Here is a 48,171-nt window from a genome sequence, read left to right as displayed (position 1 = left end):
CCCCAATGTGGCCTTGGGTGCGTTCAACGCACCGAAGGCCGCCTTGGGTGCGTTCAACGCACCGAAGGCCACATTGGGGCGTTTTCGCGGGCACGTAGGCTGGTCGGGTGCTCGCCGTAGTTCCGCCCCCAGTCACCGTCCGGGTCCCGGCCAAGGTCAACCTGCACCTCGCGGTCGGCGACCTGCGCGAAGACGGTTACCACGACCTCGTGACCGTGTTCCAGGCCCTGTCGCTGACCGACGAGGTGACCGTCGCGGTCACCGAGGAGCCGGGGCTGGAGCTCTACGGCGAGGGCGAGGGCTCGGTGCCCGCCGACCACACCAACCTGGCCTGGCGCGCGGTCGAAGCGCTTTCCGCGCACGTCGGCCGCACCGGAGAGCCGAACGTCCGGGTGGTGCTGCGCAAGGGCATCCCGGCCGCGGGCGGCATGGCCGGCGGCAGCGCCGACGCGGCGGCGACCCTGGTCGGGCTGGCGAGCCTCTGGAACCTCGACGTCACGCGCGACGAGCTGGCCGAAATCGCCGCCGGGCTGGGCAGCGACGTCCCGTTCGCGCTCTACGGCGGCACCGCGCTGGGCACCGGGCGGGGCGAGCAGCTCGTCCCGGTGCTGTCGCGGCACACCTTCCACTGGGTGCTGGCCTTCGACTCCGAAGGGCTGTCGACGCCGAAGGTGTTCAAGGAGCTGGACCGCCTCCGCGCCGGCGGCAAGTCGCCGCGGATCGGCTCGCACACCCCGGTCGTCGAGGCGCTGGCTTCGGGCGACCCGCGTCAGCTGGCGCTGTTGCTGGGCAACGACCTCCAGGCGGCGGCGGTTTCGCTGCGGCCCGGGTTGCGCCGGACGCTGCGGGCCGGCGTCAACGCGGGCGCGCTCGCCGGCACGGTTTCCGGCTCCGGCCCGACGTGCGCCTTCCTCTGCGAGGACGCGCAGTCGGCGGTCGAGGTCGCCGCGGAGCTGTCGGGCGCGGGGGTGTGCCGCACGGTCCGCGTGGCGCACGGCCCGGTTCCCGGCGCCCGCGTGGTCGGCGGGGACGACGCGCCCCGCCCGGCCCCGCCGCGGGTGCACGCCTGACTCTCCACTGTGGATGGTCGGATACCACTTCTTCTTCTCTCGGAAAGGATCGGCTGAGCGCATGGCCAACCTGGTCAACCTGGAAGCGGTGAGCAAGTCCTACGGGGTGCGCCCGCTCCTGGACGGTGTGTCGCTCGGCGTCGCGGCCGGGCAGCGCATCGGCGTCGTCGGCCTCAACGGCGGGGGCAAGACCACCCTCCTGGAAGTCCTTTCCGGACTCGCCGAGCCGGATTCCGGGCGGGTGAGCCACGTCGGCGGCCTGCGGATGGCCGTGGTCACCCAGCGGACCGAGCTCCCGGACGGCAGCACGGTCGGCGAAGTCGTGCTCGAACGCTACGGCGCCGAGCACGAATGGGCCGCCGACGTGCGCGTCCGGTCCATTGTGGATGGCTTGGGCATCACCGCGATCGGGCTCGAAACGCCCACCGCGAACCTGTCCGGCGGGGAGCGGCGGCGGGTTTCGCTGGCGGCCGCGCTGACCGGCGAGCTCGACCTCGTCGTGCTCGACGAACCGACCAACCACCTGGACGTCGAAGGTGTCCAGTGGCTCGCCGACCACCTGCTGACCCGGCGGATCGCGGTCGTGGTCGTCACCCACGACCGGTGGTTCCTCGACACCGTCGCGAGTGTGACCTGGGAGGTCGCCAACGGCCGCGTCGAGAGTTACGAAGGTGGTTACGCCGACTGGATCTTCGCGCGCGCCGAGCGGGCGCGGCTGGCGGCGACGGCCGAGGAGAAGCGGCAGAACCTGGCCCGCAAGGAGCTGGCGTGGCTGCGCCGCGGCCCGCAGGCGCGCTCGTCGAAGCCGCGCTACCGCATCGACGCGGCCGAGGCGCTGATCGCGGACGTGCCGCCGCCGCGCGACTCCGTCGAGCTGATGGCGTTCGCGAAGCGGCGCCTGGGCAAGACCGTGCTGGAGCTGGAAGACACGACGTACCAGGTCGGCGACCGGACGCTGCTCGACCACGTCACCTGGCGGGTCGGGCCGGGCGACCGGATCGGCCTGGTCGGGGTCAACGGCTCCGGCAAGACGTCGCTGCTGAAGCTGCTGGGCGGTGACGTCGAAGGGTCGACCGGGCGCCGGATCGAGGGCAAGACGGTCGCGCTCGCGCACCTGCGCCAGGAGCTCGACGACCTGCCCGCCGACCTGCGCGTGCTGCAGGCGATCGAGCAGGTGGCCGGGCGCGTGGTGTTCGGCAAGCAGGAGATGACGGCGTCGCAGCTGGGCGAGAAGCTCGGCTTCCCGCAGGCGCGCCAGTGGACCCCGGTCGGCGACCTCTCCGGCGGCGAGCGGCGCCGGCTGCAGCTGTGCCGGCTGCTGATGGCCGAGCCGAACGTGCTGCTGCTCGACGAGCCGACGAACGACCTGGACATCGACACGCTGCAGCAGCTGGAGGACCTCCTCGACGGCTGGCCGGGCACGATGGTCGTCGTCTCGCACGACCGCTACCTGGTCGAACGCGTCTGCGACACGATCGTCGCCCTCTTCGGCGACGGCCGCATCACCCACCTGCCGGGCGGCATCGAGGAGTACCTGAACCGCCGTGCCCTCGCCAAGGAACCGGCGGCCGCGGTGGCCCCGACGGCGGCGAAGGCCGAGGCGAAGAAGTCGGCGGCGGATCTCCGGGCGGCGCAGAAGGAACTGGGCCGGCTGGAGCGCAAACTGGACCAGCTGCACGCGAAGGAGGAGAAGCTCCACGCGTCCCTCCTGGAGGCGGCGACCGACCCGGCGAAGCTGATGGAGCTCAACTCGCAGCTGAAGGGCGTGCAGGGCGAGATCCAGGACGTCGAGGGCCGCTGGCTGGAGACGTCCGAACTGCTGGAGTGACACGGCTGCCAGTAATGTCTACCTCATGAGCAGGTTCGTGGACACGCTCGTCGCCACCGCGGCGGGGCGGGGTCAGCAGCGTGGCATGGTCACCGGGGAGCCCAAGGAGCCGGTCCGGCGGACCTGGGCCGAAGTGCACCAGGAAGCCCGGCGGATCGCCGGTGGGCTCGTCGCCGGCGGGTTCCGGCGGGGCACGGCGGTCGGGGTGCTGGCCGCGGCACCGGCGCTGATCGCGCCGACCGTGCAGGCCGTCTGGCTGGCCGGGGGCAGCGTCACCATGCTGCACCAGCCCACTCCGCGCACCGACCTCGCCGAGTGGGCCGAGGACACCGTGCGGGTGCTCGGGATGATCGGCTCGGACCTGGTGCTGCTGGGCGAGCCGTTCGACCAGCTGGCGCCGGTGCTGGAGCAGAAGGGCATCGGCTTCAAGCTGATCACCGAGCTCGCCGGAGCCGAGCCCCTGGACGACGTCGTCGTCACCGACGAGGGCGAGACCGCGCTCCTGCAGCTGACGAGCGGCTCCACCGCCGACCCCAAGGCCGTGCGGATCACCTACGGGAACCTGTACTCCAACGTCAAGGCCATGGTCGACCGCGCGGAGTTCGACTTCGACACCGACGTGATGGTGTCCTGGCTGCCGACGTTCCACGACATGGGCATGGTCGGCTTCCTGACCGTGCCGATGACCTTCGGTGTCGAGCTCGTCAAGATCACGCCGGTCGAATTCCTTTCGGGGCCGTTGATCTGGCCCGAGCTGATCACCAAGTACGGCGGCACGACGACGGCGGCCCCGAACTTCGCCTACGCGATCGTCGGACGCCGGATGGCGCGCGTCGACTCCGGCGACGCCTACGACCTCTCGAAGCTGCGGATCGCCCTGAACGGCGCCGAGCCCATCGACGAAACCGCCGTCCAGACCTTTGTGGACGCCGGTGCCCGGTTCAAGATGCCGGCGGAATGCGTTTTCCCGGCCTACGGCATGGCGGAGGCGACGCTCGCGGTGTCGTTCGCGCCGCTGTTCACCGGGCTCACCCTCGACGTCGTCGAGGCCGACGCGCTGGAGGCGGACAACCGCGCGGTGCCGGTCCCCGAGGGCGACCCGCGGCGCGGCACCGACAGCGTCCGGTCGTTCGCGCTGCTCGGCCGTCCGCTCGACGGGCTCGAGGCGGAGATCGTCAACGACGCGGGCGAGCGCGTCGGCGAGCGTGAGGTCGGCGAGATCCGGTTGCGCGGCGAGGCCGTGACGCCGGGCTACCTGACCATGGAGGGCCCGGTCGCCACCCAGGACGACGCGGGGTGGCTGAACACCGGCGACCTCGGGTACCTGGTGGACGGCCAGATCGTCATCTGCGGCCGCCGCAAGGACGTCATCATCATGGGCGGCCGCAACCTGTACCCGACGGACATCGAGCGCGCGGCGACGTCGGTCGAAGGTGTGCGGGCGGGCAACGCGGTGGCGGTGCGGCTGGACGCGGGCAGCCGTCGTGAACGCTTCGCGGTGGTCGTCGAGTCGAAGCTGGCGGGCGACGCCGAGGCCGAGAAGAACCTGATGAAGCAGGTCTCGGCGCGGGTGCGCGACGCGGTGGACATGCGGCCGTACGCGGTGGTCGTGCTGCCGGCGGGGAGCCTGCCGAAGACCCCGTCGGGCAAGGTCAAGCGCGCGGCGACGGCGCAGCAGTTCGCGGACAAGATCAAGAAGAACGCCGACGCCTAGCTGTGATGTTCAGGGACGTTGTCCCGAGTTGAGGTGACCAGCGGCGGCCTGTCGTGCTGACAGGTGAAGGCCTCCGGATGTGAAGTGGAGCTGTCGAGGAACCACATCACGCCTCCGGAGGCCTTCGTGTCCCACCCTAACGCCACCCTCACCCCACGCACCCGGCTGCGGCTGGCCCGTCTGATCGTCGAGCAGGGCTGGACCTGCGCAGCGGCGGCGAAGATGTTCATGGTCGCGGCCAAGACCGCCCGCAAATGGGCCGACCGCTACCGCACCGAAGGCCCGGCCGGCATGGCTGACCGCAGCTGCCGCCCGCACCACAGCCCGACCCGCACCCCGGCCCCGACGGTGCGGCAGATCGTGGCGTTGCGGTGGCGCAAGCGACTGGGCCCGGTCCAGATCGGCGGCCGGCTCGGCCTGCCCGCCTCGACCGTGCACGCGGTCCTGGTGCGCTGCCGGATCAACCGCCTGTCCCGCATCGACCGGGTCACCGGCGAACCGCTGCGCCGCTACGAACACGACCACCCCGGCTCGCTGATCCACGTCGATGTCACCAAGTTCGGCAACATCCCCGACGGCGGCGGCTGGCGCTACGTCGGCAAACAGCAAGGCGACAAGAACAAATCAGCCACCTCGCGACGCACCGGAATCTGGAGCACCGACCGACACGCCCGCACCGGCACCGCCTACGTGCACACCGTCCTCGACGACCACTCCCGCCTCGCCTACGCCGAAATCCACGCCGACGAGAAAGCCGACACCGCCCTCGGTGTCCTCCGTCGAGCCGCCGCCTGGTTCGCCGACCACGGCGTCACCGTCGAACGCGTGCTCTCCGACAACGGCGCCTGCTACCGCTCCTCAGCCTGGCGTGACACCTGCACCGAGCTGGGCATCACCCCGAAACGGACCCGGCCTTACCGGCCGCAGACCAACGGCAAGATCGAACGGTTCCACCGCACTCTGGCCGAGGGCTGGGCCTACGCCCGCTTCTACCCGTCCGAGGCTCTGCGGCGGGCGGCGTTACCGGGGTGGCTGCACTTCTACAATCACCACCGACCCCACTCATCCACCGGAGGCAAGCCACCCGTCACCCGGCTGACCAACCTCCCTGGACATCACACCTAGCGCCCCAATGTGGCCTTCGGTGCGTCAGACGCACCGAAGGCCACATTGGGTGCGTGAGACGCAACCAAGGCCACATTGGGGCGCTAGGAGCTAGCGCTGTTGGACGCGGGTGGCGCGGATCGTCGGCGGGGTGGCGCGTTCGGCCGTGGCTTCCGCCGGCGTGCGGGCGCCCGGGAGGTCCGGGGCGTGGCCGGTGCGGGTGGCGAGCTGGTCCTCCACCGCGTCGAGGAAGTCGTCCACCTCGCGCTCGTCGTAGCCGCGCTTGCCGATCAGCGGCTTCGCGAAGATCACGTGGTGCACTTCGGCGGCGGTCAGGTCGTCCTCCTCGGCGAACGTCTTGGCGATGCGCCGGACGAACTCGTCGACCTCGTGCTTGGCGTAGCCACGGCGGCCGATCGGGGCGTTACCGAAGGTGACCTCGGCGAGGTCTTCGGCGGTGAACGACATGCAACTCTCCGATTCGGGGTTGGGCGGTGCGAACTGCCGTACACCGTCCTAACCCGCGGACGGGCTCCCCGGAAGGGGTGGACCTCGAAGCTCACCCCGACGGGCGGCCGCCATCCGCCTGTGAGTGAGCCGGGACTACGCAGCGCTGTGTGGCCGGCCTCACACTCGTCAGCCTCGGCCGAACCACTTCCGCGGCCCCTGCGGGCGCTGCTCGTCGACCACCACCGGCCGCGGGTTGCGCAGCTCGATGAGCGCCGCCTCGGCCTCGTCCAGGAACAGGTCGACCTGAGCCTGGTCGTAGCTGCGCATGCCGACCGGCATGATCGTGAACTCGACGTAGTGGATGTCGTCGGCGGTCAGGATGTTCCGGCCGGCCAGCGCCTCGGCGATCAGGTCGAGGAAGGCGTCGACCTCGTCCTCGTTGTAGCCGCGCCGGCCGAAGCGGGGTTTGCCGAACGCGATCGCCCGGACTTCGTCAGGGGTCATGGGCTCACCTTGCCACTGTTGTCAGCCGGCATGGAAGGCGTTTTGCGCGGCCGCGAGACCCGTGCCGACCAGTGCTTCGGTCGCGTCCGCGCACCTGTCCACCTCGAACGGGAGCTCCTTGCGCTCCACCGTCGAGAAGTCTTTCAGCACGAAGTCCGCGGGGTCCTGGCGGCCGGGCGGGCGGCCGATGCCGAACCGGACCCGGTAGTAGTCGCGGGTGCCGAGCGACTTCGTGATCGAGCGGAGTCCGTTGTGGCCGTTGTCGCCGCCGCCGAACTTGAGCTTCAGCGCGCCGAAGTCGACGTCCAGCTCGTCGTGCACCACGACCACGCCGGTCGGCGGCACCTTGTAGAACCGCGCCGCGCCGACCACCGGGCCGCCGGAGAGGTTCATGTACGTGCGCGGCTTCACGAGCACGACGCGGCGGCCGGCCAACCGGCCTTCGAGCACCTCGCCGCCGCTCTTGTGCGTCTTGAACTTGCCGCCGACCCGGGCGGCGAGCTCGTCCAGCACCATGAAACCGACGTTGTGCCGGTTTCCGGCGTACTGGGGTCCGGGATTGCCGAGGCCGGCGAGCAGGATCAGCTCGCCGGCCCCGGGCAGGTCTTCGGTCATGCGGAAAGATTATTCGGCGGATTCGGCCGACTCGCCGCCCGCTTCGGTGGCGGCGTCTTCGTCGTCGGCCTCTTCACGCTGCGGCTCGTTGACGGCGACGACCAGCGACTCCGGGTCGGTGACCAGGGTGGCGCCCTGCGGCAGCTCGACCTGGCTGGCGAGCACCTGGGAGCCGATCTCGAGGCCCTCGATGGAGACCTCGAACTGCTCCGGGATGTGCAGCGCCTCGACCTCGACCTGCAGGGTGTCGACGTCCTGGTTGACCAGACCGCCGGGGCCGGGGTTGCCGGTGACGACGACGGGGACGTCGACGACGATCTTCTCGCCGCGCTTCACGACCAGCAGGTCGACGTGCTCGATGTAGTTCTTGAGCGGGTGCACGACGATGGTCTTCGTCAGCGCGAGCTCGTCGGAGCCCTCGATGGCGAGGGTGATGACGGCGTTGGAGCCGTTCTCACGGACGACGCGGGCGAACTCGATGGCCGGCAGCGCGAAGTGCCGCGGGTCCGAGCCGTGGCCGTACAGCACGGCGGGGATCTTGCCGGCGCGACGCGTGCGGCGCGCGGCGCCCTTGCCGAACTCGGTGCGCGGCTCGACGGACAGACGTACCTCGGACACGGTGTGGCACTCCTTCAAATCACGAACATGGTGCGGGAGACAGCATGCTGCGGCGGGGGATGCGGGCGTTGTTCTGTTCAGGCGGTTGCGTTCGGCGGCGAGTTTCCGGGCGTGCACGACAGCCGGGGGCTACTCCGAGCCGCCGCGTCGATCACGCCGGGCACCCAGAAGGGCCCCGCCTCGCCGAGACAACCTCAAGAGTGTAAACCAACCTCATCACGGTGGGTTGCGGCGGGGGCCCGGGCCAGGCTAGAACCCTCCTGAACCCCGGTGCGTGACGACACAAATCCGGTGGCGCGACTTCACCGGCCGAGGTGTGCTCGGACGCGGCGGCAGAGCAGGGGGCGGAAGATGCGGGCTCGACGGGGCATGGCGGCGGCGGTGCTGCTGCTGGGCGGAGTGCTGGCGGGCTGCCAGGCGGCGATCCCGGGCACCGCCGGGGTCTCGGCCGCCGGCCAGCAGACGGCCGACCGGCGCGCCGAGCAGCGTGCCGCGGTCGACGCCGCCCTCACCGCGCTGGGCCAGACGCCCGCGCTCTCCCTGAAGTCGGCGACCAAGGGGGCCGAACAGCAGTTCCGGGTCACCCGCGGTGGCAACGCGTTCGGCGGGCTGCCGCTCGAAGGCCGCGTCGTCCAGGTGACCTCGGTCGCGGGCCAGTTCTACCTGCAGGCCGACGCCGACTACTGGAAGGCGCACGCCATCGACGAGGGCACGCAGTTCGGCACCAGCTGGGTGCGTTCGCTCGGCTCCGAGCTGCCCTTCGACCCCGCCGCCAAGTTCGCCCCGCAGGCGCTGGCCGACGGGCTGCGCAAGGCGCTGACCGGCCTCGACCGGCTGGGCGACCCGGTCAAGGCGAAGCTCCCGGACGGCACCGAGGTCTACCAGCTCGGCGCCGCGCCCAGCGTCCTGCGCGTCACCACGGCCAAGCCGAACCGGGTCGTCAGCTTCGCCCCGGCGCTGCTCGACCCGCAGGCCGGCCCGAAGTTCGGCGGCGAGTTCCGCGTCGACCCGATCGCCGGCGACGCGCTGAAGACGTTCCACACCGACCTGGACAACGCCGTCGGCGCGCTGGGCCAGCCGTTCGAAGGCCTGGTCCAGGCCAGCGCCGTCGTCACGAACGACACCCTCGACTGCAAGGACTTCGTCGGCTCCTGCACGACGACCGTCGACGTCTCCACCAGCGTGGTCGGCTCGCCGGCCGCGGGCGGCAAGAGCGTCGTGCACATCAACCTCTCGGTCGAGGTCAGCGCCGACTCGCTCGGCGCGCAGACCTGCACGACGGCGGCCGACGCCGAGCCGTACGCGACGGTGAAGATGTCCTGCACGGTCAAGTTCAAGCTGCCGAACCGCACCGCCAGCTACCAGGTGCTGTCCAAGCCGAACGCGACGGCGGAGGTGCGCGCGGCGCTCGACGCCAACGCCGTGAAGCAGAAGGTCGCCGCCGAGTTCGCGAGCCTGGGCGGCTGAGCTGGACACCTACCCGGGAGTGCGTTGCTTCCGTTGAAGTAGGTGATCTTCCGTTCCTAGCATCGGCTGCGTACAGCCGATTCGAACGGGAGAAATGACATGGCCAAGCTGGTGGTTTTCGGGGGGACCGGGTACGCCGGGGGCAAGATCGGCGCCGAGGCGCTGCGGCGCGGGCACGAGGTCGTCGGCGTCGCGCGGAACCCCGGTGCGGCGCCCGACGGCGTCGACGAGCGGCAGGGCTCGCTCCACGACGAGGAGTTCGTGGCGGGACTGGCGAAGGACGCCGACGTCTTCGTGGTCGCCACCCCGGCGCGCGCGATCGACGGCGAGAAGCTCATCGACGCCGTGCCGTCGCTCGCCCGGATCGCGCGCGAGAACGGCGTCCGGCTGTCGTTCGTCGGTGGCGCGGCGAGCCTGCTCGTCGCCGAGGGCGGCCCGCGGCTGTTCGACACCCCGGAGTTCCCGGCCGAGTACAAGGAAGAGGCCGGCAACCACGCCGAGGTGCTCGGCCTGCTGCGCGAACAGCCCGAGGACCTCGACTGGTTCTACGTCAGCCCCGCCGCCGAGTTCGGGGCCTGGACCCCCGGCGAGCGCAAGGGCGAGTTCCGGATCGGCGGCGACGTCCTGCTGACCGACGAGAACGGCAAGTCGCACATCGGCGGCGACGACTTCGCGACCGCGTACGTCGACGAGATCGAGCAGCCGAAGCACCGCCGCGCGCGCTTCACAGTCGCTTATTAACGGCTTTCGGGGGTCCGGGTGGCGGAGCCCCCGGCCCGAGGCGAAGCCTCGGTTGGGCACTGAAGTTCCTTCAGCACCGGCGCGAAGGTCTCGAAAAACGGCTCGAAGACCGTGATGTACGAGAAGCCGTAGCGCTCGCGCCGGGTTTCCAGCTGTCCGGCGATCTCCTCGACCGTGCCCAGCAGCAGCTGGGGCGCGTCGAGGAGTTCCCGGGCGTCCGGCACGGCGCTGCGCTCGGTCAGCTCGTGCCAGGCCTCCGCCGCGGCCTGCCGGTCGTCGGTGACCTCGACGTGCTGGACCAGCATGTTGTACTCGGGGTCGCGGCCGGTCCGGGCACGGAAGAACGCGACGCGTTCGTCCATCGCCTCGGCGTTGTCGAGCTTGAAGGTGCCCGGCGGCTTCCCGGGCTGCTGCCTCAAGCCCCCGAAGCCGACGATATCGGCGTGCTCGGCGGCCAGCTCCAGGACGCCGTCGCTGTTGCCCGCGATGAGCAGCCGCGGGTGGTCGATGCCTTCGTCCTCGAAGTGTTTCCGCAGGTAGCCGAGGCTGTCGCGGAGGTAGCCGATCCGCTCGGACGCCTTGTGCCACGGCAGGCCGGCGTTGTCGAACTCGGCCTTCATGTGCCCGGCGCCGAGGCCGAGGTCGAGGCGCCCGTCGAGCAGCGCGGCCGTCGAAGAGGCTTCGCGGGCGAAGAGCGCGAGGTTGTAGAAGGGCACGTTGGAGACGAGGGTGCCGAGCCGCGGCCGTTCGGTGACGGCGGCGGCCATGGCGAGCACGGGGAACGGCGCGAACCGCCTGGTGCCGAGGTGGTCGGGCACGGTGATGGCGTCGTAGCCGAGCTCCTCGGCCCGGCGGCACTTGGCTATCCACGCGTCCCGGCTGCCGATTTCACGGAAGCTGACGCCGAACTTGAAGTTCCCCATGCCCGGCACGCTAGCGCCGGAAACGTCCGCCGGGCGCGGAGTTCGCGCCCGGCGGACGGGATCAGGCGTTGCCGTCGAAGAGCGAAGTCACCGAGCCGTCTTCGAAGACCTGCTGGATGGCCTCGGCGAGCATCGGAGCGATCGACAGGACCGTCAGCCCCTCGAACCGCTTCTCCTCGGGGATCGGCAGCGAGTTCGTCACGATCACCTCGCGCGCTTTGCACTGCGAAAGCCGCTCGGTCGCCGGGTCCGACAGGATGCCGTGGGTGGTCGCGATGACGACGTCCGCCGCGCCCTCGTCGATCAGGGCCTCGGTGGCCTTCACGATCGTGCCGCCGGTGTCGATCATGTCGTCGATCAGGACGCAGAGCTTGCCCTCGACCTTGCCGACCACGCGGTTGGCCACGGCCTGGTTCGGCTTGTCCGGGTCGCGGGTCTTGTGGATGAACGCGATCGGCCGGTCGCCCAGCGTCTGCGCCCACTTCTCGGCCAGGCGCACGCGGCCCGAGTCCGGCGAGACGACGGTGATGTCGGCGTTGCCGTAGGTCTTCTTGATGTGCTCGGCCAGCACGGTCTGCGCCATCAGGTGGTCGACCGGGCCGTCGAAGAAGCCCTGGATCTGCGCGGTGTGCAGGTCGACCGTCATGATCCGGTCGGCGCCCGCGGTCTTGAACAGGTCCGCGACCAGCCGCGCCGAGATCGGCTCGCGGCCCTTGTGCTTCTTGTCCTGGCGCGCGTACGGGTAGAACGGCATCACCACGGTGATCCGCTTCGCGCTCGCCCGCTTGAGCGCGTCCACCATGATCAGCTGCTCCATCACGTACTCGTTGATGGGCGTGGTGTGCGCCTGGATGACGAAGGCGTCGGTGCCGCGGACGGACTCCTCGAACCGGACGAACAGCTCGCCGTTGGCGAACGTGTGCGCCGTCTGCGGGGTGATCGTCACGTTGAGGTGCTCGGCGACCTCTTCGGCGAGCTCCCGGTGCGCCCGTCCGGAGAAGAGCATCAAGTTCTTCTTCGGTGTGCCTGACTTCGGACTCATGCTGGCGACTCCCCGTCGGTTCCTGCTGCTGGCTCGGCGTCGAGGGCGGCCTGGGCCGCCTCCGCCGCGGGCGTACCCGGCCGGCGACGGATCGCCCAGCCTTCGATGTTCCGCTGCGGCGGCGCCGACACCGCGAGTGTGCCCGGCGGGACGTCTTCGCGGATCACGGCACCCGCCCCACTGTAAGCGCCGTCACCGATGTGCACCGGGGCGACGAAGGTGTTGTCCGCGCCCAACCGGACATGCGACCCGATAACGGTCTTGTGCTTGTGGACACCGTCGTAGTTCACGAACACGCTCGAGCAGCCGATGTTGCTGTTCTCGCCGATCGTGGCGTCGCCGACGTAGGTCAGGTGCGGCACCTTCGTGCCGGCGCCGATGTCGGCGGCCTTCGTCTCGACGAACGCGCCGAGCTTGCCCTTCTCGCCCAGCTTGGTGCCCGGCCGCAGGTAGGTGAACGGGCCGACGTTCACGCGGTCGCCCAGCTCGGAATCGGAGCCGTGCACCCGCACCACCGAGGCACCCGTGCCGACCTTGACGTTCGTCAGCGTGCTGTCCGGGCCGACCGTGCTGCCCTCGCCGACCGAAGTGCTGCCCTTGAGCTGGACGCCGGGCTCGATGACGACGTCCCGCGCCAGGGTCACACCGGCGTCGATCCAGGTCGACGCGGGGTCGACGACCGTGACGCCCTCGCGCTGCCAGCGCTGCACGATCCGGCGGTTGAGCTCGGCGCCGAGCACCGACAGCTGGACGCGGTCGTTGACGCCCTCGGTCAGCCACGGGTCGTCGACGACGAGCGCGCCGACGCGCAGGCCGTCGCCGTTCGCGATGCCCAGGACGTCGGTGAGGTAGAGCTCGCCCTGCGCGTTGTCGGTCGACAGCCGCGAAAGGCCGTCGCGCAGCACAGCGGCGTCGAAGGCGTACACGCCGGAGTTGATCTCGGTGATCTCCGCCTGCTCCGGGGTCGCGTCCTTGTGCTCGACGATCCCGGTGACCTTGCCGGCGTCGTCGCGCGTGATGCGGCCGTAGCCGGTCGGGTCGTCGACGACCGAGGTGAGCACGGTGACCGCGTTCTTCGCCTCGGTGTGCTCGTCGAGCAGCGCGCCCAGGGTCGCGGTGTCGAGCAGCGGGACGTCGCCGTAGCTGACGAGCACGGTGCCGGTGAGGTCGGCGGGCAGCGTCGCGAGCGCGCACGACACGGCGTGGCCGGTGCCCTTCTGCTGGTCCTGCACCGCGGTGCCGACCGGGCGGCCGAGGGCGTCCCCGACCCGCGCGAGGTGCTCGCCGACCAGTTCGCGGCCGTGGCCGACGACCACGACGAGGTGCTCGGGGTCCAGGCCGGCGGCGGCCCGGACGGCGTGCTCGACGAGGGGCCGCCCGGCGATCGGGTGCAGTACCTTGGGCGTCGAGGAACGCATGCGGGTGCCCTCACCCGCGGCGAGGATCAACGTGCTCAGCGGGCCGGTCAACGGCGCTCCCAACGATGGCTCCGGTCGCCACTTTCCCTATGAAAGTGTTCCGGAGACGCCCCCTCCGGAACACTTTCATAGGGAAAGTGGCGCTTTGGTCGGGGACCGATCCTAACTGGGCTCTTCGGGCTCCCACGCGGGGTCGGTGGGAAGGCCTTCGCCCGACCACGCGGCGGCCGGGTCGGCGGCCATCGAGTTGGCCGACGCCACCTGGTTGCCGCCCCCGCGTTTGGCCTGGTACATGGCCGCGTCCGCGCGGGCGAGGACCTGCTCGCCGCGCTCCTGCGGCCGCAGCGAAACGAGCCCGATGGACAGCGTGACACCGTGGGAAAGGTGGTTCGGCAGGCCCGCGACGGACTTCACGGCGCGGCCGAGCGCCATCTTCGCCGCGGACGCCGGCGTGCCCGGGAGCAGCACGATGAACTCGTCGCCGCCGTAGCGCGCCACGAGGTCGTCGCCGCGCAGCGCGTCACGCAGCGTGCTCGCGACGACACGCAGCACGTTGTCGCCTTCGGCGTGGGACGCCTTGTCGTTGACGCCCTTGAAACCGTCGAGGTCGACCAGCGCGACCGCGAGGGGCTGCGCGTCGGCCGACGACGCGAGCTGGCGCAGCTTCTCGTCCAGCGCGCGCCGGTTCGGCAGGCCGGTGAGCGGGTCCTGAAGGGCCTGCTGGGTGATCGCGCCGTGCTCGGCGGAGAGCCGTTCGTGTTCGCGACGCGCGTTCAGCGTGGCGATCTGCGACTCGCGCAGGCTCCACATCTCGGACTCGAGCCGGGTCGCGTAGTCGATCAGCGACTGGCTGGCGCCGGAGGCGTAGTCCGGGCTGGTGTCCAGCCGGGCCAGCTCGCGGGCGATGTTCAGCCGCATCGACGGCTGGGAGGTGTCGTTCAGCGCTTCGCGGGCCTGCCGCAGCACGTCGAGGGCCTCTTCGCGGCGGTCCGCCTTGTCCAGGCAGCGGGCCAGCGCGATAGCCACGATCTCGGTGTCGCCCGGGAAGCCGGTGCCTTCGTGCAGCTGCCGGAGCCGGTCGATCTGGTCGGCGCTCGGGTTGTGCAGCGCCTGCGCCGAGGCGAGGACGCCGACCTGGTCGACGGCCGCGACGCCCGACCGGCGCGGGAACAGCGACTCGGTGAACGGGCCTTCGGCGGCCGTGGCCATGGAGGCGGCGGTGCGGAACTTCTCGGCGCTCTCGTCGTACTCGTCGATGCGCTCCAGCCGCAGGCCCCAGCCGAGCAGCATCTTGACCCGGTTCATCAGCTGCAGCGTGATCTCGTGCGGGCTCGCGCTCTCGCGGATCGCGGAGGCGGCGCGGCCGATGACCTCTTCGGCGGCTTCGTACACGCCGAGCTGGTTCAGCACGATCCAGCAGTCGTTCAGCGCCGACCACAGCATCCGGTTCCACTGGCGGATGCCGACCTGCCGGTTCGGGATCGCGGAGTCGTCGAGGATGGCCAGCGCGCGGGCGATCTCGGTGAGCGCGGGATCCTCCTGCGCGGCGATCACCAGCCGGCGGCCGCGTAGCGCGTGCGCGTCGGCCCGCAGCAGCGCGAGGCCGTGCCGGCGGGTGTGCGCGAGCATCTCGTCGAGCCGCGGCTCGGCCTCCGCGGCCAGGCCCTTGGTGATCAGGCGGGCGATCGCGGACGCGCGCAGCAGCTGCGCGATCATCGTCGGCTCGCCGCGCCGCTGGGTCTCGTCGAGCAGCTCGTCCATCAGCTCGACGATCTGGAGCTGCTGGGTGTAGTCCTGCCGCTGGACGGCGGCGATCAGCTCCCGCGCTCGCCCGACGAGCCAGGCATCGGACATTTCGGCCAGCGCGGGACGCCTGGCCGCTACCGGGTCGGTCGCCTCGTCGGTCAGCGCCAACCTCCCGGTGTCGTGGGTTCGGGTCCTCTGAGCTGCTCCGCCGCCAGGATTCGAACCTGAACTGTCAGAACCAAAATCTGAAGTGCTGCCGATTACACTACGGCGGATCGATCCTGGTCAGGATAGCGACGATCGGGTGTCGTCCGCGCGCGGGATGCGTTTAGCACGCGTCCGCCGGGTACCCCTGCCGGAAGTAGCGGTGTGAGGTCCAGGTACTCCCCAGTCGCCGGAACCTCCTGTACCGTAACTTACGGCATCGTAGGTTAGGGCACCCTACGTAATAGGGTGCCCGCATAGGGAGAAGTGAAGCGTATGACGGCCACGCTCGACCGTACTCAGTCCGCAGGGGAGCCTTCGGCTCCCAAGGGGCCCAAACCTGTCACCGAAGGCACCCGCGGAATCGGCGTGCAGCTTTCGGTTTACTTCGGCGTGATCGCGCCGTTGGTGGCACTGCTGGTCGCAGTGCCGTTCGCCTGGGGCTGGGGACTGAGCTGGGTTGACGTGGGCATCTTCGTGGTGTTCTACGCGATCAGCGGGCTCGGCATCACCGTGTCGTACCACCGCTACTTCACGCACGGCTCGTTCAAGGCCAAGCAGTGGCTGCGCGTGGTCATGGCCATCGCCGGCAGCATCGCGCTGCAGGGACCGGTCATCACCTGGGTCGCCGACCACCGTCGCCACCACGCGTTCTCCGACCGCGACGGCGACCCGCACTCGCCGTGGGCGTTCGGCACCTCGCCGTGGGCCATCGCCAAGGGCTTCTGGCACGCGCACATGGGCTGGCTGTTCGAGCGCGACCAGACCAACGCCGAGCGCTTCGCGCCGGACCTGGTGAAGGACCCGGCGATCAAGAAGGTCGACGACCTGTTCTGGCTCTGGGCACTGGTCAGCCTGACGCTGCCGGCGCTGCTGGGCGGGCTGATCTCGTGGTCGCTGTGGGGCGCGGTCACCGCGTTTTTCTGGGCCGGGCTGGTGCGCATCTGCGTGCTGCACCACGTGACGTGGTCGGTCAACTCGATCTGCCACATGATCGGCGAGCGCCCGTTCGCCGCCCGCGACAAGTCGGCGAACTTCTGGCCGCTGGCGATTTTCAGCTTCGGCGAGTCCTGGCACAACCTGCACCACGCGGACCCGACGTCGGCCCGCCACGGTGTGAAGCGCGGCCAGATCGACATCTCCGCGCGGCTGATCTGGATCTTCGAAAAGTTCGGCTGGGTGCACGACGTGCGCTGGCCGACGCCGCAGCGATTGGCCCGAATCGCCACGGAGAAGAGCTGAGCAAGTAGGCTTCCCCGGGTGGCGGGGAGAAGACGTTCGAAGCGTGAGCAGGTCACCGGGGCGCGTCCGGTCGCCCCGGTGACGCGCGTCCGGATGACCGGTACCGAACGGCGTCAGCAATTGCTGAACGTGGCGCGGGCGCTGTTCGCCGAAAAGGGTTTCGACGGCACGTCGATCGAGGAGATCGCGCACCGCGCCAACGTGTCGAAACCCGTGGTGTACGAACACTTCGGCGGCAAAGAGGGCATCTACGCGGTGGTCGTCGACCGCGAAACGCAGTCGCTGCTGGATCGCATGGTGTCCACGTTGCACGGTGGCCACCCCCGCGTGATGCTGGAGCAGGCGGCGATCGCGTTGCTGTCGTACGTCGAGGATTCCCACGACGGCTTCCGCATCCTGGTCCGCGATTCCCCGGTCGCGAGTTCGACGGGCACGTTCTCGACGGTGCTGAACGACATCGCGAGCCAGGTGGAACACATCCTGGCCCAGCAGTTCGCGGCCCGCGGCTACGACGAGAAACTGGCGGCGCTGTACGCGCAGGCTTTGGTGGGGATGGTCGCGCTAACCGGCCAATGGTGGCTGGATGCGCGCAAGCCTAAGCGTGACGAGGTGGCGGCGCATTTGGTGAACTTGGCTTGGAACGGGCTGTCGCACTTGGAGGACAAGCCGAAGCTGCGACTGCGGTGAGTCTGTTTCCGCGGTCACCTCGAGTGACGTCGGGGAAACGGCATGGTCCGCTCTTCGGGCAAGCCGGGCTTCAACGCTTGGAGAGCGATCTTGCCGAGCAGACTGGTGAGCGCGGCCTCGAACTCCAATGAGTTGTCGGATTCACCGGAGACCGCGTGGGTGAGCTCGTGAAGCAGCGTCGCGCAGTAGGCGGCCGGGCTGGACAGCTGGCTGCGATGAATCACGATCCGGTTCTCGTCCGGCTCCCACAGGCCCAGGGTCGACTCCCCGGTCACGTCGAGGCGCATGGTCTCCGAGATCACGACGTGGTGCACGCCGGCTCGGCGCAGGTCGATCCCCGCGAGACGGGCGACGTCATCGGTCAGTGCGTAGACGGAGTTTTCGTGCGGTGACAGCTCGGCCGTGTTCACCAGTGAGAAGACGAAGCTTTCATTCCATGCTTCGCGGTATCCCTTCAAGTCGAGCAAAGGCTTGCCGGCGAAGTCGGTCTGCTGGTTCAGCTTCGCCGACACCTCCCCGGACACGGTCACCAGTCGGTAGCCCTCTTGCTCGGCGTAACGGAGTTGCGGAGTACCTTCCTGCAGTTCCGACGGCGTCACGAACACGACTTTCTGGTGGGTGGCCAGAACCGTGCACGCGTGCACGGTGATCTCGCGCCAGCTCAACTCGTCGTGCATCCGGCCGGTGGCGAACTCGGCGAGGTCGTCGGCCAAGGGCGAAGCGACGTGGGCCGAGTGGCATTGCTTGAGAATCGCTTTGACTCGATCGGTGTATGCGGATCGGCCGACGTTGCTGCGCTCGCGGTTGAGGGCGCGCCGCAGCGGCGCGTTGATATCGGTGATGTTGTAGGAGAACAGGAAGTTCGGTTCTTCCGCGACGAGGAGTCCCTTCACGTAGATCCGGCCGGGAGCGGTGACTTCGGCTCGTTTCAGTACTTGTCCGACTGAGGTGCTCTCGAGCACGTCGTCCCCGCTGTAGTGCAGAAAGAATTTCCGGGCGGCTGCCACATCGTGGTCGGTGACGCCGCGCAGCACGACGTCGGTGCCGGAGAGGCCGGGGTTGGTCGCCGGACGGATGACTGCGTGCAGAGTACGCACGTCTGCGAACGATTCCTTCGCTCGCTGCCTGGTGGTGATGTCGCCGTGCCTGCTGCGTATCACCACGTCGATGTCGTGACGATCGAACACGGCCAAGGCATCCTTGAGGCCCATGCCGAATTGACCGATCACCGCATCGGAGTGCCGCTTCTCGTCGTTCTCCTTCTGCGTGAGGTGCTCGTAACGCAGTCCTCGGCCGAAGTCTGCCACGTGCCACGCGCCTGCGGGATCCTTGGTGATCACCGGTTCGACGGTCTTGGTGAGCGCATGCTCATCGAGGGCGTTGGCGATGATCTCACGGATCGCGAAGGCGACCGGCCAATGTTCCAGCACTCGCTCGATGTTCAGGTCAAAAAACTGTTCGGAGCCGTCGGTCGGCGTATCCATGTCGTCTCCACCCTGCGCGGCGGCGCGGAACTCGTGACTTCGGGACGGGTCAAGAATTCGTGTCGGGTGGATTCTGCCCGACGAGCCGCCTGGTCGGCCCGGCATCGGCCTATCGGAGGGGCGACCTGCCACTCGTCATCGCAGCTGACCCGTTTCGCGCAGGTGGTCGAAGATGATCTTGTCCACTGCTGATACCCGGTCGCGGTCTGAGTATCCGAGCCACGCGATCTCTTCGATCTCGCTGCTCGCTTTCAGCGTTCCGGTGTACTCGGCCGTGAAGCACGTCATCCGCACTACGACGCCCGACTCCTTGCCATCCGCTTGCGCTTCGAAGGTCCCCGCCGGCGCGATGGTCGGCTCGGCGATCGTCACCGTCAGCTCTTCGCGAACCTCGCGGACCAGCGTCTCGGCATCCGTCTCGCCCGGCTCGCGTTTGCCGCCCGGCAGGTAGTAGACGTCCTTGCCGCGGGAGCGCGTGCTGAGGATCCGGCCGTCCACCACGTGGATCCACGCGATCTTGTCGATCATGTCCCGATCCTAGGCACTAAACTGGGGTGCATGGGGAACAGCAGGGAAGTAGTGGTGACAGGCGGCGGCACGGGCATCGGGTACGCCGTCGCGGCGGCGTTCGCCGAAGCGGGCGACCGGGTCACGATCACCGGGCGCCGCCAGCAGGTGCTCACCGAAGCCGCGACGCTCCTGGGTGCGCGGCCCGTCGTGTTCGATGCCGCCGATGCAGCCGCGGTCGAAGTCGCACTCGAGGAGTTGCCGGACCGTGTCGACGTGCTCGTCAACAACGCCGGGGGCAATACCGACTTCATCGAGGGCGATGGCGACGACGAGGGGCTGGCCGGCTTCGCGGCCGCGTTCGAGCGCAACCTCCGGTCCAATGTGGTCAGTGCGGCGCTGGTGACGCACGCGCTGCGCGACCGCTTCGCCGACGACGCGCGGATCGTCACCATCGGTTCGATCGCCGCCCGGACCGGCGCCGGTTCGTACGGGGCCGCGAAGGCCGCTGTCGAGGCGTGGAACATCAGCGTGGCGCAGGAGTTCGGGGCGCGCGGGATCACGGCGAACGTCGTCGCGCCCGGACTGATCGGCGAAACGGAGTTCTTCCACGGCAAGCTTTCGGACCGCCGTCGGGAATGGCTGATCGGCAACACGATGAACAAGCGACCGGGCACGCCGGAAGATGTCGCCGCCGTCGTGACGTTCTTGGCGAGCCCCGCCGCCGGGCACGTCACCGGACAGGTGGTGCACGTCAACGGCGGGGCTCACCTGGGGAGATAGGGAACGTTGGATGCCGGTCCCCGAGCGCCAGGTCGGCGATGGCGCTCGGGGACCGGCGCGGTGCTGCCGCGGGAACGCTTTCTTCGGACCGCGTCCAACACTCGTCGGGGGCGGGCGAAACTCCTGGTACGAACCATGTTCCGCGATCCGCCACCCCGGCGGAAGTGTCCACGGCACCCGGCGGCCGTGCTTTTCTCATGTTTCAGGCGGGCGTGACCTTCAGCAGCTTGTCGTCCGTCCCGTCCGAAGTCGTCACGTACAGCGCGCCGTCCGGGCCGCTGCGCACCGCGCGCAACCGGCCGAACTTGTCGTCGAACTCCGGGGGGAGCGTGACGTCCAGGACCTTGCCCGCCGCGTCCAAGTGGTACAGCAGGAGTTTCTGGCCCTTCAGGGCCACCACGACCAGCGCGCCGTCGTTCGGGCCCCACTGCGAGCCCGTCAGGAACGCGTCGCCGCTGATCGCCTCGGTGATCCGGCCGGAGGTCCACAGTGGACTCACCGCGTCCGGGAACCGCTTGAGGTCGGTCATCGGCACGCTCTCGTCGTAGCTCGAGTCCGTGCCGCCCTTCGACGGGTCCCAGCCGTAGTTCGCGCCCGGCTTCAGCAGGTTGACCTCGTCGTCGAAGGTGGGCCCGTGCTCGGCCGTGATCACCTGGCCGCTGCCCGGCCGGATCGCCACGCCCTGGACGTTGCGGTGGCCGAACGTGTAGATCAGCCGTTCCTTCGCGTTCGACGAGGTGATGAACGGGTTGTCCGGCAACGGGTTCCCGGTCTTCGCGTCCAGCCGCAGCACCTTGCCGCCCAGCGAATGGCGGTCCTGCGCGATCGACGCGCGCGCCGTGTCGCCGGTGCCGACCAGGAGCGCGCCGTCCGGGGCGAACGTCGGCCGGCAGCCGGAGTGCCGGCCGCTCGGGTTCACCGGCAGCCCGGTGAGCAGGTCCTTGACCTTCGAGGCGCTCGCGCCGTCCTCGGCCAGCTTCCACGTGACCAGCCGGATGTCGACGGCCTTGCCGCCCTCCTGGTGGTCCTGGCAGGTGATGAACTCGCGGCTGGTCGCGAAGTCCGGGCTGACGACCATGCCGAGCAGCCCGCCCTCGCCCTGCACGAGGACGTCGGAGAAGTCGGCCCGGACGTCGGTGGCCTGCCCGCCGCGGACCAGCGCGAGCTTGCCGGGCCGCTGCGGCACGAGGATGCCGCCGTCGGGCAGGAAGCCGATGTCCCAGCCGTGCTCCAGCCCGGCGGTCACCGTCTCGACCTTGAACTTCCCGGTCGACGCCGCAGGCGTGGCCGCGGGCGGGACGCTCTGGATGGGCGCGCTCGACGCCCCCGAGCAGCCCGCGACCAGCAGGGATACCGCACCGATGAGACCCAGCACACACCGCATACGGCCCATCCTGCCATCAAGCGGTGAAATCACCGTTCGCCGCCGCCTCCTTCAGGAACTCCAGGTCGGCCGAGCCGGGGAAGGAGTGCCCGGCGCCGGGCACCAGGTCCACCACGGCGCCCGCCGCTTCGAGCCGCCGCTTGGTCGTCGCGGAGTCGACCATGGCGTCCTCCGAGCCGGCGACGGCGTACACCGGCATGGTCAGCCGCCCCAGCGCCGCGTCGCCGAAGACCGGGAACGGGCCGGTGCGGTACCGGTAGTTCGCCGACACGAGCAGCTGGTGCTCCACGATCGGCGACGTCTCCGGCTCGCCCACGGTGCCGGCCACCGACTTCCGCCGTCCCCGCTCCCCGAGCAGGGACAGGAACACGGCCTTGACGACGAACCCCTTCTTCATCGGGCCGAGGCCGATCGGGCAGCGCAGCGCCAGCGCGGCGACGCGCTCGGGCCGCCGGGTCGCGTAGTCGAGCGCTAGCCAGCCGCCGAACGACGACGTCAGGAAGGCCGCCCGCGAGACGCCGAAGTGGTCCAGCACGGCGTCCAGCCAGCGCGCGTACCGGTCGCTGCCGAGCGGCGGCCGCGTCTCGGCGCTCATCCCCGGTTCGCCGATGACGTCGACCGCGTACACCCGGAACCGTTCGATCAGCGCCGGGATCCGGGGCGCCCACTCCGCCGAAGTGCTGCCGGAGCCGTGGAGCAGTACCAGCGGCGGCGCGCTTTCCGGGCCGGAGACCAGGACGAACGTCTCGCCTTCGGGAGTCGGCACGCGCACTTCGTCGCGCGGGACGGGCCAGCTCTTCAGTGCCTCGAGATAGCGCTCACGCAGAAGGCGAGCTCCGGCTTCGGACTTGTATATCGGCATGCAAAGTACTCTATCCTTCCGTATCAAGTGGATAAATAGGGAGTGATCACGATCCAGGACGTACCAGTCCGGACTCATAGGCGAAGACCACCGCGTGCACCCGGTCGCGCAGCCGCAGCTTGCCGAGGATCCGCCCGACGTGGGTCTTCACCGTCGTCTCGCCGATGTAGAGCTTCGCCGCGATCTCGCCGTTGGAGTGCCCGCGCGCGATGAGCCCGAGCACGTCCTTCTCGCGCTCGGTCAGCACGTCGAGCTTCGCGACGTCGACCGGATCGCGGTCGTCGGCGAGGTAGCGGTCGAGCAGGCGCCGCGTCACCGACGGCGAAACCATCGAGTCGCCGCGCAGGACGCCGCGGATCGCCACGAGCATCTCTTCCGACGGCGCGTCCTTCACCAGGAACCCGCTGGCACCCGCGCGCAAGGCGGCGTACGCGTACTCGTCGAGGTCGAACGTCGTGATGATCAGGACGCGCACGTCCGGCAGCTCGGCGCAGATCCGCCCGGTCGCCGTGACGCCGTCGAGCACCGGCATCCGGACGTCCATCAGCACCAGGTCCGGCCGCAGCTCCCGGGCCTTCGCGACGGCCTCCTCGCCGTTCGCGGCCTCGGCCACGACGACGAGGTCGTCCTGGCTTTCGACGATCATCCGCAGCCCGACGCGCACCAGCTCCTGGTCGTCGCAGAGCAGCACCCGCGTGGTCACGACCCGACCACCAGGCTCGCGCGCACCCGGTAGCCGCCGTCCGGCAGCGGCCCGGCCGTCAGCTCCCCGTGGTACATCTCGACGCGCTGGCGCATCCCGGCCAGCCCGTGCCCGGACGAGGGCAACGCCGGCGCCGGCGCGGGCAGGGCCCGGCCGCCGGTGTTCGTCACCTCGATCCGGACCTCCGCCGGTTCGAACGCGACTTCGACGCGGCCGGTCGCGTCGGCCGGGGCGTGCTTGATCATGTTGGTCAGGGCCTCCTGGACGATCCGGTACGCCTGCAGCGCGGCGCTCGCGGACAGGCCACCGGGGTCGCCGGTGACTTCGAGCGCGACGGCGCGCCCGCACTGCTCGACCAGCTCGCGCAGCTCGCCGGCGCTCGGCTGGGGACTGCGCGCCGCCTGGCCGGCGTGCAGGACCTCGAGGAGCCGCCGCAGCTCGGCGAGCGCGTCCCGGCCGGTGCGGCCGATCGTGTCGAGCGTGCGGTCGACGGCCTCGGGGTCGCGGTGGCGGGCGAGCTTCGCGCCCTCGGCGTTCAGCACGATGACGCTCATGCTGTGCGCGAGGACGTCGTGGAGCTCGCGCGCGATGCGGGTGCGTTCCTCCGCGACGGCCGCGCGTGACTGGGCGTCGGCGCGCTTCTCCTCCTCCGCGGTGAGCTGTTCCTGCTTGCGGAAGAACTCCCCGAGCGCCCACGCCGCGATGTGCAGCGGCAAGACGCCGATGATCAGGAACGTCGGGTTCGGGGCGTAGCCACCCCAGACGGCGACCCACTGGATGTCGAGCGTGACGACGGCGACGGCGATCAGCGCGGCGAACCGGCGGTCTCCCAGCTTCACCAGGGTGAACAGCACCACCGCCATGGCCAGCTCGGTCCGGCCGCGGTCGTACGCCCAGATCTCGTCGAGGTACACCACCGCCGCCCCGGCGATGATCAGCACCGCGACGGTCCGCGGGAACCGGCGGCGGACCAGCAGCGGGAGCAGGAACAGCAGCGAAAGCGCCCGGACGCCCCACGAGCCGCTGTCGTTCAAGTTCGGGCCCAGCACCAGGAACACGGCGTACAGCGGCAGGTCCACCGTCCACCGGTGCCTGCGCACCCACACCACCAGTCGTTCCACGCCCCGAACGTAATGCCGGGACCTGGTCCGGGTCGTCATCCCTTCGGCCCGACCGGGTCCTCCCCGGGGAGGACGAGACCGGTCGATCCGGCGGATTCGCGGCCACCGGCACCGTTCCTAACGTCGGGATCATGTCGATCACCAGGGAATTCCTCCGCCACCCGATGCTGACGGGCGCGATCGCGCCCAGCTCGCCGCGGCTGGCCGAAACGATGACCGCGGGCCTCGGCCTGGAACGCGCGTCGCGCGTCGCCGAACTGGGTCCGGGCACCGGCGTGTTCACCGAAGCGGTTCTCGCGCTGCTTCGCCCCGAAGCGCGCCTGACCGCTTACGAGATCAACCCGCGTTTCGCTGCCTCCGTCAGGGAGCGCTTTCCGCAGGTCGACGTGGTCACCGGCTCGGCGGAACACCTCGACGTGCCCGACCTCGACGTCGTCGTCTCGGGCCTGCCCTGGACGGCGATGACCGCGGACCGGCAGCACCGCATCCTCGACGCGGTCACGGCGGCGCTGGCCCCGAACGGCCGGTTCACGACGTTCGCGTACGCCCACGCGGCCTGGACGCCACCCGCGCGTCACTTCGCCGCTTCGCTGCGAAGCCGTTTCGCTGTCGTAGAGCGCACTTCGGTCGTCTGGGCGAACCTGCCGCCCGCGTTCGTCTACCGCGCGGCGCTCCCGGTCGCGGTGGGGAGGGCGAGCCATGGACAGCCTGCTGCGGCCACTGCTTGACGCGCCCGCACCGGTCGTCTACCTCGTCTGCGCGGTGCTGATCACGGCGGAAACCGCGCTGCTGCCCGGAATCGTGCTCCCGACGCTGTCGGCGTTGCTGCTCATGGGTTTCCTCGCCGAGCGGGGCACGCTCCACCTCGGGCTCGCCTTGCCGGTGGCCGTGCTCGCGGCCGTCCTCGGCGACCAGCTCGCGTACCTGGAAGGGCGGCGGCTCCGCCGGTCCCGGCTCGCCCGCCGCGTCGGCCAGGACCGCTGGGACCGCGCCGAAGCGGCGGTCGCGCGCTACGGCGTCCCGGCGGTGATCGCCGGCCGTTGCCTGGCCGGCGCCCGGACGCTCGTGCCGCGCGTCGCGGGCTCGGCGGCGATGCCGTACCGCCGGTTCGCCGTGGGCAGCGTGTGCGCGGCCGTGCTGTGGGCGAGCGCGGAGCTGCTGGCGGGTCACCTCACGGCGCTGGTGCTCTGAAGGCGCTCCGCGGTTTCGGCGTCCGCGGGCAGGAACGTCTCCAGCTTGAGTTCCGACACCGTGACGTCGGCGGCGGTCGCGAACGTCGTGATCGCCGTGATCAGCCGCAGCTCACCGACCGAAGTGGACAGTCGCACGGGCACGGCGAACCCGAGGTGGCCCTCGCCCGGCGGCCGCTCCGGCGGCAGGTACCCCGTCAGCTCGGCGAGCTGCGCGGCGAGCCGGTCGTCGGGGGTGCGCGCGAGGTCGTTGCGGAGGCGCTCGAGGATGTGCCGGGCCCAGTCGTCGAGGTTCTGCACGCGCGGCGCCATCCCGCGCGGGTGCAGCGCGAGCCGCAGCGTGTCGACCGGTTCTTCGAGGAGCTCCGGCGCGACATCCTCGATGAGCAGGGAGAACGCGTCGTTCTTCGCGACGAGCACGCCGTAGCGGTCGACGACGATCGCGGGGTAGGGGCGGTGGCCGTCGAGCAGCCGCCGCAGCCCGTCGAGCACCGGCTTGATCGCCGGGTCGTCGAGCCGCGTCTCGGGGTACGACGGCGCGAAACCGGCGGCGAAGAGCAGGCCGTTGCGCTCGCGCAGGGGCAGTTCGAGCGACTCGGCGACGCGCAGCACCATTGCGCGGCCGGGGAGCGAGCGCCCGCTCTCCATGAAGCTCACGTGCCGCTGCGTCGTCCCGGCCCGCAAGGCCAGGTCGAGCTGGCTGAGGTGCCGCCGCGTGCGCCAGCCCTTGAGCGCCGTTCCGAAGTTCACGGTCCCATCCTGCTCGCCCTCGCCATTCCCCGCGGGGAATTGAGGGCATTCCCCGCTTCGGCGACGCTCGCGGCATGACAAACTACGGCCTGGTCGTGCCGACCTACCAGCCCATCCTCGACGCCGGGCGGACCGCGCCCGAGCTGGTCGACGTCGCCGTCTCCGCCGAAGAGCTCGGCCTCGACTCGGTCTGGGTGGGCGACACCCTCGCGCGGGCTCCGCTGGACGCTTTCGCGGTGCTGGGTGCCTTCGCCGCCCGGACTTCGCGGGTGACGCTGGGGACGTCCGCGCTGCTCCCGGCGTTGCGGGACCCGGTGCTCTCGGCGAACCAGCTGCTGTCACTCGACCTGCTCAGCGGTGGCCGGCTCACGGTCGCGGTCGGCGCGGGGTTCGCCGGGCGGAGCGAGCCGGAGTTCGCGTTCGTGGGGGTGCCGTGGTCCAGGCGGCGGGCTCGCCTCGACGACATCGTGGGCCTGTGGCGGGCGGCGTGGAGCGGCTCTGGTTCGTTTCACGGATCGGTGCTGCACTACGACTCGCTGCCATCCTTTCCCGCGCCCGCGCGGCCGGGCGGGCCGCCGGTGTGGCTGGCGGCGTACACGCCGGGAGCGCTGGAGCGCGTGGGCCGGCTGTACGACGGCTGGCTGCCGTACCCGCCGGACCCTGCGGACTATGTGTCCGGCCTGGCCCGGATCCGCGCTCTGTCGTCGCGCCCGGTGACCCCGGCGTTGTTCGCGACGGTCCTGGTCGAGGACGACGTCAGTCGGGGACGCGCGCTGCTGGAGGAGTACTGCCAACGCAACTACGGGATGCCCGCGGACTTCGTGCAGGGGATCCAGATGCAGGTGACGGGGTCGGCGGCGGAGGTGGCTTCGCGCCTTCGTGAGTACGAAGGAGCGGAGCACGTGCTGCTGCGGATCGCGAGCACGGACCCGAAGGTGTTCGACGAGCAGCTGCCCCGGGTCGCGGAGGTCGCGAACCTGCTCCGCTCTTGACGGGTTGCCAGCGCCCCAATGTGGCCTTCGGTGCGTTGGACGCACCGAAGGCCACATTGGGTGCGTTGGACGCAACCAAGGCCACATTGGGGCGCTCCGGCCCGGGACCAGCCGTGATCGGAAACCTGTCGGGGGTGGCACGTAGGCTGGGACCGTGACCGACGCTCCACTGTCCGGACTCCTCACCGCCATCCTTCCCGACCCGGCCCTGCGCGGCGTGGTCGAGCGCGCCGGTGCGCCGCTGCTCGAGCTGCAAGGCCCGATCGCCGCCCGGCAGCTCGTCGCGGCCGCCCTCGCCGCCGACGAGGGTGCGGCCAGGCCCGTCCTCGCCGTGACCGCCACCGGCCGCGAGGCCGACGAGCTGACCGCGTCCCTCGGCGCGCTGCTGGGCAGCGACCGGGTCGCCGACTTCCCCTCCTGGGAGACCCTCCCGCACGAGCGGCTCTCCCCGCGTGCCGACACCGTCGGCCGCCGGCTGGAGGTGCTGCACCGGCTCAAGACCGAGGACGACGCGCTGCGCGTCGTCGTCGCGACCGTCCGCAGCCTCATCCAGCCCATGGCCCCCGGCCTCGGCTCGCTCGCCCCGGTCGACCTCGTCGTGGGTGAAGAACAAAGTTTCGAGGGCCTCCTCGAACGGCTCGTCGAGCTGGCCTACGTCCGCGTCGACATGGTCGAGAAGCGCGGCGAGTTCGCCGTCCGCGGCGGCATCCTCGACCTGTTCGGGCCGACCGCGCAGCACCCCGTCCGCGTCGAGTTCTGGGGCGACGAGGTCAGCGAGATCCGCGCGTTCGCCGTCTCCGACCAGCGGTCGCTGCCCGGTGAGATCCCGCGCGTCACCGCGCCGCCGTGCCGGGAGCTGCTGCTCACGCCGCCGGTCAAGGAGAAGGCCGCGGAGCTGGCGACGACGTACGAGGCCGATGCCCACCTGGCCGAGATGCTCACCAAGCTCGCCGACGGCATCCCGGTCGAGGGCATGGAGGCCCTCATCCCGGTGCTCTGCGAAGGCGAGCTGGAGTTGCTCACCGACGCGATGCCGATCGGCACCCACGTCCTGCTCACCGACCCGGAGAAGATCCGGGCCCGGGCCGCCGACCTCGTCCGCACCGGCCAGGAGTTCCTCGAAGCGTCCTGGACGACGGCCGCGGCGGGCGGCCAGGCCCCGATCGACCTCGGCGCGTCCGCCTACCGCGGGCTCGACGAGATCGCGTCCCACGCCCAGGACACCAAGCGATCGTGGTGGACGCTCACCCAGCTGACCAGCGAAGACCCGGACGTCTACCGCGTCTCGGTCGACGCCGCTCCCGCTTACCGCGGCGAGCTCGAGCGCGCGACGGCGGACCTGCGCGCGCACATCGCGTCGGGCGGCACGGCGGTGCTCGTCGTCGCCGGGCACGGCACCGCGGCTCGCGCGGTCGAGCAGTTCTCGGCCGCCGACGTCCCGGCCGCGCTGGCCGGCGACGGCCTGAAGAGCGCGCCGGCCCCGGGCGTCGTCACGGTCACCTGCGGCGGCCTGACGGACGGCTTCATCTCGCCGGAGCGCGCCCTGGTCGTGCTCACCGAGTCGGACCTGACCGGGCGCGGCTCGGGCGCCGGAACGTCCACAAAGGACCTCACCACCAAGATGCCGTCCCGGCGGCGCAACGCCGTCGACCCGCTGGCGTTGAAGGCCGGCGACTACGTCGTGCACGAGCAGCACGGCATCGGCCGGTTCGTCGAGATGGTCCAGCGGACGGTCGCCGGCGCCACCCGCGAGTACCTGCTGCTGGAGTACGGCTCGTCCAAGCGCGGGCACCCGGGCGACCGGCTGTTCGTGCCGACCGACCAGCTCGACGAGGTCTCCAAGTACGTCGGCGGCGAGCTGCCCACGCTGAACAAGCTCGGCGGCTCCGACTGGAAGAACACCAAGGCCAGGGCCAAGAAGGCGGTCAAGGAGATCGCCGCCGAGCTCGTGCAGCTCTACGCCGCCCGGCAGGCCGCGCCCGGCCACGCGTTCGGCCCGGACACGCCGTGGCAGGGCGAGCTGGAAGACGCCTTCCCGTTCACCGAGACCAACGACCAGCTCGCCGCGATCGACGAGGTCAAGGCCGACATGGAACGCGGCGTCCCGATGGACCGCGTCATCTGCGGCGACGTCGGCTACGGCAAGACCGAGATCGCCGTCCGCGCCGCGTTCAAGGCGGTGCAGGACGGCAAGCAGGTCGCGGTCCTCGTCCCGACGACGCTGCTCGCCCAGCAGCACCTCAACACGTTCCAGGAGCGGATGCGCTCGTTCCCGGTGACGATCAAGGGCCTGTCCCGCTTCACGAACAAGACCGAGTCGGACATCATCCTGGAGCAGCTCGCCGGCGGCGAGGTCGACATCGTCATCGGCACGCACCGCCTGCTGCAGACCGGCATCCGCTACAAGGACCTCGGTCTCGTGATCGTCGACGAGGAGCAGCGCTTCGGCGTCGAGCACAAGGAGCACATCAAGGCGCTGCGCACGCACGTCGACGTGCTGACGATGTCCGCGACGCCGATCCCGCGCACGCTGGAGATGTCGCTGGCCGGCATCCGCGAGATGTCCACGATCCTCACCCCGCCGGAAGACCGGCACCCGATCCTGACCTACGTCGGCACGTACGACGACAAGCAGGTCGGCGCGGCCATCCGGCGTGAACTCCTGCGGGACGGCCAGGTCTTCTACGTCCACAACCGCGTCTCCTCGATCGAGAAGGCGGCGCGGCACATCCGGGAGCTGGTGCCGGAGGCGCGCGTCGTCACCGCGCACGGCCAGATGAACGAGGACAAGCTCGAGAAGATCATCCAGGGCTTCTGGGAAAACGAGTACGACGTCCTGGTGTGCACCACGATCGTCGAGACCGGGCTGGACATCTCGAACGCGAACACGCTGCTGGTCGAGCGCGGTGACCTGCTCGGGCTGGCCCAGCTGCACCAGCTGCGCGGCCGCGTCGGACGTGGCCGTGACCGCGGGTACGCGTACTTCCTGTACCCGCCGGAAGCGCCGCTGACGGAGACGGCCCACGACCGCCTGGCGACGATCGCCCAGAACACCGAACTCGGCGCCGGCATGGCGGTCGCGATGAAGGACCTGGAGATCCGCGGCGCGGGCAACATCCTCGGCGCGGAGCAGTCCGGGCACATCGCGGGGGTCGGGTTCGACCTGTACGTGCGGTTGGTCGGCGAAGCGGTCGACGCGTTCAGGCGGCACGCGGGTGCGGAGCCGGCGGAGGACGAGGAGATGGCCGACGTCCGCGTCGACCTCCCGATCGACGCCCACCTCCCGCACGACTACGTCCCGGGCGAAAGGCTGCGGCTGGAGGCGTACCGCAAGATCGCGGCGGCGCCGGACACCGAGGGCCTGGACGCGGTCCGCGAAGAGCTGATCGACCGCTACGGCCGGCCGCCGGCGCCGGTGAACCGGTTGCTGGCGGTGGCGCGGTTCCGGCACACGTGCCGCGAGGCGGGCGTGACGGAGGTGGCGGTCCAGGGCAACACGATCCGGTTCGCGCCGCTGCCGCTGCAGGATTCGCAGATGGTCCGGTTGAAGCGGCTGTACCCGAAGGCGACGTTCAAGGCCGTGACGAACACGGTCTCGGTCCCGAAGCCCACGGAGGGCCCGGCCGGCGGCCGCATCGGTGCACCGACGCTGCGGGACGAAGAGCTGCTCGACTGGTGCACGAAACTGCTGACGCAGCTGACGAAGAAGCCCGCCACCGTGTAACGCGCTGCGGACACCTGGCGCCACTTCGGGGGAACTCTCGTTGTGGCGCCGGGGTTTTCGCGGTTCGGGCTTCTAGGTTCGCCGCATGAACATCCGTAGCAGGCAGCTCGGTGAACGGCTGCTCCAGCGCATGGCGGAGAAGCACTGGGGTGTCCGCGAGATGTCGCGGAAGCTCGAGGTCAGTGCGCAGTGGGTTTCCTCGGTGACCCGCGGGTTGCATCGGCCGGATCCGGCGCGCTTGGCGAGGTTTTTGACCACGTTGGAGATCAGGGGAGCGGAATACCACGAGCTGATGGCCATGGCCGACGAAATGCGCAAGCCGGGCCTCCTCGTGCGCTCCGAGGACATTCGCACTCTGGTCAGCCACGAAGAACACGCCACCGCCATCTCGGTCTTCCAGGCGAACGTGGTGCCGGGCCTGCTGCAAACCGGCGACTACGCCCGGTCTCTGGCGCTCGGAATGGGCAATCAGCCCGAGCCCGACAAGCTCGATGAACACCTCTTCGCCCGGCTGTCCCGTCAGGCGATCCTGGCCAGGACACGGGTGCGATTCCGGTTCTTCCTGCATGAATTCGTGCTGCGCCTCCCCGTCGGTCATCCGCGCGTGATGAGCGGCCAGCTCCGGCAGTTGGCGCGGCTGTCCGCCCAGCAGAACGTGGCTATCCGGATCGTCCCGGCGAGCTTGGGCGGCCATCCCGCCTCGGCCGGGCACTTCCAGCTGATGGAGTCGGACTCGTACCAGCCGGTCGTCTGCATCGAAAGCGAGACGACATCGCTGTTTCTCGAGGAACAGCGCGAGATCGAGGCTTACCGGAGAGTGCTTCGCGGACTGGAAGACCGTGCTCTCGATGAGGCAAACTCACAGGAGCTGATCGCCGACCTCATCGGAGAAGCAGATGCCGGAAGCATGGCGCAAGAGCACCCATAGCAGCCAGGGCGACTGTGTCGAGATTGCCCTCGATCGCCCGGAAGTCCTGATCCGGGACACGAAAGATCGCGAAGGCGGCATCCTCACCGCCTCCGCCACAACGTGGAGCGAACTGCTCAGCCGACTTCGCTGAACATCGGCGGCAAAGCCTCCGCCAACCCCATCTTCACCGACTCCACGGGCACCGGAACCGCCCCGGCACCGGCCATCGGCAACGGCCGGGGCCTGCGCGGCATCCGCGATCCCGCGCCCCCGCCGCGCCCCGGGTACACGAGCAACCCCCGCGCCGGGTCCGGTACCGCGTCCAACGCCGCCGTCACGACCGGCAGCGCGCGGAACGCGTCGCGGCTTTGCTCCGACTTGAACTCGATCTCCAGTACGACGCCCCAGCGGTGTTCGTGCCACACCCACTGTTCCGCGCCGTTCGTCAATGCTGCTTCGGTGAGTGCGTCACCGCGGGCGAGCCGCCACAAGGAAGCCGTGGACTCGCCATCGAAGACCTCGATGGTCAGCCAGTGGTCCATGTCGCCGACATTACGCCCGGCAACACCGCACGGGTGTTGCGTTTCGGCCGCGATGGTGTGAGAGGGTATGGCCTGTGATGCGGATCATGGGGCGCCCTCGCGCGCTGGTCGCGGCCGTTGCCGGTGCTCTTCTGCTCGCCGGGTGCGGCTCGGGCCCCAGCCAGGTCGGCGCGGCGACGATCCTCGGTGACCAGTCGTTCGGCCTCGACCGGGTGCAGTCGATGATCGACCAGGCCGTCCACGACCAGCCGTACGCGCAGAAGCTCGCCCGGGAGAACAAGATCGTCCTGCTGGGCCGGGAGATCGTCCGGCAGGCGGCGCTGCACCAGCTCATCACCTACGCCGCGAAGAAGGAAAACCTCGTCGCGGACCAGGCGAAGATCGCGCAGATCGCCGCGACGCTGCCGGGCGCGCCCGTCACCGACACCGGGCAGGGCGACCAGCTCGCCGTCGCGCAGATCGCCGCGAACGTGCGCGACCGCGGCGAGCGCGCGTCCGACACCTACCTGGAGCGTCAGCTCGCCGCCAAGTTCCTGCCCAAGCTCGCGGTCAGCGCGGACTACGTCGGCTTCGGCGTCAGCGACCCGAACGACCCCGAGGCCCGGGCGCGCGCGTTCGACGTCGCCAAGCAGTTCGCCGCCGACCCGACGAAGGTCCAGGCCGCCGTGCAGGCGGCGGGCCAGGAGCTCCAGCAGTCCCAGCAGACCGGCCAGCCCGGCCCCAACGGCTTCTCCGACGCCGGCCTCACGTCGGTCTTCGGTGCCGCCCAGTACCCCGCGCTGGCCGAGACCGTGCTGTTCGGCTCCCCGGCGAACAGCGTCATCGCGTTCCAGCCGCGGATGCCGGCCAAGCCCGACTGGTACGTCTTCGTCCTCCGCAGCCGCGGCACCGACCAGGCGGTGCCCGCCGACGGGGAGCCGCAGAAGCCGACGGACGACCAGCTGACCGCCATCGGCACCCGCCTGCTCCAGCCCTACGTCGGGGAGAGCGGCCTGCGCGTCAACCCGCGGTACGGCGTGTGGGACGTCGTCACCATGGACGTCGTGCCGAACCTGGACGCCGCCCCGGCCCTCCTGCTGCCCTTCGGGGGCCCCGGCCGCACACAGCAGTGAGCACGGGCGTCGTCGTAGTCGTCCGCGGGGCGACCCTGCCCGCCGCGGCACTGAAGATCCTGCGTGACGCCACCGCGGTGTACGCGGCCACGGACCTCGACGCGAGCGTGTTCGGCGTCCCGGCCATCACCGAGGCGCCGTCACTGGTGGACGTCGTGCTGCTCGCCGGGTCCCGGAACGAGCCCGCGGCGTCGCTGCTCATCGCGACCGGCGCGGAGGTCATCGAGACGCCGGCGCCGCCGCTGGTCGAAGCCGCCGAGGTGATGGACCGGCTCCGCTCGCCGGGCGGCTGCCCGTGGGACGCGGCCCAGACGCACGATTCGCTCCGGCAGTACCTGGTCGAGGAGACCTACGAGCTGCTCGACGCCATCGAATCCGGCGACCGTGAGGCGCTGCGCGAGGAGCTCGGCGACGTCCTGCTCCAGGTGCTCTTCCACGCGCGGGTCGCGGCGGAGGACGCCGCCGAGCCGTTCGGCATCGACGAGGTCGCCGCCGACCTGGTCGCGAAGCTCGTCGGCCGGCACCCGCACGTCTTCGCCGACGCCGACCGGGTGCACACCGTCGAGCACCAGAACCTCAAGTGGGAAGAGCTCAAGCAGCAGGAGAAGCAGCGCAGGTCCATTGTGGACGGCGTGGCGCTCGGCCAGCCCGCGGTGGCGCTGGCCGGCAAGCTCGGGCAGCGTTCCGGCCGCGCGGGCATCCCGCTCGACCTCTTCCCGGCGGGCACCGGAGCCGCCGCCCAGCTGTTCCGCATCGCGGCGACGGCGCGGCGCGCGGGCGTCGACCCCGAGGGCGAGCTGCGGGCGCTGGCGAAGCAGTTCGCGAACGACGTCCGGGCCGCCGAACAGGCCGCGCGCGACGCCGGGCTGGAGCCGACGACCCTGGAGGCCGACGGCTGGCGGAAGTTCTGGCCCGCCCCCTCGGTGTGACGCAGCACACAATCGGGTGAGAACCGTTCCGGGCGATCCGGCGTCTTGCCTGGTGTGAGGAAACTGCCACTGGAGGACGCCGACGAGGAGCACCTCGTCCGGCGCACGGCCAAGGGCGACCGCGCGGCGTTCGAGGAGCTCTACCGCCGCACGTCGCCCTGGCTCGCCGTGCGCCTGCGCCGCCGGTGCGCCGACGAGCAGATCGTCGCCGAGGTCATGCAGGAGGCGTACCTGGCCGTGTGGCGCGCGGCGCCGTCGTTCGCGGGGGCCGCGACCGGCGGGACCGCGGTCGGCTGGCTGTGGACGATCGCCGCGCGGCGGCTGGTCGACGCGTTCCGGCGCCGGGCGCACCACGCCGAGGTGCCCGCCGAGGTGGCGCTCGACGTCGCGCCCGTGCCGGCGGCGGAGGACGTGGCCTTGGCGGCGGCGATCGGTGACGAGGTCGGTGACGCGCTGCGCGATCTCGCCCCCGAGCTGCGCGCGGTGCTGCAGGCGATGGTGCTCGACGGGCTGACCGTCCGGGAGACCGCCGTCCTGCTCGGGCTGCCGGAAGGAACCGTCAAGACCCGCGCTCGCCGGGCGCGGTTCGCGATGAAGGAGGCCCTGTCATGACCCATGCGTCGGACGATCTCATCGCCGAGTACGTGGCGGGCACCGGCCTCCCGGCCGACCGGTTGTGGGGCCTCGAAGCGCACCTCGAGACGTGCCGGGTGTGCCGGGCGCGGCTCGCCGAGGTGGCGCCCGTCCAGCCGGTGGTGGACGTCGTCTGGAACCGGCTCGGCGTCGAGATCGAGCTGTCGGGCGTTCCGTTCCACGGGCCGCCCGCGCCGTCCGTGCCGCCCCGGGCGAAGGTCCGGTACCGGCCCCGCCGGCGGTGGCTCGACACCTGGGTCACCCCCGTGATGCTGCCGTGGCTGGGGATGATCGTGCTGGTCACGCTGCTCGCGGTGGCGTTCGACCAGCTCGGGAGCTCGATGCTGGAGGTGACGGCGGTGCAGCTCTTCGCGCCGGTGCTGCCGGTGATGGGCGTCGCCGCGGCGTGGGCGCGGGGGCTGGATCCAGCGTACGAAGTCGTCGTCGCGACCCCGCGGGCCGGGCTGTACCTCATCGCGCGGCGGACGCTGGCGGTGCTCGTCGTCGTCCTGCCGGTGCTCGGGGTCGCCGGCTGGCTGACCGGCACGGCCGTCGCGCTCTGGCTGCTGCCGAGCCTGGCCTTCACCACGGGGACGCTCGCGCTGGGCGGGCTGATCGGGGTCACCCGGGCGGCGTACGCGCTGGTCGCGGTGTGGGCCGCGGGGCTGCTGCTGCCCACCGTGGCGATCCACGAGCAAACGTTTGCGCTCAGCACCGGTGCGTTGCCGGTGTGGGCGGGGATCTTCGCATTGACGTCGGTGGCCGTCGCCCTGCACAAGGGCGCGTTCACCCGGCTCGGTGCGCGCAACTAGGGAGGGAACATGCGGGCAGTGGAAGCCGCCGAGGTCGCACCGACGACCTACGCCTGGGAGATCCAGGCCGAAGGGCTGAAGGTGCGGGTCGGGCGGAAGAAGATGGCCGTGAACGGGGTGGACCTGTCACTCGGCAAGGGGGTGCACGGCCTGCTCGGGCCCAACGGCGCGGGCAAGACGACGCTGATCCGGGCGCTGGCGACGGTGCTCCGGCCGGCGGAAGGCAGGCTGTCGCTGCTCGGTGCGCCGGCCGGGGGGCACACCGGGCAGCGTGGCCTGCGCCGGCGGATCGGCTACCTGCCGCAGAACTTCGGGTTCTACAAGCGGTTCACCGTCCGGGAGTTCGTCGAGTACATCGCGTGGCTCAAGGAGGTGTCCAAAGAGGACATCCCCGGTGCGGTGCAGCGCGCGATCGAGCGGGTGGGGCTCGCCGACCGCGCGGACGACCGGATGAAGACGCTGTCGGGCGGCATGGTCCGGCGGGTCGGGATCGCGCAGGCGATCGTCAACGACCCGGACATCCTGCTGCTGGACGAGCCGACCGCCGGGCTCGACCCGGCGCAGCGCGTGCGGTTCCGCGAGCTGGTGCAGGAGCTCGGCCAGGACTCGTGCGTGCTGATCTCGACGCACCTGGTCGAGGACGTGGGCACCGCGTGCTCCGACGTCGTCCTGTTCGACCAGGGCAAGCTGGTGTTCCAGGGGACGCCGGAGGCGCTGGCCGCGGCCGGCACCGCGGAGCACGTGGGCGACAGCCCGATCGAGCGTGGCTACTCGGCACTGCTGAACCACGAGCCGGGCAAGGGGGCCTGGTGATGATCCTGCGCACCGAACTCCGGCGCTCGATCGCGCCCTGGGCCGGGCTGGCGCTGCTCGTGGTGGCGCTCGGCCTCCTGTTCCTGCTGACCGGGCCGTGGTGGCACGCGCCCGCGCCGTGGACGGGGAACACGACGACCACCGCCTTGTGGCTGCGGTTCATGCTGGTGTTCCTGTGGCCGATCTCCGTCGGCGCCGGGGCGATCCAGGGGATGCGCGACAGCCGCTCCGGCATGGTCGAGCTGCTGTCCACGACCTCGCGACCGGACTGGCACCGGGCGATCCGGCTGGCGGGTGCGGTCGGGGGGCTGAGCGCGCTCGGGTTCCTGCTGGTGCTCGGCGTCGGCCTGGTGGAAGTGCTCCGGCACGGCGGGTTCGTGTCGGCGAGCTTCCTGCCGGTCGTGCTCGTCGGGCTGCTCGCCGTCGTGGCGGGGAGCTGGGCGGGCCTGGCGGTCGGGCGCCTGCTGCCGCACCCGCTGACCGCGCCCGCGCTGGCCGTGCTGACCCTGGTGGTGTCGGTGGTGGCCTGGACGTCGCTCGATGAGGGCGTGCTGTCGATGCCGTACAGCCGGTTCGGGCTGCTCGCACCGACCCTCGGGCAACCCCGGGGCCTGCTGGTGACGACGGCGGCTGCGGTGGACCTCGGGCAGGCGGCGTGGTTCGCGGGGCTCGCCGCGACGGGATTCCTGCTGCTGGCGGCGAATTCCGTGCGGGCCCGGGTGCTCGGCCTGCTGCCGCTGGTGGTCGGCGCGGCGATCGCGCTGCCGGTCTTCCCGGCTTCCGCCGGCGGGCTCCTGGCCTCCGACGGCGTCGCCGCCCAGAAGCTCTGCGACGGGCCGATCTGCGTCACCCGGGCGCACGAGGACAGGCTGGCCGCGCTGGCCGGGCCGGGCCGGGAAGCACTGGCGATGCTGGCGAAGCTGCCCGGCGCGCCGACCCGGATCGAAGAGCGGACCGCGCCGGTATCGTTCTCGAACCCGCCCACCCGCGATCCCGGCGTCGTCTACCTCGACTTCCAGCGCGACGACAACCTGCTCACGGCGGACGCGCACGACCTGCGGCTCGCGGTGCTGTCCGGGGCCGGGCTGCCCACGTGCTTGCCACCGAGCTACGCCGACCTGGCCGACGTGGGCGGCCGCATGATCGCGGCGGCGTACTTCACCGGCGAGCTGAAGCCGCTGCCCGAGTACGACGCGCGGTGGATCGGCCGCCAAGCCGGTCCCGTCGACGATGCGTGGGCGAAGTTCCGCGCACTGCCGGCCGAGGTCCAGTTTTCGCGGATCGTCGCGCTGCGCCGGATGCTGCTGACCTGCCAGGGCGACCCGATCGACACGCTGGTGCCGGGGGCCATGCGATGAGGTGGGCGGCGCTCTACGCGCGTTCGCGGCAGGCCCCGGTGGCGTTCGCGGCTTTGCTGGTGGCCACGGCGGGTGTGTGGTTCCTGGCGCGCGACTCGTGGTCGCCGATCGCGGTCATGCTGACGCTGACGTCGGGCATCGCGGTGGCGGCGATCGGCCTTAGCGGCCAGGACCCGGACATGGACCGCACCGCGGCGCTCCCGTGGCCGGTCCGCCGGTTCGCGCACCTGGCCCTGATCGGCCTGACAGCCGGGGCCGCGGTGCTGGCGGTCCAGGAGCTGGGCGCACTGACTGTCGACTTGTCGATCATCCTGCGCGACGCGGCCGGGTTGCTGGGCCTGGCCGGCCTGGCGGCAACGGTCGCGGGCGGCCAGTACGGCTGGACGCTCCCGCTCGCCTGGGCGGCCACCACGCCCTTCGTCCAGGACGACGGCTCGACGACGAGCCACATCGTGGCCTGGATGCTGCAGCCGGCGGGGACGGCGGCGGCGACGTGGACGGCGCTGGTCCTGGCGGTCGGGGGGACAGTGGCCTACACGGCGAGGGGTGGTCGCCGCTGACAGCAAGCCATCCGGCGAGGCCGCCACGGGGGACCCCCCAGGCTCCCGTGGCGGCCGTCGGATCACACCTTCAGACGTCTGCTGATCACAGCAATCCGGCGAGGCCGCCACGGGAACCCCCAGGCTCCCGTGGTGGCCGCCGGATCACGTCCTCAGACGTCGCGGATGTTCGTCTCCAGCTCGAGCGGCTCCCGGTCCCAGTCCTCCACCCCGAACGCCAGGATCCGCGAAGGGTGGATCCGGATCACGGCGTCGTCGAAGTGGTTGTCCGGCAGGTTCACCTCGGTCAGCGCCTCCGCGCGGCCGCGGATCTCCAGGCAGCGCACGCGCCACGGGTTCGTCGACGGCAGGTCGTCGACGACGAACGCGACGTGGTCGTCGGCCGCCAGGTTGCGGAACTTCTTGCTGCCGCGCAGGTTGTGGCCGGTGACGTCGATCGTCTTCTCGTCCGGGTTGTACCGGAACCCGACCGGGTTGACCTGCAGGGTTCCGTTCGGCTGCCGGGTGGCGAGCCGGCCCAGCGGCTGGGCGTCGAGGTAGGCGAGCTCTGCTTCGGTGAACATGCCCCGAAGCATTCAACTTCAAGGGAGGTTGAAGTCAAGCGAACGGGCCGCCGAAGGCCAGCTCCGTGAACCGCGAGGCGATGCGACGGTGCGCCGCCTCGTCCGGGTGCAGCTCGTCCGGTAAGGGGAACTCCGCGTAGTCGGCCGGCCCGTACAGCGAAAGTCCGTCCAGGTAGTGCAAATGCGGGTCTTGGCGCCGCGAGACGATGCTCGCCAGCTCGTCCCGGATCACCTCGAGCGTGAGTTTGCCGGCCGCGACCTCGCCCGGGTCGCCGGTGGCCCGGAACCGCACCACTCCCGAAGCCAGCGCCGCGTGGTCGAAGTCGCCGGGGCCGGGCGTCCGCTCGTGGATCGGGCAGTACAACGGCGACACGACCAGCAGCGGCGCCGACGGGTGGCCCTCGCGGATCGTGTCCAGGAACCCGTGCACCGCCGGGCCGAACGCACGCAGGCGCATCAGGTCGGCGTTGACGATGTTGATGCCGATCTTGACGCTGAGCACGTCGGCCGGGGTGTCCCGCAGCGCGCGGGCGGTGAACGGGTCCAGCATCGCGTTGCCGCTGAAACCGAGGTTGACCAGCTCGACCCCGGCGGAGACCGCGGCTTGCGCGACCCAAGTCGCCGAGGGGCTGAGCGCGTTCGAGCCCTGGCTGATCGAACTGCCGTGGTGCAGCCACACCTTGCCCGCGGACGGCGCGGGCTCGACGGGAGCGTCCGTGCGCAGCGCCACCAGCTCCGTCATTTCGTTGTGCGGCAACCAGATCTCGACGTCCTTGAGGTGCCCGGGCAGGCCGGTGAACCGTACTCCGCCAGGCGAGGTCGCCTGGGCGGCGAGCTTGCCGTCGACGAGCAGGTCGTACACGCCGTCCGGACGCGGTGGCGCGCCCGGGTACTCGATCTTGGTCGGCACTGTCTCCAGTTCGATGACGGCGGCCGTCGTGCGGAACCGCACGCGGACCCCGGCCGGTTGCGCCGAAGCCATCGCGAGCCGCGGGTCGGTGTTCTGTGCTCGCGCGCGGGCGGGCAGCCGGTGCGCCACCAGGCTGCGAGGAGTGGGTTCGAGTTCGAGGGCGCCGCGCACCAGGTCGGCGGTCAGCGGGGTGGTGATCACGGTCGTGGCCAATCGCGGAGAAGGGAATCGAGGACGTCGAGCAGACGCGTCCAGCTGGCGCCGGACGCGGGCGGGCTGTGGTCGAAGCCGCCGTCGGCTTCGAGGGCGACGAACCCGCGGAAGAAGCTGCCGAGCAGCCGGACGGCGTGCGTCTGGTCCGGCCCGGTCAGGTCGTAGCCGCGCAGGATCGTGCGCATCAGCTGCGCGTGCCGCACGCCCGCGCTCGCCGCCGCGGTCTCCGGGTCGAGCCGCAGCTGCGCCGCGGCGAACCGGCCGGGGTGCTCGCGGGCGTAGTCGCGGTAGACGCCGGCGAACGCGACCAGCGCCTCCCGCCCGGCCCGGCCGGCCAGCGCGGCGGCGGCCCGGTCGGCGAGCTCGTCCAGCGCCAGCAGCGCGATCCGCGTCCGCAGGTCGTGCGCGTTCTTGACGTGCGAATACAGGCTGGCGACCTTGACGTCGAACCGCCGCGCGAGCTCCGACGGCGTCACGCGGTCGAACCCGATCTCGTCGGCCAGCTCGGCGCCCGCGCGGACCAGCCGCTCGGTCGTCACCCCGGCACGTGCCATCATCGCTGCCTCCTCTTCCTAAACCCAACGTAGAACTTCCTAAAGGGTTTAGGCAAGGGGATATGATGGCGGTCATGCGCCGCCAAGCCGTCAGCTCCTCGACGATCGCGTCGATCGGCTACGACCGGGAGCAGCACCTCCTGGAGATCGAGTTCGTGAACGGCAGCGTCTACCGGTACCGGCTGGTGCCCGAGTCCGTGCACCGCGACCTGATGGGCGCGCCGAGCCAGGGCCGGTTCTTCAACCAGCGGATCCGCGACGTGTATCCGACCGAACAGGTCGACTAGGCGAAGAGACCCTCGCCCCAGTAACCGGTCGGCGAGACACCCGGCGGCACCGCGAAGTGCGCCGAACCCGTGTGCTGGACGTACTCCATCATCGCGTCCTTCGACGACAGCGCCTGCTGCATCGGCACGTACTGCTTCCGCGTGTCCCGGTTGAACGCCAGGAAGAACAGCCCCGCCTCGAGGTGCCCGACGCCGTCGGATCCGTCGACGAAGTTGTAGCCGCGGCGCAGGATCCGCACGCCGTTCAGCGCCTGGTGCGAGGCCAGCCGGACGTGCGCGTCCTCCGGGATCACCTTCTCGCCGCCCGCGCCGCCGACGTCGAGGTCCAGCTCGTCGAACTCCGCGGTCTGGCCCAGCGGGGCGCCGGTGCCCTTGGTGCGGCCGACGATCTGCTGCTGGCCGTCGAGGGTTTCGCGGTCCCACGTCTCGATGTGCATCCGGATCCGGCGCGCCACCAGGTAGCTGCCGCCGGCCATCCACGCCTGGCCGTCGGCCGCCGTGGCCCACACCTGGTCGCGCAGGAAGTCGGTGTCCTCGGACTTGATGTTGTTCGTGCCGTCCTTGAACCCGAACAGGTTCCGGGGCGTCTGCTGCGCGCGCGACGTCGACGAGCTGCGGCCGAAGCCGAGCTGCGACCAGCGGACCTCGGTGATGCCGAAGCCGAGCCGCACCAGGTTGCGGACCGCGTGCACCGCCACCTGCGGGTCGTCCGCGCAGGCCTGGATGCACAGGTCGCCGCCGCCGCGGGCCGGGTCGAGCTTGTCCTTCGGGAACAGCGGCAGGTCGATCAGCTGCGGCGGCCGCTTCCCCGCGAGGCCGAAACGGCCGTTGAACAGCGACGGGCCGAAGCCGATCGTCAGCGTCAGGTGCGACGCGGGCAGGTCGAGCGCCTCGCCGGTGTCGCCGGGCGGCGCGTAGTCACCGCTGCCGACCGCGCCGTTCGGCACGACCTCCTGGCCCGCCGTCATCCGGCGGGCCGCGTCGGTCCACGTCTTCAGCAGCTGCCGCAGCTTCTCGCGGTCCTTGGTGGTGACGTCGAGGGCGGCGAAGTGCAGGTTCGCCTGGGCAGGGGTGACGATCCCGGCCTGGTGCTCGCCGTGGAAGTCGACGGTGCTCACCGCCGCTTCGGCGCTGCCGCCGGCCGCCTTGTCGATCCCGATGCCCGCCGCGGCGCCGGCGCCGGCGAGCGCGACACCCGCTCCCGCCAGGCCGAACAGTTTCCGGCGGGAGACGCGGGTGCCGTCTTCGCTCACTTGGACACGACCTCCGCGACCTTGCTCAGCGGCTCGCTCAGGGCGTCGACGGCCGAGGCGAACTCCTTGATCTGATCCTGCGACAGCTCGGTGTACAGCTTGAAGCCGTCACCGGCGCGCGTCTTGTCCAGCAGACCTTGGACGTTGGCGAACTCCTTGTCCAAAGTGGACACGAGCGCGGCGTCCCGCTCCTGCAGCACCGGCCGCAACGAGGTGATCGCGCCCTTCGAACCGTCCACGTTGGCCTGGAAGTCCCACAGGTCGGTGTGCGAGAAGGTCTCTTCCTCGCCGGTGATCTTGCCGGTGGCGACCTCGTCGAGCAGGCCCTTCGCGCCGTTGGCCAGGTCGAGCGCGGTCAGCTCGAGGGTCTTGGACTTGGCGACGAGGTCCTTGACGTCGGTGAGCAGCTTGTCCGCGATCTGCGGGCTGTCGGCCTGCAGGCCGGACACGTAGAGGTCCTTCTCGAGGCGGTGGAAGCCGGTGAACCGCTGGCCCGGCTCGAGGTCCGCCTCACGGACGTCGATGGCCGGGTCGAGGTCGCCGAACTTCTCGGCGACCGGCTCGATGCGCTCGTAGTAGATGCGGGTGCGCGCGTACGCGGCCTTCGCCTCGTCGGCCTTGCCGGCCTTGACGAGGCCGACGAACTTGCCCGTCTCCTCCTCCAGCGCGGCGGAGTTGTTGGCGACGTAGTCGGCGTAGCTCTTGGTGGCCTGGGCCTTCTGCGCGTTGGCGTCGGCCTGCTTCGGCGCGCCGCCGGTGATGGTGAAGTCGCCGCGGATGCCGTTGCCGGCCATGCCCGGCTTGCACGCCGTCTGGTACTTGCCGGCGTCGGAGGCTTCGACGATCAGGCGCCGGTTGAGCCCGGGCGCGATGTTCTCGACCTCGCCGACGATCCGGTCGCCCTCGGCGTAGAGGTAGAACTCGGTGACCTTGGTGCCCTTGTTGGTGATCTCGAAGGTCACGTTGCCCGCGGTGGCGGTGTTCGCGGAGACGTCGCACGCGGTGTCGGACGCCTCGACCTTGATCGGACCGCCCCCGGTGGAGGTCTCGTTCCCGGTGCTGCCCTGGCTGTCGCACGCGGCCAGCGTCACCAGTACGGCGGCGCCGGCCACCACGGCCAGCGGGGTTCTGGGGGTCTTGCGCACGGTCACTCCTTCGAGGCGGCCGCGGCGGCGGGGGCCGGCGCGGTCTTCTTGCTGGGCTTGAGGAAGAGGGGCAGCACGATGACGACGTAGGCGACCCACGCGACGGCCTGCAGCACGGTCGTCTGCTGCGAGTAGTTGAAGATGCCCTTGAGCAGGGCGCCGTACCAGGACGTCTCGGGCAGTGTCGCCGAAGCGTCGAAGGCGAGGGTGTGGATGCCGGGCAGGAAGGCGGCCTCCTGCAGGTCGTGGAGGCCGTAGCCGAGCACACCTGCGGCGACGAACACCAGCAGGACGCCGGTGATCGTGAAGAACTTCCCGAGGTTGAACCGCACCGCGCCCTTGTAGAGCAGCCAAGCGAGCACGACGGCGGTGGCGATGCCGATGGCGAAGCCGATCAGCGGCTGCACGGTGTCCGACTGCGCGGCCTGGACGGTGGAGTAGAAGAACACCGCCGTTTCCAGGCCTTCGCGCCCGACCGCGAGGAACGACAGCAGCAGCACGGCCATCGGGCCGACGTCCAGCGCGTCGTCCATCTTCCCGCGCAGCTCGGCGGCGATGCTCTTCGACGCCTTGCGCATCCAGAAGATCATCGCGGTGACGAACACGACGGCGACGATCGACAGGCTCCCGCCGAGCAGCTCCTGGTGCTCGAAGGACAGCTGGGCGGTCGTGAACGTCAGGACCGCGCCGACGGCGACCGACAGCAGCACGGCGGCGCCGACGCCCGGCCACACCCAGCGCAGCGCGTGGCGCCGGTCGGTCTTGACCAGGAACGCCACCAGGATGCTGACGACCAGCGCGGCTTCCAGGCCTTCGCGCAGCCCGATCAGCGCGCTCGAGAACAACACCGGTCCGCCTCCTGAGTTTTTCTGGGTCCAGGAAGTTTTTAGGTAAGGCTCACCTGTAAGTCCAGTGAGCCTACGTCGACCCGAAACGATGCAATCGGACAAACGGGACTCGGTGACAAAGTTAGGTTAGGGTAACCGCAGGTCAGGGCCTTGCGCGTCGACTCGATAACGAATTTTGTGACGTCGCTGGCAGTGGACCTGTTTTTACCCTCCGCTTGCCTGGTCACGCGGCTGAGGGACCCTCTTGAGTGGCTCCGTAACCTGTTCGGGTGGCCGAAACCGCTCAGCCGACCGTCACGCCTCCGTCGTCGCCTCCGGGCGGCCCGCCCAGGCGGTACGTCGGCCGGGTGGCCCTGGCGCTCGGCCTCGTCGTCACCGGCGTGGTCCTCGTCCTCACGATCGGGGTCCGGAACCCGGACGCCCCGGCCGCGCCCCCGCCGGCGCAACCGGCGCTGGCCATCCCGGAGCAGCGTCCGCAGCCCGGCGCCGAGTCGCCGCGCGCCGGGCTCGCCGCGCCGGTCGACCGGCCGGCGGTGTCCGACCAGGCCGAGCTGGACGCGTGGGCGACGCGCGTCGCGGACAAGACGCACCTCCCGGCGCGCGTGCTCGCCGCGTACGGCCGGGCGGAGATGTGGATGCAGCGGCAGAAGCCGACGTGCCACCTGTCGTGGGCGACGCTGGCGGGCATCGGCCGGGTCGAGGCCGGCCGCGGGGACTTCGACGCTTCGGCGATCGGCGCGGACGGCCGCGTCGCGAAGCCGGTGGTCGGCCCGCCGCTGGACGGCTCACCGGGCGTCCCGGCGGTGCACGACACGGACGGCGGCAAGCTCGACGGTGACAAGTCGTGGGACCACGCGATCGGCCCGCTGCAGTTCCTGCCGTCGACGTGGAAGAAGTACCAGGAGCGCGCCAACGGCGACGGCGGCACACCGGACCCGCAGAACGTGGACGACGCGGCCTTCACGGCAGCGCGCTACCTGTGTTCGGGCGGCGACGACCTGGGCACCCCGGCCGGCTGGTGGCGCGCGATCCTGTTCTACAACTCGGGAGTCCCGTACGGCCAGGACGTCTTCAGCGCGGCGGACGCCTTCGCGGAGGCGAGCGTCGCGCCGTGAGTCAGAGCTCCCGGTCGGCGAACAACGGCGTGACGGCCATGAGCACCAGCAGCAGCAAGCCGGCGTAAGCACCCAGCGTGGCGAAGATCGACATCTCCGGTTCCTCCCTCATTCGGTCTGGAACCAGCTTCGCCGGAGGAGGGGGTGCCGCGAATCGGCCGAGGGGCCCGGACCGATCGGCCGAAAGTCTGATCTCCGGGGGGCCGATCGGCACTGGCCGTCAGGAATCGCGCAGGGCGATGTGCGCCTTGACCTCGCTGATCGCCTCGAGGTACTCCGGCACCGGGTTCATCGCCGACGCCATCCGCATCTGGGCCAGCGCCTCGACGAACCGGCCGAGGCGCTGCAGGGTCCGGCCGAGGACGAACCGGGCGTAGTGGTCCGTCGGGTCCAGCTCCAGCACCCGGGTGAGCGCCTGCTCGGCGCGCCGCAGCTGGGCGGAGTGGAAGTACGCGCGCCCGGCCAGGAGGTGGACCGACGGCTTGTCCGTTTCGGATTCCAGCAGGGGCTGCAACGCCTTCAGCGCGTCCAGCGGACGGCGCTGCCCGACCAGATCCTCGGCCTGGCGGAAGGCATGGAACCGCGACTCCTCGGGAGGCTGCGAAGCAGCTGCGGCGTCCGTCATGGTCATCCCACGTTACCTCGGAAGAGGGGCTTGCACACGCCTCCGATCGGGACGTGATGGACTGTCCCGCCATGAGCAGCCCGTACCGGGGCCTGGCGCCCTACCTGTACTACTCCGACGCCACGGCGGCGCTCGCCTGGCTGACCAGGGTCTTCGGGTTCACCGAGGAGCTCCGGTTCTGCGACGGGGCCGGCGAGGTCTTCCAGGCGACGCTGCGCGCGGGCGACGCGCGGATCCAGATCGCGGGCGTCGGGCCGGACTACTGGCAGGCCAAGGGCGTCGACGGGCCGGTCGGCCAGCTCAACATCCTCTACGTCGACGACGTCGACGACGCCTACGCGCGGGTCGAGGCGGCACTCGGTGACGAGGGCGAGCTCGACCCGCCGCAGGACCAGCCCTACGGCGCCCGGGTGTTCACCGTCGCCGACCTCGGCGGCAACAGCTGGACGTTCTGGCAGCAGACGTCCGAGACCGTGGAGCTGCCGCCCGGCTGGCAGGCGGTCCGCGCGGACGGCTAAGGAAGCGCCGAGGACCGCCCTGCTACCGGCCGTGCCTCCAACGGGTGAACTGCGGCGACGGCTAGGCTGGGCGCGAAACCGCAGGCACGACGCACCGAGGAGCATGGCGTGGCTCTCATCGAGCAGGTAGGCGCGCGCGAGATTCTGGACTCGCGCGGCAACCCGACCGTCGAGGTGGAGGTGGCTCTCGACGACGGCACCCTGGCGCGGGCCGCGGTCCCGTCGGGTGCGTCCACCGGTGAACACGAGGCGGTCGAGCTCCGCGACGGCGACACCGGCCGCTACAACGGCAAGGGCGTCGAGCGCGCGGTCGCCGCGGTCCTCGACGAGATCGGCCCCGAGATGGTCGGCATCGAAGCGGTCGACCAGCGGATCGTCGACCAGAAGCTGGTCGACCTCGACGGCACGCCGGCGAAGTCCCGCCTCGGCGCGAACGCCATCCTCGGCGTCTCGCTGGCCGTCGCGAAGGCCGCCGCCGAGTCGGCCGAGCTGGAGCTGTTCCGCTACCTGGGCGGGCCGAACGCGCACGTGCTGCCCGTCCCGATGCTGAACATCCTCAACGGTGGTTCGCACGCGGACAGCAACGTCGACGTCCAGGAGTTCATGATCGCGCCGATCGGCGCGGAGACCTTCCGCGAGGCCCTGCGCTGGGGCGCCGAGGTCTACCACTCGCTGAAGTCGGTGCTGAAGGGCCGCGGCCTTTCGACCGGTCTGGGCGACGAAGGCGGCTTCGCGCCGAACCTGGCGAACAACCGCGAGGCGCTCGACCTGATCCTGCAGGCCATCGAGAAGGCCGGCTACACCCCGGGCCGCGACGTCGCGCTCGCGCTGGACGTCGCCGCGACCGAGTTCTTCGCCGACGGCGCGTACACCTTCGAGGGCAGCAAGAAGAGCGCGGAGCAGATGTCGGCCTACTACGCCGAACTGATCCGCGACTACCCGATGGTCTCCATCGAGGACCCGCTGAGCGAGGACGACTGGGACGGCTGGGTCACCCTGACCGCCGACATCGGCGAGAAGGTCCAGATCGTCGGCGACGACCTGTTCGTCACCAACCCGGACCGCCTCGAAGAGGGCATCACCCGCCGCGCCGCCAACGCACTGCTGGTGAAGGTCAACCAGATCGGCACCCTGTCCGAGACGCTCGACGCGATTTCGCTCGCCACGTCGTTCGGCTACAAGTCGATGATGAGCCACCGCTCCGGCGAGACCGAGGACACGTTCATCGCCGACCTCGCGGTCGCGACCGGCGTCGGCCAGATCAAGACCGGCGCTCCGGCCCGCGGCGAGCGGATCGCCAAGTACAACCAGCTGCTGCGCATCGAGGAAACCCTCGGTGACGCCGCCCGCTACGCCGGCGAGCTGGCCTTCCCGCGGTTCAGCGCCGAGGGCTGAGCATGGCCGACCGGGGGAGGACGACGCGCAACCGCCGAGGCGGCGGCGGGGCTGCGCGGGCCAACCGGCCCGGGGCCGCCCCCCCGGCCGGCGGGCGGCGGGGGCCCCCCCCGGGGGGGGTCGAGCCGCCGGCGCCCCTCGCCGGGGGGGCGCCGTCCAGGCCCCGACGCCGGGGTGTAGTGGGTTATCCGCCGCATCTCACC

Annotated in this window: 49 protein-coding genes and 1 tRNA gene; 26 read left to right on the top strand and 24 right to left on the bottom strand. The window is 70.8% G+C overall.

What is annotated here, in order from left to right; all coding sequences use genetic code 11:
• Positions 1-107 precede the first annotated feature (107 nt).
• From AB0M83_RS34975 to AB0M83_RS34960, 4 genes are all read left to right on the top strand, one after another.
• Positions 108-1,070 (top strand): 4-(cytidine 5'-diphospho)-2-C-methyl-D-erythritol kinase, encoded by a 963-nt coding sequence (locus tag AB0M83_RS34975; protein WP_364523688.1) that lies wholly within the window; start codon positions 108-110, stop codon positions 1,068-1,070.
• Positions 1,071-1,131: 61 nt separating this feature from the next.
• Entirely contained in the window at positions 1,132-2,898 is a 1,767-nt protein-coding gene (locus AB0M83_RS34970; protein WP_364523686.1) for an ABC-F family ATP-binding cassette domain-containing protein, read from the top strand.
• Positions 2,899-2,923: 25 nt separating this feature from the next.
• On the top strand, positions 2,924-4,612 hold the full coding sequence (locus tag AB0M83_RS34965; RefSeq protein ID WP_364523684.1) for a fatty acyl-AMP ligase: 1,689 nt from the start codon (positions 2,924-2,926) through the stop codon (positions 4,610-4,612).
• Between the two features lie 126 nt (positions 4,613-4,738).
• Positions 4,739-5,737 (top strand): IS481 family transposase, encoded by a 999-nt coding sequence (locus AB0M83_RS34960; protein ID WP_364523682.1) that lies wholly within the window; start codon positions 4,739-4,741, stop codon positions 5,735-5,737.
• 90 nt (positions 5,738-5,827) lie between these two features.
• On the opposite strand, the gene AB0M83_RS34955 is transcribed toward AB0M83_RS34960, so the two are convergent.
• The 4 genes from AB0M83_RS34955 to AB0M83_RS34940 form a co-directional block, all read right to left on the bottom strand.
• On the bottom strand, positions 5,828-6,184 hold the full coding sequence (locus AB0M83_RS34955) for a DivIVA domain-containing protein (protein ID WP_364523680.1): 357 nt from the start codon (positions 6,182-6,184) through the stop codon (positions 5,828-5,830).
• A 168-nt stretch (positions 6,185-6,352) separates the two neighbouring features.
• The gene (locus AB0M83_RS34950; RefSeq protein WP_364523678.1) at positions 6,353-6,670 is read right to left on the bottom strand and encodes a DivIVA domain-containing protein; all 318 of its coding nucleotides are present in this window, start codon (positions 6,668-6,670) and stop codon (positions 6,353-6,355) included.
• Between the two features lie 21 nt (positions 6,671-6,691).
• Positions 6,692-7,285 (bottom strand): aminoacyl-tRNA hydrolase, encoded by a 594-nt coding sequence (gene pth, locus AB0M83_RS34945; RefSeq protein WP_364523676.1) that lies wholly within the window; start codon positions 7,283-7,285, stop codon positions 6,692-6,694.
• A 9-nt stretch (positions 7,286-7,294) separates the two neighbouring features.
• Positions 7,295-7,903 (bottom strand): 50S ribosomal protein L25/general stress protein Ctc, encoded by a 609-nt coding sequence (locus AB0M83_RS34940; RefSeq protein ID WP_364523674.1) that lies wholly within the window; start codon positions 7,901-7,903, stop codon positions 7,295-7,297.
• 351 nt (positions 7,904-8,254) lie between these two features.
• Between AB0M83_RS34940 and AB0M83_RS34935 the strand changes: the two genes are divergently transcribed.
• Entirely contained in the window at positions 8,255-9,370 is a 1,116-nt protein-coding gene (locus tag AB0M83_RS34935; protein ID WP_364523672.1) for a hypothetical protein, read from the top strand.
• 99 nt (positions 9,371-9,469) lie between these two features.
• Positions 9,470-10,111 carry an NAD(P)H-binding protein gene (locus tag AB0M83_RS34930; RefSeq protein ID WP_364523670.1) on the top strand — a complete coding sequence of 214 codons (642 nt, stop codon included), beginning with the start codon at positions 9,470-9,472 and terminating at the stop codon, positions 10,109-10,111.
• Here the strand turns inward: AB0M83_RS34930 and AB0M83_RS34925 are convergent.
• The 5 genes from AB0M83_RS34925 to AB0M83_RS34905 all read right to left on the bottom strand — a co-directional run bounded on the left by AB0M83_RS34925 (position 10,108) and on the right by AB0M83_RS34905 (position 15,515).
• Complete coding sequence (locus AB0M83_RS34925; RefSeq protein WP_364523668.1) at positions 10,108-11,034, bottom strand: TIGR03621 family F420-dependent LLM class oxidoreductase; 927 nt, start codon at positions 11,032-11,034, stop codon at positions 10,108-10,110. The two genes, AB0M83_RS34930 and AB0M83_RS34925, sit on opposite strands and share 4 nt — an antisense overlap.
• A 61-nt stretch (positions 11,035-11,095) precedes the next feature.
• Positions 11,096-12,076, bottom strand: coding sequence for a ribose-phosphate diphosphokinase (locus tag AB0M83_RS34920; protein ID WP_364523666.1), 981 nt, complete (start codon positions 12,074-12,076; stop codon positions 11,096-11,098).
• Complete coding sequence (glmU, locus tag AB0M83_RS34915) at positions 12,073-13,545, bottom strand: bifunctional UDP-N-acetylglucosamine diphosphorylase/glucosamine-1-phosphate N-acetyltransferase GlmU (RefSeq protein WP_364523664.1); 1,473 nt, start codon at positions 13,543-13,545, stop codon at positions 12,073-12,075. The genes AB0M83_RS34920 and glmU overlap by 4 nt, the downstream gene beginning before the upstream one ends.
• A 111-nt stretch (positions 13,546-13,656) precedes the next feature.
• Positions 13,657-15,408, bottom strand: coding sequence for a GGDEF domain-containing protein (locus AB0M83_RS34910; protein WP_364523662.1), 1,752 nt, complete (start codon positions 15,406-15,408; stop codon positions 13,657-13,659).
• Between the two features lie 35 nt (positions 15,409-15,443).
• Positions 15,444-15,515 (bottom strand) — tRNA-Gln (locus AB0M83_RS34905).
• Between the two features lie 205 nt (positions 15,516-15,720).
• On the opposite strand from AB0M83_RS34905, the gene AB0M83_RS34900 reads away from it, so the two are divergent.
• Together AB0M83_RS34900 and AB0M83_RS34895 are read left to right on the top strand one after the other, a co-directional pair.
• Positions 15,721-16,686, top strand: coding sequence for an acyl-CoA desaturase (locus AB0M83_RS34900; protein WP_364523660.1), 966 nt, complete (start codon positions 15,721-15,723; stop codon positions 16,684-16,686).
• Positions 16,687-16,779: 93 nt separating this feature from the next.
• Entirely contained in the window at positions 16,780-17,373 is a 594-nt protein-coding gene (locus AB0M83_RS34895; protein ID WP_364523698.1) for a TetR/AcrR family transcriptional regulator, read from the top strand.
• A 14-nt stretch (positions 17,374-17,387) separates the two neighbouring features.
• Here the strand turns inward: AB0M83_RS34895 and AB0M83_RS34890 are convergent, their stop codons facing one another.
• A complete protein-coding gene (locus tag AB0M83_RS34890) occupies positions 17,388-18,857 on the bottom strand; it encodes a hypothetical protein (protein WP_364523658.1) in 1,470 nt (489 codons plus the stop codon).
• A 135-nt stretch (positions 18,858-18,992) separates the two neighbouring features.
• Entirely contained in the window at positions 18,993-19,385 is a 393-nt protein-coding gene (locus AB0M83_RS34885) for an NUDIX domain-containing protein (protein ID WP_364523656.1), read from the bottom strand.
• Positions 19,386-19,415: 30 nt separating this feature from the next.
• On the opposite strand from AB0M83_RS34885, the gene AB0M83_RS34880 reads away from it, so the two are divergent.
• A complete protein-coding gene (locus AB0M83_RS34880; protein ID WP_364523654.1) occupies positions 19,416-20,147 on the top strand; it encodes an SDR family oxidoreductase in 732 nt (243 codons plus the stop codon).
• 202 nt (positions 20,148-20,349) lie between these two features.
• Here AB0M83_RS34880 and AB0M83_RS34875 read toward each other — a convergent pair whose 3' ends face one another.
• From AB0M83_RS34875 to AB0M83_RS34860, 4 genes are read right to left on the bottom strand one after another with little or no spacing between them, the layout of a single operon-like run.
• On the bottom strand, positions 20,350-21,531 hold the full coding sequence (locus AB0M83_RS34875) for a PQQ-dependent sugar dehydrogenase (protein ID WP_364523652.1): 1,182 nt from the start codon (positions 21,529-21,531) through the stop codon (positions 20,350-20,352).
• Between the two features lie 16 nt (positions 21,532-21,547).
• Positions 21,548-22,393, bottom strand: a complete 846-nt coding sequence (locus AB0M83_RS34870; protein ID WP_364523650.1) for an alpha/beta hydrolase — start codon at positions 22,391-22,393, stop codon at positions 21,548-21,550.
• A 46-nt stretch (positions 22,394-22,439) separates the two neighbouring features.
• Positions 22,440-23,096 (bottom strand): response regulator transcription factor, encoded by a 657-nt coding sequence (locus AB0M83_RS34865; RefSeq protein ID WP_364523648.1) that lies wholly within the window; start codon positions 23,094-23,096, stop codon positions 22,440-22,442.
• Positions 23,093-24,217: a histidine kinase gene (locus AB0M83_RS34860; protein WP_364523646.1), complete on the bottom strand. Its 1,125-nt coding sequence runs from the start codon at positions 24,215-24,217 to the stop codon at positions 23,093-23,095. Before AB0M83_RS34860 ends, AB0M83_RS34865 begins: the two co-directional genes overlap by 4 nt.
• 131 nt (positions 24,218-24,348) lie before the next feature.
• Here AB0M83_RS34860 and AB0M83_RS34855 point away from each other — a divergent pair, with 131 nt between their 5' ends.
• A complete protein-coding gene (locus tag AB0M83_RS34855) occupies positions 24,349-24,945 on the top strand; it encodes a methyltransferase domain-containing protein (protein WP_364523644.1) in 597 nt (198 codons plus the stop codon).
• Positions 24,917-25,408 (top strand): DedA family protein, encoded by a 492-nt coding sequence (locus tag AB0M83_RS34850; protein ID WP_364523642.1) that lies wholly within the window; start codon positions 24,917-24,919, stop codon positions 25,406-25,408. Before AB0M83_RS34855 ends, AB0M83_RS34850 begins: the two co-directional genes overlap by 29 nt.
• Here the strand turns inward: AB0M83_RS34850 and AB0M83_RS34845 are convergent.
• Positions 25,384-26,157, bottom strand: coding sequence for a helix-turn-helix transcriptional regulator (locus AB0M83_RS34845; RefSeq protein ID WP_364523640.1), 774 nt, complete (start codon positions 26,155-26,157; stop codon positions 25,384-25,386). The two genes, AB0M83_RS34850 and AB0M83_RS34845, sit on opposite strands and share 25 nt — an antisense overlap.
• Positions 26,158-26,231: 74 nt before the next feature.
• On the opposite strand from AB0M83_RS34845, the gene AB0M83_RS34840 reads away from it, so the two are divergent.
• From AB0M83_RS34840 to AB0M83_RS34825, 4 genes are all read left to right on the top strand, one after another.
• Positions 26,232-27,149, top strand: coding sequence for an LLM class flavin-dependent oxidoreductase (locus AB0M83_RS34840; RefSeq protein WP_364523638.1), 918 nt, complete (start codon positions 26,232-26,234; stop codon positions 27,147-27,149).
• Positions 27,150-27,318: 169 nt separating this feature from the next.
• Positions 27,319-30,873 (top strand): transcription-repair coupling factor, encoded by a 3,555-nt coding sequence (gene mfd / locus AB0M83_RS34835; protein ID WP_364523696.1) that lies wholly within the window; start codon positions 27,319-27,321, stop codon positions 30,871-30,873.
• Positions 30,874-30,958: 85 nt separating this feature from the next.
• Positions 30,959-31,801, top strand: a complete 843-nt coding sequence (locus AB0M83_RS34830; RefSeq protein WP_364523636.1) for a DUF5753 domain-containing protein — start codon at positions 30,959-30,961, stop codon at positions 31,799-31,801.
• Positions 31,770-31,934, top strand: coding sequence for a DUF397 domain-containing protein (locus tag AB0M83_RS34825; protein WP_364523634.1), 165 nt, complete (start codon positions 31,770-31,772; stop codon positions 31,932-31,934). Before AB0M83_RS34830 ends, AB0M83_RS34825 begins: the two co-directional genes overlap by 32 nt.
• Here the strand turns inward: AB0M83_RS34825 and AB0M83_RS34820 are convergent.
• Complete coding sequence (locus AB0M83_RS34820; RefSeq protein ID WP_364523632.1) at positions 31,918-32,325, bottom strand: hypothetical protein; 408 nt, start codon at positions 32,323-32,325, stop codon at positions 31,918-31,920. The two genes, AB0M83_RS34825 and AB0M83_RS34820, sit on opposite strands and share 17 nt — an antisense overlap.
• A gap of 86 nt (positions 32,326-32,411) precedes the next feature.
• Here AB0M83_RS34820 and AB0M83_RS34815 point away from each other — a divergent pair, with 86 nt between their 5' ends.
• The 7 genes from AB0M83_RS34815 to AB0M83_RS34785 are packed head-to-tail and all read left to right on the top strand — an operon-like array spanning position 32,412 to position 38,542.
• Positions 32,412-33,437, top strand: coding sequence for a hypothetical protein (locus AB0M83_RS34815; protein WP_364523630.1), 1,026 nt, complete (start codon positions 32,412-32,414; stop codon positions 33,435-33,437).
• Positions 33,434-34,366: a MazG family protein gene (locus tag AB0M83_RS34810; RefSeq protein ID WP_364523628.1), complete on the top strand. Its 933-nt coding sequence runs from the start codon at positions 33,434-33,436 to the stop codon at positions 34,364-34,366. The genes AB0M83_RS34815 and AB0M83_RS34810 overlap by 4 nt, the downstream gene beginning before the upstream one ends.
• A 54-nt stretch (positions 34,367-34,420) precedes the next feature.
• Complete coding sequence (locus tag AB0M83_RS34805; RefSeq protein ID WP_364523626.1) at positions 34,421-34,978, top strand: RNA polymerase sigma factor; 558 nt, start codon at positions 34,421-34,423, stop codon at positions 34,976-34,978.
• A complete protein-coding gene (locus AB0M83_RS34800) occupies positions 34,975-35,811 on the top strand; it encodes a zf-HC2 domain-containing protein (protein WP_364523625.1) in 837 nt (278 codons plus the stop codon). The genes AB0M83_RS34805 and AB0M83_RS34800 overlap by 4 nt, the downstream gene beginning before the upstream one ends.
• Positions 35,812-35,820: 9 nt before the next feature.
• Positions 35,821-36,624, top strand: a complete 804-nt coding sequence (locus tag AB0M83_RS34795; RefSeq protein ID WP_364523623.1) for an ABC transporter ATP-binding protein — start codon at positions 35,821-35,823, stop codon at positions 36,622-36,624.
• Positions 36,624-37,982 (top strand): hypothetical protein, encoded by a 1,359-nt coding sequence (locus AB0M83_RS34790; RefSeq protein ID WP_364523694.1) that lies wholly within the window; start codon positions 36,624-36,626, stop codon positions 37,980-37,982. Before AB0M83_RS34795 ends, AB0M83_RS34790 begins: the two co-directional genes overlap by 1 nt.
• The gene (locus tag AB0M83_RS34785) at positions 37,979-38,542 is read left to right on the top strand and encodes a hypothetical protein (protein WP_364523621.1); all 564 of its coding nucleotides are present in this window, start codon (positions 37,979-37,981) and stop codon (positions 38,540-38,542) included. The genes AB0M83_RS34790 and AB0M83_RS34785 overlap by 4 nt, the downstream gene beginning before the upstream one ends.
• Before the next feature lie 152 nt (positions 38,543-38,694).
• Here the strand turns inward: AB0M83_RS34785 and AB0M83_RS34780 are convergent, their stop codons facing one another.
• Genes AB0M83_RS34780 through AB0M83_RS34770 form a run of 3 tightly spaced genes read right to left on the bottom strand, consistent with a single transcriptional unit; the run spans position 38,695 to position 40,782 of the window.
• Complete coding sequence (locus AB0M83_RS34780; protein WP_364523619.1) at positions 38,695-39,105, bottom strand: PPOX class F420-dependent oxidoreductase; 411 nt, start codon at positions 39,103-39,105, stop codon at positions 38,695-38,697.
• Between the two features lie 34 nt (positions 39,106-39,139).
• The gene (locus tag AB0M83_RS34775) at positions 39,140-40,216 is read right to left on the bottom strand and encodes an SGNH/GDSL hydrolase family protein (protein WP_364523692.1); all 1,077 of its coding nucleotides are present in this window, start codon (positions 40,214-40,216) and stop codon (positions 39,140-39,142) included.
• On the bottom strand, positions 40,213-40,782 hold the full coding sequence (locus AB0M83_RS34770; RefSeq protein ID WP_364523691.1) for a TetR/AcrR family transcriptional regulator: 570 nt from the start codon (positions 40,780-40,782) through the stop codon (positions 40,213-40,215). Before AB0M83_RS34770 ends, AB0M83_RS34775 begins: the two co-directional genes overlap by 4 nt.
• 74 nt (positions 40,783-40,856) lie before the next feature.
• Here AB0M83_RS34770 and AB0M83_RS34765 point away from each other — a divergent pair, with 74 nt between their 5' ends.
• Entirely contained in the window at positions 40,857-41,069 is a 213-nt protein-coding gene (locus tag AB0M83_RS34765; protein WP_364523617.1) for a KTSC domain-containing protein, read from the top strand.
• On the opposite strand, the gene efeB is transcribed toward AB0M83_RS34765, so the two are convergent.
• The 3 genes from efeB to efeU are packed head-to-tail and all read right to left on the bottom strand — an operon-like array spanning position 41,066 to position 44,315.
• A complete protein-coding gene (gene efeB, locus AB0M83_RS34760; RefSeq protein WP_364523615.1) occupies positions 41,066-42,322 on the bottom strand; it encodes an iron uptake transporter deferrochelatase/peroxidase subunit in 1,257 nt (418 codons plus the stop codon). The genes AB0M83_RS34765 and efeB overlap by 4 nt on opposite strands.
• A complete protein-coding gene (efeO, locus tag AB0M83_RS34755; RefSeq protein WP_364523613.1) occupies positions 42,319-43,473 on the bottom strand; it encodes an iron uptake system protein EfeO in 1,155 nt (384 codons plus the stop codon). The genes efeB and efeO overlap by 4 nt, the downstream gene beginning before the upstream one ends.
• Positions 43,470-44,315: an iron uptake transporter permease EfeU gene (gene efeU / locus AB0M83_RS34750; RefSeq protein ID WP_364523611.1), complete on the bottom strand. Its 846-nt coding sequence runs from the start codon at positions 44,313-44,315 to the stop codon at positions 43,470-43,472. Before efeU ends, efeO begins: the two co-directional genes overlap by 4 nt.
• A 353-nt stretch (positions 44,316-44,668) precedes the next feature.
• Here efeU and AB0M83_RS34745 point away from each other — a divergent pair, with 353 nt between their 5' ends.
• The gene (locus AB0M83_RS34745; RefSeq protein ID WP_364523690.1) at positions 44,669-45,430 is read left to right on the top strand and encodes a lytic murein transglycosylase; all 762 of its coding nucleotides are present in this window, start codon (positions 44,669-44,671) and stop codon (positions 45,428-45,430) included.
• Positions 45,431-45,650: 220 nt separating this feature from the next.
• On the opposite strand, the gene AB0M83_RS34740 is transcribed toward AB0M83_RS34745, so the two are convergent.
• Positions 45,651-46,055 (bottom strand): tetratricopeptide repeat protein, encoded by a 405-nt coding sequence (locus tag AB0M83_RS34740; RefSeq protein ID WP_364523689.1) that lies wholly within the window; start codon positions 46,053-46,055, stop codon positions 45,651-45,653.
• Positions 46,056-46,126: 71 nt separating this feature from the next.
• Here AB0M83_RS34740 and AB0M83_RS34735 point away from each other — a divergent pair, with 71 nt between their 5' ends.
• Together AB0M83_RS34735 and eno are read left to right on the top strand one after the other, a co-directional pair.
• Positions 46,127-46,573: a VOC family protein gene (locus tag AB0M83_RS34735; protein ID WP_364523609.1), complete on the top strand. Its 447-nt coding sequence runs from the start codon at positions 46,127-46,129 to the stop codon at positions 46,571-46,573.
• A gap of 108 nt (positions 46,574-46,681) precedes the next feature.
• Positions 46,682-47,968, top strand: coding sequence for a phosphopyruvate hydratase (gene eno, locus AB0M83_RS34730; protein ID WP_086682649.1), 1,287 nt, complete (start codon positions 46,682-46,684; stop codon positions 47,966-47,968).
• Positions 47,969-48,171: the final 203 nt, after the last annotated feature.

This window comes from Amycolatopsis sp. NPDC051106 (assembly GCF_040682775.1).
Classification (GTDB): Bacteria; Actinomycetota; Actinomycetes; order Mycobacteriales; family Pseudonocardiaceae; genus Amycolatopsis.
Note: the sequence above shows the minus strand (reverse complement) of the source record. Positions and strands in the feature narration are given on the sequence as shown.

Excerpts from the sequence above, each read along its gene's own strand:
- AB0M83_RS34970 (WP_364523686.1), top strand. The coding sequence starts at position 1,132 with ATGGCCAACCTGGTCAACCTGGAAGCGGTGAGCAAGTCCTACGGGGTG.
- AB0M83_RS34965 (WP_364523684.1), top strand. The coding sequence starts at position 2,924 with ATGAGCAGGTTCGTGGACACGCTCGTCGCCACCGCGGCGGGGCGGGGT.
- AB0M83_RS34955 (WP_364523680.1), bottom strand. The coding sequence starts at position 6,184 with ATGTCGTTCACCGCCGAAGACCTCGCCGAGGTCACCTTCGGTAACGCC.
- AB0M83_RS34950 (WP_364523678.1), bottom strand. The coding sequence starts at position 6,670 with ATGACCCCTGACGAAGTCCGGGCGATCGCGTTCGGCAAACCCCGCTTC.
- pth (WP_364523676.1), bottom strand. The coding sequence starts at position 7,285 with ATGACCGAAGACCTGCCCGGGGCCGGCGAGCTGATCCTGCTCGCCGGC.
- AB0M83_RS34935 (WP_364523672.1), top strand. The coding sequence starts at position 8,255 with ATGCGGGCTCGACGGGGCATGGCGGCGGCGGTGCTGCTGCTGGGCGGA.
- AB0M83_RS34930 (WP_364523670.1), top strand. The coding sequence starts at position 9,470 with ATGGCCAAGCTGGTGGTTTTCGGGGGGACCGGGTACGCCGGGGGCAAG.
- AB0M83_RS34925 (WP_364523668.1), bottom strand. The coding sequence starts at position 11,034 with ATGGGGAACTTCAAGTTCGGCGTCAGCTTCCGTGAAATCGGCAGCCGG.
- AB0M83_RS34920 (WP_364523666.1), bottom strand. The coding sequence starts at position 12,076 with ATGAGTCCGAAGTCAGGCACACCGAAGAAGAACTTGATGCTCTTCTCC.
- AB0M83_RS34900 (WP_364523660.1), top strand. The coding sequence starts at position 15,721 with ATGACGGCCACGCTCGACCGTACTCAGTCCGCAGGGGAGCCTTCGGCT.
- AB0M83_RS34895 (WP_364523698.1), top strand. The coding sequence starts at position 16,780 with ATGACCGGTACCGAACGGCGTCAGCAATTGCTGAACGTGGCGCGGGCG.
- AB0M83_RS34890 (WP_364523658.1), bottom strand. The coding sequence starts at position 18,857 with ATGGATACGCCGACCGACGGCTCCGAACAGTTTTTTGACCTGAACATC.
- AB0M83_RS34885 (WP_364523656.1), bottom strand. The coding sequence starts at position 19,385 with ATGATCGACAAGATCGCGTGGATCCACGTGGTGGACGGCCGGATCCTC.
- AB0M83_RS34880 (WP_364523654.1), top strand. The coding sequence starts at position 19,416 with ATGGGGAACAGCAGGGAAGTAGTGGTGACAGGCGGCGGCACGGGCATC.
- AB0M83_RS34875 (WP_364523652.1), bottom strand. The coding sequence starts at position 21,531 with ATGCGGTGTGTGCTGGGTCTCATCGGTGCGGTATCCCTGCTGGTCGCG.
- AB0M83_RS34870 (WP_364523650.1), bottom strand. The coding sequence starts at position 22,393 with ATGCCGATATACAAGTCCGAAGCCGGAGCTCGCCTTCTGCGTGAGCGC.
- AB0M83_RS34855 (WP_364523644.1), top strand. The coding sequence starts at position 24,349 with ATGTCGATCACCAGGGAATTCCTCCGCCACCCGATGCTGACGGGCGCG.
- AB0M83_RS34850 (WP_364523642.1), top strand. The coding sequence starts at position 24,917 with ATGGACAGCCTGCTGCGGCCACTGCTTGACGCGCCCGCACCGGTCGTC.
- AB0M83_RS34840 (WP_364523638.1), top strand. The coding sequence starts at position 26,232 with ATGACAAACTACGGCCTGGTCGTGCCGACCTACCAGCCCATCCTCGAC.
- AB0M83_RS34830 (WP_364523636.1), top strand. The coding sequence starts at position 30,959 with ATGAACATCCGTAGCAGGCAGCTCGGTGAACGGCTGCTCCAGCGCATG.
- AB0M83_RS34825 (WP_364523634.1), top strand. The coding sequence starts at position 31,770 with ATGCCGGAAGCATGGCGCAAGAGCACCCATAGCAGCCAGGGCGACTGT.
- AB0M83_RS34820 (WP_364523632.1), bottom strand. The coding sequence starts at position 32,325 with ATGGACCACTGGCTGACCATCGAGGTCTTCGATGGCGAGTCCACGGCT.
- AB0M83_RS34815 (WP_364523630.1), top strand. The coding sequence starts at position 32,412 with ATGGGGCGCCCTCGCGCGCTGGTCGCGGCCGTTGCCGGTGCTCTTCTG.
- AB0M83_RS34800 (WP_364523625.1), top strand. The coding sequence starts at position 34,975 with ATGACCCATGCGTCGGACGATCTCATCGCCGAGTACGTGGCGGGCACC.
- AB0M83_RS34795 (WP_364523623.1), top strand. The coding sequence starts at position 35,821 with ATGCGGGCAGTGGAAGCCGCCGAGGTCGCACCGACGACCTACGCCTGG.
- AB0M83_RS34790 (WP_364523694.1), top strand. The coding sequence starts at position 36,624 with ATGATCCTGCGCACCGAACTCCGGCGCTCGATCGCGCCCTGGGCCGGG.
- AB0M83_RS34785 (WP_364523621.1), top strand. The coding sequence starts at position 37,979 with ATGAGGTGGGCGGCGCTCTACGCGCGTTCGCGGCAGGCCCCGGTGGCG.
- AB0M83_RS34780 (WP_364523619.1), bottom strand. The coding sequence starts at position 39,105 with ATGTTCACCGAAGCAGAGCTCGCCTACCTCGACGCCCAGCCGCTGGGC.
- AB0M83_RS34770 (WP_364523691.1), bottom strand. The coding sequence starts at position 40,782 with ATGGCACGTGCCGGGGTGACGACCGAGCGGCTGGTCCGCGCGGGCGCC.
- AB0M83_RS34765 (WP_364523617.1), top strand. The coding sequence starts at position 40,857 with ATGCGCCGCCAAGCCGTCAGCTCCTCGACGATCGCGTCGATCGGCTAC.
- AB0M83_RS34740 (WP_364523689.1), bottom strand. The coding sequence starts at position 46,055 with ATGACGGACGCCGCAGCTGCTTCGCAGCCTCCCGAGGAGTCGCGGTTC.
- AB0M83_RS34735 (WP_364523609.1), top strand. The coding sequence starts at position 46,127 with ATGAGCAGCCCGTACCGGGGCCTGGCGCCCTACCTGTACTACTCCGAC.